The organism is Natronomonas sp. EA1 (assembly GCF_051195035.1).
GTDB lineage: Archaea > Halobacteriota > Halobacteria > Halobacteriales > Haloarculaceae > JBNTJV01.
The window spans coordinates 1-55512 of the sequence record NZ_JBNTJV010000009.1; the positions used below are offsets into that span (position 1 = coordinate 1).

Annotated in this window: 45 protein-coding genes and 4 pseudogenes; 24 read left to right on the forward strand and 25 right to left on the reverse strand. The window is 58.2% G+C overall.

All coding sequences use genetic code 11. The features are described 5' to 3' along the window. Window positions 1–258: 258 nt before the first annotated feature. Window positions 259–1083 carry a hypothetical protein gene (locus ACQUQR_RS17410; protein WP_435197654.1) on the forward strand — a complete coding sequence of 275 codons (825 nt, stop codon included), beginning with the start codon at window positions 259–261 and terminating at the stop codon, window positions 1081–1083. Between the two features lie 54 nt (window positions 1084–1137). Here the strand turns inward: ACQUQR_RS17410 and ACQUQR_RS17415 are convergent, their stop codons facing one another. The 3 genes from ACQUQR_RS17415 to ACQUQR_RS17425 all read right to left on the reverse strand — a co-directional run bounded on the left by ACQUQR_RS17415 (window position 1138) and on the right by ACQUQR_RS17425 (window position 5464). Further along, window positions 1138–1896, reverse strand: a complete 759-nt coding sequence (locus tag ACQUQR_RS17415) for an MBL fold metallo-hydrolase (protein WP_435197655.1) — start codon at window positions 1894–1896, stop codon at window positions 1138–1140. A 75-nt stretch (window positions 1897–1971) separates the two neighbouring features. Beyond that, window positions 1972–2739: a helix-turn-helix domain-containing protein gene (locus ACQUQR_RS17420; protein ID WP_144906594.1), complete on the reverse strand. Its 768-nt coding sequence runs from the start codon at window positions 2737–2739 to the stop codon at window positions 1972–1974. 121 nt (window positions 2740–2860) lie between these two features. Next, window positions 2861–5464, reverse strand: a complete 2604-nt coding sequence (locus ACQUQR_RS17425; RefSeq protein WP_435197656.1) for a heavy metal translocating P-type ATPase — start codon at window positions 5462–5464, stop codon at window positions 2861–2863. A gap of 442 nt (window positions 5465–5906) precedes the next feature. Between ACQUQR_RS17425 and ACQUQR_RS17430 the strand changes: the two genes are divergently transcribed. After that, window positions 5907–7454: an MDR family MFS transporter gene (locus ACQUQR_RS17430; RefSeq protein WP_435197657.1), complete on the forward strand. Its 1548-nt coding sequence runs from the start codon at window positions 5907–5909 to the stop codon at window positions 7452–7454. A gap of 81 nt (window positions 7455–7535) precedes the next feature. Here the strand turns inward: ACQUQR_RS17430 and ACQUQR_RS17435 are convergent, their stop codons facing one another. Then, window positions 7536–7988, reverse strand: coding sequence for a cupin domain-containing protein (locus ACQUQR_RS17435; RefSeq protein WP_435197658.1), 453 nt, complete (start codon window positions 7986–7988; stop codon window positions 7536–7538). Window positions 7989–8085: 97 nt separating this feature from the next. Further along, complete coding sequence (locus ACQUQR_RS17440) at window positions 8086–8685, reverse strand: winged helix-turn-helix transcriptional regulator (protein WP_435197659.1); 600 nt, start codon at window positions 8683–8685, stop codon at window positions 8086–8088. A 316-nt stretch (window positions 8686–9001) separates the two neighbouring features. On the opposite strand from ACQUQR_RS17440, the gene ACQUQR_RS17445 reads away from it, so the two are divergent. Further along, window positions 9002–11107 (forward strand): copper-translocating P-type ATPase, encoded by a 2106-nt coding sequence (locus ACQUQR_RS17445; protein ID WP_435197660.1) that lies wholly within the window; start codon window positions 9002–9004, stop codon window positions 11105–11107. Window positions 11108–11186: 79 nt separating this feature from the next. Here the strand turns inward: ACQUQR_RS17445 and ACQUQR_RS17450 are convergent, their stop codons facing one another. Both ACQUQR_RS17450 and ACQUQR_RS17455 read right to left on the reverse strand, forming a co-directional pair. Then, the gene (locus tag ACQUQR_RS17450; RefSeq protein ID WP_435197661.1) at window positions 11187–11990 is read right to left on the reverse strand and encodes a DUF6036 family nucleotidyltransferase; all 804 of its coding nucleotides are present in this window, start codon (window positions 11988–11990) and stop codon (window positions 11187–11189) included. After that, window positions 11987–12913, reverse strand: coding sequence for a MarR family transcriptional regulator (locus tag ACQUQR_RS17455; protein ID WP_435197662.1), 927 nt, complete (start codon window positions 12911–12913; stop codon window positions 11987–11989). The genes ACQUQR_RS17450 and ACQUQR_RS17455 overlap by 4 nt, the downstream gene beginning before the upstream one ends. Before the next feature lie 138 nt (window positions 12914–13051). Here ACQUQR_RS17455 and ACQUQR_RS17460 point away from each other — a divergent pair, with 138 nt between their 5' ends. Next, window positions 13052–13375 carry a hypothetical protein gene (locus ACQUQR_RS17460; RefSeq protein ID WP_435197663.1) on the forward strand — a complete coding sequence of 108 codons (324 nt, stop codon included), beginning with the start codon at window positions 13052–13054 and terminating at the stop codon, window positions 13373–13375. 630 nt (window positions 13376–14005) lie between these two features. Continuing rightward, the gene (gene orc4, locus ACQUQR_RS17465) at window positions 14006–15238 is read left to right on the forward strand and encodes a DNA replication protein Orc4 (protein ID WP_049908454.1); all 1233 of its coding nucleotides are present in this window, start codon (window positions 14006–14008) and stop codon (window positions 15236–15238) included. 139 nt (window positions 15239–15377) lie between these two features. Here orc4 and ACQUQR_RS17470 read toward each other — a convergent pair whose 3' ends face one another. The 4 genes and pseudogenes from ACQUQR_RS17470 to ACQUQR_RS17485 all read right to left on the reverse strand — a co-directional run bounded on the left by ACQUQR_RS17470 (window position 15378) and on the right by ACQUQR_RS17485 (window position 20158). Next, a complete protein-coding gene (locus tag ACQUQR_RS17470; RefSeq protein ID WP_435197664.1) occupies window positions 15378–17549 on the reverse strand; it encodes a type B DNA-directed DNA polymerase in 2172 nt (723 codons plus the stop codon). 1 nt (window position 17550) lies between these two features. Next, a complete protein-coding gene (locus ACQUQR_RS17475) occupies window positions 17551–18837 on the reverse strand; it encodes an RNA-guided endonuclease InsQ/TnpB family protein (protein ID WP_435197665.1) in 1287 nt (428 codons plus the stop codon). A gap of 173 nt (window positions 18838–19010) precedes the next feature. Beyond that, window positions 19011–19316, reverse strand: a complete 306-nt coding sequence (locus ACQUQR_RS17480; protein ID WP_435197666.1) for a hypothetical protein — start codon at window positions 19314–19316, stop codon at window positions 19011–19013. Between the two features lie 2 nt (window positions 19317–19318). Further along, window positions 19319–20158 (reverse strand): annotated as a pseudogene (locus tag ACQUQR_RS17485) (hypothetical protein). Window positions 20159–20623: 465 nt separating this feature from the next. On the opposite strand from ACQUQR_RS17485, the gene ACQUQR_RS17490 reads away from it, so the two are divergent. Together ACQUQR_RS17490 and ACQUQR_RS17495 are read left to right on the forward strand one after the other, a co-directional pair. Beyond that, on the forward strand, window positions 20624–21754 hold the full coding sequence (locus tag ACQUQR_RS17490) for a DUF4238 domain-containing protein (protein WP_435197667.1): 1131 nt from the start codon (window positions 20624–20626) through the stop codon (window positions 21752–21754). A 255-nt stretch (window positions 21755–22009) separates the two neighbouring features. Then, a pseudogene (locus tag ACQUQR_RS17495) lies at window positions 22010–23013 on the forward strand (IS630 family transposase). A gap of 446 nt (window positions 23014–23459) precedes the next feature. On the opposite strand, the gene ACQUQR_RS17500 reads toward ACQUQR_RS17495, so the two are convergent. After that, the gene (locus ACQUQR_RS17500) at window positions 23460–23756 is read right to left on the reverse strand and encodes a hypothetical protein (RefSeq protein WP_435197668.1); all 297 of its coding nucleotides are present in this window, start codon (window positions 23754–23756) and stop codon (window positions 23460–23462) included. A gap of 449 nt (window positions 23757–24205) precedes the next feature. Between ACQUQR_RS17500 and ACQUQR_RS17505 the strand changes: the two genes are divergently transcribed. From ACQUQR_RS17505 to ACQUQR_RS17520, 4 genes are all read left to right on the forward strand, one after another. After that, window positions 24206–24460 (forward strand): glutathione S-transferase N-terminal domain-containing protein, encoded by a 255-nt coding sequence (locus tag ACQUQR_RS17505; RefSeq protein ID WP_435197669.1) that lies wholly within the window; start codon window positions 24206–24208, stop codon window positions 24458–24460. Between the two features lie 646 nt (window positions 24461–25106). Next, entirely contained in the window at window positions 25107–26849 is a 1743-nt protein-coding gene (locus ACQUQR_RS17510) for an L-lactate permease (RefSeq protein WP_435065788.1), read from the forward strand. Between the two features lie 215 nt (window positions 26850–27064). Then, on the forward strand, window positions 27065–27574 hold the full coding sequence (locus ACQUQR_RS17515; RefSeq protein ID WP_435065787.1) for an LUD domain-containing protein: 510 nt from the start codon (window positions 27065–27067) through the stop codon (window positions 27572–27574). Further along, the gene (locus ACQUQR_RS17520; protein WP_435065785.1) at window positions 27571–29772 is read left to right on the forward strand and encodes an LUD domain-containing protein; all 2202 of its coding nucleotides are present in this window, start codon (window positions 27571–27573) and stop codon (window positions 29770–29772) included. Before ACQUQR_RS17515 ends, ACQUQR_RS17520 begins: the two co-directional genes overlap by 4 nt. 93 nt (window positions 29773–29865) lie before the next feature. On the opposite strand, the gene ACQUQR_RS17525 is transcribed toward ACQUQR_RS17520, so the two are convergent. The 3 genes from ACQUQR_RS17525 to ACQUQR_RS17535 form a co-directional block, all read right to left on the reverse strand. Beyond that, window positions 29866–30360: a hypothetical protein gene (locus tag ACQUQR_RS17525; protein ID WP_435197670.1), complete on the reverse strand. Its 495-nt coding sequence runs from the start codon at window positions 30358–30360 to the stop codon at window positions 29866–29868. Further along, a complete protein-coding gene (locus tag ACQUQR_RS17530) occupies window positions 30357–32129 on the reverse strand; it encodes an Nramp family divalent metal transporter (protein ID WP_435065782.1) in 1773 nt (590 codons plus the stop codon). The genes ACQUQR_RS17525 and ACQUQR_RS17530 overlap by 4 nt, the downstream gene beginning before the upstream one ends. A 65-nt stretch (window positions 32130–32194) precedes the next feature. Then, window positions 32195–32770: an ArsR family transcriptional regulator gene (locus tag ACQUQR_RS17535; RefSeq protein ID WP_435197671.1), complete on the reverse strand. Its 576-nt coding sequence runs from the start codon at window positions 32768–32770 to the stop codon at window positions 32195–32197. 368 nt (window positions 32771–33138) lie between these two features. On the opposite strand from ACQUQR_RS17535, the pseudogene ACQUQR_RS17540 reads away from it, so the two are divergent. Next, window positions 33139–33480 (forward strand): annotated as a pseudogene (locus ACQUQR_RS17540) (ISNCY family transposase); the annotation flags it as partial. 596 nt (window positions 33481–34076) lie between these two features. Continuing rightward, window positions 34077–34847: an enoyl-CoA hydratase/isomerase family protein gene (locus ACQUQR_RS17545; protein ID WP_435197672.1), complete on the forward strand. Its 771-nt coding sequence runs from the start codon at window positions 34077–34079 to the stop codon at window positions 34845–34847. A gap of 12 nt (window positions 34848–34859) precedes the next feature. Here the strand turns inward: ACQUQR_RS17545 and ACQUQR_RS17550 are convergent, their stop codons facing one another. The 4 genes from ACQUQR_RS17550 to ACQUQR_RS17565 form a co-directional block, all read right to left on the reverse strand. Next, complete coding sequence (locus ACQUQR_RS17550; RefSeq protein WP_435197673.1) at window positions 34860–35294, reverse strand: MaoC/PaaZ C-terminal domain-containing protein; 435 nt, start codon at window positions 35292–35294, stop codon at window positions 34860–34862. Further along, entirely contained in the window at window positions 35291–35800 is a 510-nt protein-coding gene (locus tag ACQUQR_RS17555; protein ID WP_435197674.1) for an FAS1-like dehydratase domain-containing protein, read from the reverse strand. Before ACQUQR_RS17555 ends, ACQUQR_RS17550 begins: the two co-directional genes overlap by 4 nt. Before the next feature lie 6 nt (window positions 35801–35806). Then, window positions 35807–37150 (reverse strand): phenylacetate--CoA ligase family protein, encoded by a 1344-nt coding sequence (locus ACQUQR_RS17560; RefSeq protein ID WP_435197675.1) that lies wholly within the window; start codon window positions 37148–37150, stop codon window positions 35807–35809. A gap of 121 nt (window positions 37151–37271) precedes the next feature. Continuing rightward, on the reverse strand, window positions 37272–37697 hold the full coding sequence (locus ACQUQR_RS17565) for an acyl-CoA thioesterase (RefSeq protein ID WP_435197676.1): 426 nt from the start codon (window positions 37695–37697) through the stop codon (window positions 37272–37274). Window positions 37698–37897: 200 nt separating this feature from the next. Here ACQUQR_RS17565 and ACQUQR_RS17570 point away from each other — a divergent pair, with 200 nt between their 5' ends. The 10 genes and pseudogenes from ACQUQR_RS17570 (at window position 37898) to ACQUQR_RS17615 (ending at window position 47229) form a co-directional block, all read left to right on the forward strand. Continuing rightward, window positions 37898–38545, forward strand: coding sequence for a helix-turn-helix domain-containing protein (locus tag ACQUQR_RS17570; RefSeq protein WP_435197677.1), 648 nt, complete (start codon window positions 37898–37900; stop codon window positions 38543–38545). A gap of 124 nt (window positions 38546–38669) precedes the next feature. Continuing rightward, a complete protein-coding gene (locus tag ACQUQR_RS17575) occupies window positions 38670–38999 on the forward strand; it encodes a hypothetical protein (protein ID WP_435197678.1) in 330 nt (109 codons plus the stop codon). Next, window positions 39000–40535, forward strand: coding sequence for a sodium:solute symporter family protein (locus tag ACQUQR_RS17580; RefSeq protein ID WP_435197679.1), 1536 nt, complete (start codon window positions 39000–39002; stop codon window positions 40533–40535). A gap of 799 nt (window positions 40536–41334) precedes the next feature. Further along, the gene (locus ACQUQR_RS17585; RefSeq protein ID WP_435197680.1) at window positions 41335–42015 is read left to right on the forward strand and encodes a helix-turn-helix domain-containing protein; all 681 of its coding nucleotides are present in this window, start codon (window positions 41335–41337) and stop codon (window positions 42013–42015) included. 48 nt (window positions 42016–42063) lie between these two features. Then, window positions 42064–42471: a (R)-mandelonitrile lyase gene (locus ACQUQR_RS17590; protein WP_435197681.1), complete on the forward strand. Its 408-nt coding sequence runs from the start codon at window positions 42064–42066 to the stop codon at window positions 42469–42471. Window positions 42472–42641: 170 nt separating this feature from the next. Next, window positions 42642–42920 (forward strand): DUF2255 family protein, encoded by a 279-nt coding sequence (locus ACQUQR_RS17595; protein WP_435197692.1) that lies wholly within the window; start codon window positions 42642–42644, stop codon window positions 42918–42920. 172 nt (window positions 42921–43092) lie between these two features. Beyond that, on the forward strand, window positions 43093–43857 hold the full coding sequence (locus tag ACQUQR_RS17600) for an SDR family oxidoreductase (protein ID WP_435197682.1): 765 nt from the start codon (window positions 43093–43095) through the stop codon (window positions 43855–43857). Between the two features lie 56 nt (window positions 43858–43913). Further along, window positions 43914–44765 carry an aldo/keto reductase gene (locus tag ACQUQR_RS17605; RefSeq protein WP_435197683.1) on the forward strand — a complete coding sequence of 284 codons (852 nt, stop codon included), beginning with the start codon at window positions 43914–43916 and terminating at the stop codon, window positions 44763–44765. A gap of 51 nt (window positions 44766–44816) precedes the next feature. Continuing rightward, window positions 44817–44954 (forward strand): annotated as a pseudogene (locus ACQUQR_RS17610) (aldo/keto reductase); the annotation flags it as partial. 460 nt (window positions 44955–45414) lie between these two features. Then, window positions 45415–47229 carry a transposase gene (locus ACQUQR_RS17615; RefSeq protein WP_435197684.1) on the forward strand — a complete coding sequence of 605 codons (1815 nt, stop codon included), beginning with the start codon at window positions 45415–45417 and terminating at the stop codon, window positions 47227–47229. A 252-nt stretch (window positions 47230–47481) separates the two neighbouring features. On the opposite strand, the gene gdhB is transcribed toward ACQUQR_RS17615, so the two are convergent. From gdhB to ACQUQR_RS17645, 6 genes are all read right to left on the reverse strand, one after another. After that, entirely contained in the window at window positions 47482–48780 is a 1299-nt protein-coding gene (gene gdhB / locus ACQUQR_RS17620) for a glutamate dehydrogenase GdhB (protein WP_435197685.1), read from the reverse strand. 2 nt (window positions 48781–48782) lie between these two features. After that, a complete protein-coding gene (locus ACQUQR_RS17625) occupies window positions 48783–49502 on the reverse strand; it encodes a maleate cis-trans isomerase family protein (protein WP_435197686.1) in 720 nt (239 codons plus the stop codon). Then, on the reverse strand, window positions 49499–51160 hold the full coding sequence (locus ACQUQR_RS17630) for a hydantoinase B/oxoprolinase family protein (RefSeq protein ID WP_435197687.1): 1662 nt from the start codon (window positions 51158–51160) through the stop codon (window positions 49499–49501). The genes ACQUQR_RS17625 and ACQUQR_RS17630 overlap by 4 nt, the downstream gene beginning before the upstream one ends. Further along, window positions 51157–53160 carry a hydantoinase/oxoprolinase family protein gene (locus tag ACQUQR_RS17635; protein ID WP_435197688.1) on the reverse strand — a complete coding sequence of 668 codons (2004 nt, stop codon included), beginning with the start codon at window positions 53158–53160 and terminating at the stop codon, window positions 51157–51159. The genes ACQUQR_RS17630 and ACQUQR_RS17635 overlap by 4 nt, the downstream gene beginning before the upstream one ends. Continuing rightward, on the reverse strand, window positions 53161–54369 hold the full coding sequence (locus tag ACQUQR_RS17640) for an Nramp family divalent metal transporter (protein ID WP_435197689.1): 1209 nt from the start codon (window positions 54367–54369) through the stop codon (window positions 53161–53163). A gap of 134 nt (window positions 54370–54503) precedes the next feature. Then, window positions 54504–55052 carry a ribbon-helix-helix protein, CopG family gene (locus ACQUQR_RS17645; RefSeq protein ID WP_435197690.1) on the reverse strand — a complete coding sequence of 183 codons (549 nt, stop codon included), beginning with the start codon at window positions 55050–55052 and terminating at the stop codon, window positions 54504–54506. 109 nt (window positions 55053–55161) lie between these two features. Between ACQUQR_RS17645 and ACQUQR_RS17650 the strand changes: the two genes are divergently transcribed. Then, window positions 55162–55365 (forward strand): hypothetical protein, encoded by a 204-nt coding sequence (locus tag ACQUQR_RS17650; RefSeq protein ID WP_435197691.1) that lies wholly within the window; start codon window positions 55162–55164, stop codon window positions 55363–55365. Window positions 55366–55512: the final 147 nt, after the last annotated feature.

A 55512-nucleotide genomic window follows, 5' to 3' on the forward strand; every position in this document is an offset into this window, starting at 1 on the left:
CTTCGCCGCGGTCTCGTCGACGTACTCCATCATCGTTAGTTATCGGTATCGCATCTAACGGTATTAGTCTTGTCCCCCGTATTCCCTATGACGTTATCGCTATACAGATATACTATTCTTAGCTCCGGTAGTCCGATCCGGCTCAGCATTCGAGCAGAGAGGGGTTAACCAACAGAGGATACGATTGATCGGTATTTGTTGGTTAAGTTTTTCAGCGCCCGCCGAGGGGCGGAGGCGCACTTCCGTCTCCACCGACCCATGACCGACCAATATCTAACGACCGTTCTGGACGAGGCAGAGCGAGTCGCAGAGCACCACGAGCAGGTCGCCCAATCTTCAGACAATCCGAATCACGAGTATCTCCGGTACGCCGTCCTTCGGCTGCTCGAAGACGAGGCTGACGAGACATCGGTGGAGATACCGCAGATCGACGGCCTGACCGTTGGATACGGGGAGGATAAGGCGATGTGCGAGAGCTGGGACGACGACGTCGAGTGGTGGGAGACGGTTCCGCCGCAGACGGAATGTACTCGCTTTCGGATGTTCTACCCCGAGAAGCACGAGGCTGTTCCCCGAGTCATCGTCGACGTGATGGCAGCACTCGGGGCGTGGCGTGTCTGGACCGGGAGCGCAGCCGCGTGCGGCTCCTACGACCATCGCGAGCGCCGCGAAGTCCACTACCTGTGGCCGGAAGGCCATCCGGTGGAGGAACTGCTCCACGAGCGGCTCAGGGGGCCTGCGGAAGCCGTCGCGCCCGACGGTGGCCGAACGGGCGACGTTCGCGACCGACTGGTCGTCGACGAGAACGCACAGTCGAAGGACGATCTCGAGCCCCGCACGAAGCGTGCCGTCGCCGAAGCGATGGACGTCTCACTCCTCTCGAAAGGTGGCCGCTACGAGGTGCAGTCCGCGTCCGGCAACAGGTACGAAGTCGACGTCGTCGACGAATCGTGTACCTGTCCCGACTGGCAGCAGCGTTCACCCGAAGGCGGCTGCAAACACCTGCGTCGCGTCGATCACGAGATCAAACGGGGCCGTGTTCCGCGTCCGGATGGCCGACTCCCAGCTGAGCTAGCGGAGTAACTACCCCGAACCAATGGTTACAACATGGGACAGTTGTAGGCGGGCGTTCCCGCGTTATAGACTGTACCGCTCGCCGTCCTCGGGAACGTGTACATCCTCTGTCTCTGCCCGCAGTTCCTCGCGCGACAGCAAGCAATGGTTGATCGCCTCCATGTGGACGACCACTATTTCGGCGTCAGTGGCCTCTCGGACAGCGTTGATGTCCTCGACCCCCATCGTGATGGGTTCGCCCTGATCGAACTGCGCTTCGCCGCCGTTGAGAACCACCAGATCGGGTTCGTACTGGTCAAGTGTCTCCTCGACCGGTTCGTACCAGATCGTGTCCCCGGCGACATACACTGTCTCGTCGCCCTCGAAAACGAAGCCCGAGACCGGACCCATTCCCTCGGCGAGCTCGCCGTGCCCGTGCTGGCCCGGCGTCCGGTGGATTGTGACCCCCTCGAAGGTGGTTTCGTCGTCGACGGGGCGAACATCAGTGAAGCCCTCGTCAGTGAAGGCGTCGGCCTCCTCGGGCTGACAGAACAGCGGCACGTCGGCATCGAGTTCCTCTCTGGCCGCCTCGTCCCAGTGGTCGGGGTGGCGGTGCGTAACGACCACAGCGTCGTAGGTGAGATCAACGTCGGGCAGCGGAACAAGCGGATTCCGATCCTGATTCGCCGTGGTGAGGAACTCCGGAACTGCCGGGTTGTCTGTCACCGTCGGCATCTCGCCCTCCGGCGTGAACATCGGATCCACGAGGAACGTCGTGTCACCGACGTCCAGGAGGATAGTCGCGTTACGAATCAGCTGAACACTCGCACCAGTCGTTGCCATACCCGGCCCTACGATATTCTTAGGGATGGGATTTACTTCGACATATTCCAACCGTCGAGGAGTTCGACGTGCAGTTTACTGGATGAACTCAATGTCCTCGGGGTCGAGATCCACGTCGAGGTCGACGTCGAGCGAATCGGCGGCGAACTGTTGTGCCAGCCACGCTTCCGCTCGGTTGAGACGGTACTGGAACGTCGACCGTGACACACCGACATCTTCAGCGATTTCCGCGACCGATTGCTGCCGTGGCTCTTCGTAGTACCCACGTTCGATTGCAGCTTCAAGCGCAGACTTCTGTTCGGGCGTGAGAGTTTGCTGGACGCGGCCGTCGTCGACCAAGCATGGCGGTGTACCGAGTCGTTCAACAGTCAGCGACAGCCCCTCTCGCAGGTTCGCTCGGACTTCCTCGTGAATCGCTGATACTGGCCCGTCGATAAGCATCCGCCACCGGTATTGGTCACCACGTCGCTCCGTACGCATTATCAATCCCTCGCCGATGTGTTTCGCCGCGACCAAGGGAATCGACCGTGGACCATCACCTTCCCGGCGAAGCCAGTGAATCTTCCGAGATTCCGCATTCGACGAGAGGATCGTGTATTCGTATTCAGTCACGGGTGCCCCACACATTCCGGTTGTGTCCGGAGAATTAGCGACGCGTTCCAGTGCGTCGTCGAACTCGTTGAGAACAGCAGCGGGGCCGACCACCTTCTCAATCCCCCATACTGCCTCGCTGGTCGCATTGATCTCCATCGAGCGAGCGGTCAAGTCCGGATTGTCGATGAAGAGATCCATCACCTCGTCAACACCCTTGTCGTACTCGATGGTAAAGACAAATTCGCGCATGTACTACACATTCTCGCTTGTCGTGTTTAATCTTGGTAGGAGGAGTGGTCCCGCACGTTAATCATCAGGCAAGGTAGGTACGATGCTCGAAAAATACTAAATCAGAATCGCAGTGAGGTGTTTAGCGAAGACGACCGAGTAGCTTGTAGTCGTGGTCGGGCGTATACCGGCGGAACAGCAGGCTGTTCGACAGCACCGACACACTCGAGAACGCCATCGCGCCGGCAGCGAGTACGGGCTGGAGCAGCCCAAGCGAGGCCAGCGGGATCATCGCTGTGTTGTACCCCAGCGCCCACACGAGGTTCTGCTTTATTTTCTCGAGCGTTGCGTCCGAGATGCGGATTGCCTTCACTACGTCCAGAGGGTCGTCGCGCATCAATGTGACGTCCGCCGCCTCGATCGCCACGTCCGTACCCGAGCCGATGGCCGTCCCGACGTACGCAACCGCGAGTGCGGGTGCGTCGTTGACCCCGTCACCGACCATCATCGCCTGCCGGCCGTCGGCCTGGATGGACTCAACCGCGTCCGACTTGTCCTCGGGCAGGACTTCCGCACGGACGTTTGTCGGGTCAATACCGACCTGTTCAGCGACGGCGCGTGCAGTACGCTCGTTGTCGCCGGTGATCATCATCACGTCGACGCCGCGCTCCTGCAGCTGGCGCACGGCGTCCTTCGCACTCTCCTTGACCGTGTCGGCGTCGGCAACGACGCCCACGAGTTCACCTTCGTAAGCGACTAACATCGCCGTCTTCCCCTCGTTCTCGAGGCGCTCCATCGTCTCCTGAGCGGGCGAGGGGTCAATCCCGTTGTCACGCAGGAGCCTCCGATTACCGACCAGCACCTCGCTGCTGCTCACGTTCGCTTTAATGCCGTGACCGGGGACGTTCTCGAAGTCGTCGGGATCGGCCACGTCGATACCGCGAGCTTTCGCTCCATCGACAATCGCCCGGGCAAGCGGGTGTTCGCTCCCGCTCTCCGCGATCGCTGCGAGCCGAAGTACGTCGTCCTCACTAAGCTGCTCAGCAGCAGTGAGTTGCCCGCCATCAGTAGCAGGATTCCCACCCTCGGTGAGAGGCTGGCCGCCGCCGTCGAAGATAACGACGTCGGTCAGCTCCATTTCGCCTTTCGTGAGCGTCCCGGTCTTGTCGAAGACGACAGTGTCGACGTCCTTCGCCCGTTCGAGTACGTCGCCGCCCTTGAACAGGACGCCGTTCTGTGCACCGAGGGTCGTCCCAACCATGGTGGCCGCGGGCGTCGCCAGCCCCAGCGCACAGGGACAGGCGATCAGCACGGACGAGGCGAACACAATGATTGCGAACTCGAAGACCGAGACGCCGCCAGCGGCGACGGGACCGCCCGCGACGAGGCCCCACAGCGGGAGCCACTCGACGAAACCCGTGAGCACCTCGGGGAACAGGAACCAGACGACTCCCCACAGCAAGGCGTTCGCGATGACTGCTGGGACGAAGTACGCGGAGATGCGGTCGGCGAGGTTCTGGATGTCTGGCTGGCGGGATTGGGCCTCCTTCACAGTCTGCACGATCTGCTGGAGCGCCGTGTCCTTACCAACTTTCGTCGCCTCGACGACGAGGACGCCGTTCTCGTTGATGGTCGACCCGACCACCTCGTCGCCTTCTCTCTTCTCGACGGGGACGGACTCGCCGGTGACCATCGATTCGTCGACTGCGGACTGGCCGTCGATGACGACACCGTCGGTCGGGATTTGCTCTCCAGGACGGACTTTCATCCGGTCGCCGACCTCGACATCTTCGAGCGGGATTTCTTCCTCGTTCCCGTTTTCATCGATGACGGTGGCGGTGTCCGCCTCCATCTCCAGGAGTGTCCGGAGTGCTTCGCCGGCCTGGCCCTTCGAGCGCGCCTCGAGGTAGTTGCCGAGCGTGATGAACACAAGGATGAACGCCGCCGTGTCGAAGTACAGGCCACCGGCAATCACGCCTACCAGGACCGCGACGGAGTAGACGTACGCGGTCGTCGACCCCAGCGCGATCAGCACGTCCATGTTGGCGCGACCGTTCTTGACGAGTGCTTTGTAGGAGTTCTCGTAGAACGGCTTGCCGAGCACCAGCTGGACGGGCGTCGCCAGCGCGAACATGATCCATCCGGGCGGCAGGCCGAAGAGCTCGTCGCCGACGAGTCCGAGCCCCAGCAGGTGGTCGGCCATAAACACCAGCAGGGGCAGGGACAGTACTGCGCCGAACAGCGTCAACCGGAGTTGTCGACGGACTTCCTCCTGTCGGGCGGCCTCTCTGGCGTCGCCTTCTGCCCCGTCGCCGGACTCGGCGTCCTCTCGGACCGGCGAGTAGCCAGCGTCTTCGATGGCGTCGTAGAAGTCGCCGAGAGTCGCCTCGGCCGGGTTGTACGTGACCTGTGCCTCGTCGGTCGCGAAGTTAGCGTCGGTGTCGACGACGCCCGGCGTTCCTTCGAGTGCGTCTTGGATCGTCTCCGAGCAATTCGCACACGACATATCGGTAATCGCAATCGTGACCGAGTCGGTCACTGGCGTGTAACCCGCGTCCGCAATTGCGTCGTATATCTCACCAAGTGAGACAGCCTCCGGGTCATACACGACCGATCCCTCGTCAGTGGCGAAGTTGATGTTCACCTCTGAGACACCATCAAGTGAATCGACGGCGTCTGAGATCGTTTGCGAACAGTTCGCGCAGCTCATCCCCTGAATATCGATGTGGCTTTTTCGCTGACTCATCACCTGTACATACGGGTTCCATATTCAGTGGAGTTTCCCTTTCAGGAATTAGGATTGCTGAGACTTTGACCTTCGAAATCAAGCGAAATAGGAATATCACCCATAAACTAGAGGATTACAGACGGTGGGTCGTTTTCGATAAAAACGCCTCCACACGGTGAAAGCCGCAGTCTGAATCGAAATCAGTATCGTCAGTTGTACAGCAGGCCCTCATCAGTAGCCTTTGTTAGAAAGGTATGATCGCTATTTTTCCTAAATATAGTAAGCAAAAACCGCGTTAAACAGTAGTACGTATAGATGGGTGTGATGCGAAGGCAATCAATCCGAGCTCGCTTGGGGCTACCGAGCGGGACGCTCGTCAATACGCACAAGGTGAACAGCTATGAATGAGCAACCCCGGAACAAGGGCGAGGCCTCCTTCAGTGGGACGAATCGCCAGCGTATGATCATCTTCCTCGGCGTGATAGCCGGGATGCTCATGGCGGCAATGGACCAGTCCATCATCGCTCCCGCACTTCCGACGATTGTCGGGGACCTCAGTGGTGGAGGGAGCTACTCCTGGCTCGTCACGGGTTATCTCATTACGGTAACCGTCACAATCGCACTCTACGGGCGGCTCTCCGACATCTACGGTCGGGGCCCAGTCTATAGTTTCGCAATCGTCACGTTCCTCATCGGGAGCGTCCTGAGCGGCTTCGCCGGGCAAATTCCGATACTCGATCAGTATCTGAGTGGCATGGCACAGATTACGATCTTCCGTGCAATCCAGGGGATCGGTGGCGGCGGGCTCCTCTCGATGGCAACAATCATCGTCGGCGACCTCTTCAGCCCCCGTGAGCGCGGGAAGTACATCAGTTACGTGATGGTACTGTTCGGTCTCGCCACGATGGGCGGGCCCGTTCTCGGTGGGTACCTCACTGAACACTTCACGTGGCGCTGGATCTTCTTCATCAACATCCCCATCGGGCTCGTTGCCCTCGGAGTAGTCCAGACGCGTCTCGACCTCCCCGTTCCCAACGAAGATCACACCATCGACTATCTTGGTGCGCTTCTGCTGATTGTTGCCACTGTCTCCCTGTTACTCATCACGACCTGGGGTGGCTCTCGCTTCGCGTGGGACTCTGATCAGATACTCTCCCTCGCGGCAGTTTTTCTCGCCAGCACTATCCTCTTCGTCTACCAAGAGCTCCGCATCGACGAGCCAATCTTCCCAGTCTCGCTCCTTGGTAACCGGACGATTGCAGGAATTGACTTCATCGGCTTTGCTGTTGTCGGTATCGGCCTGCTCGGGGGACTGACCTACCTTCCGATCTTCCTTCAGACCGTCCTCGACGTTTCCGGGACGAACGCTGGCCTCCTCCTCCTGCCACTCATTGGCGGATTCATCGTCTTATCCGCTGTCACCGGACAGCTGATGAGCAAGCTCGGCTATTACAAGCCGTTCACCGTCCTGGGTGCCGCCCTCGCTGCTGGTGGCTACTATCTCCTCAGTACGATGGGCGTCAACACCAGTCTCCTCTGGGCGAGCGTGTTTATGTTCGTGACCGGGAGCGGCCTTGGGTTGACGATGCCCACCCTCGAAGTAGGCATCCAGAACGCCGTTGAGAGAAAAGATTTGGGCGTCGTGACGTCGTCAGTTATGTTCAGCCGTACGCTCGGGGAGGGGGTTGGCGTCGCAATCCTCGGTGCGGTCCTCGGAAACCAGCTCTCGACCCGACTCACGGGGACGACCCTCGATCAATCAACTGCACAGCACCTCATCGAAGGCGGCGAAGAGATCACTCCGTCGATGCTAAACAGCTTGTCCCCCGAGGCCGCTCAAATCGTGACAACCGTGCTCTCGAACAGCTTCAGCGCCGTCTTCCTAGCAGCGGCAGCGATCATGGCAGTTGGATTCGTGGTTGCGCTCACGCTTCCGAATGCCGAACTTGGTGAAGATGTCCCGGTAGAAAGCGAGACAGGAGGGGAAGTAACCCAATCCCTTGACTGATCTCACAAAGGACCACTTGGGTCGAAGTTCCGCTCGTAGTCCGAAGTTTCAGTACGCTTGCTCTCGCCTCTGCGGCGTATCCTACTGTTTGGGGTCGTTTCCGCAGTCCGGACACGAAAGCGAGACACCGTCGTCATCAACTTCGGCGACGTGATAGTCCGCGCCACATTCCTGACACGGCACGGCAACGCGAGTCTCACCAGCGTCCTGTGGAGCGCCGAGTGCAATCGCGCGAACCCGCTGCTCTCCTTCGTTTTTCCCTGACTGGTACTCTCCCGGTTCGAATCGAACTATTTCGCCGCTTTCAACGGCGGTTTCGTCGTCTTTTGTCCGGAACGTCGCAGTCCCCTCGACGACGTAGAAGACCTCTTCTTGGTTCATATGCGTGTGCAACCCGCCGGAAAACTCGTCGCCCGGTTCAAGTTCGAAGTAGTTAAGGGCCAGATTATTGAGGTTCAGCGGTTCCGTCGCGTGTTTCGTTACGTCGGCATTCATCGGATTGTTCTCTAGGTCATCGAGCGTAACCTTCTGCATACGTTTGCTACTCTTGACCGGTTGGTTATCCCTTTCGTCTCGTATCCTTAGATGAGGTTGTAAGGAGCGCCCTCAAAGAGGAGGGGAAGTGACTCAGTCAGGCGTTCGCGCTGAACTGATCGTACCGGGATTTGAACTGCTCCAGACAGGAGGGACAACAGAGATAGTACAAACTGCCGTCGATTTCGAGCGTCTCACCGTCCTCACTCACGTCGTTGCCACACTGGGCACAGGTGACTGCAAGGTCGGTACCACTGACTTGGGGTGTCCAGTCGGCGCTCGTGAGGACGACGACCTCGTAATCCGTAATCGTTTCCCACTCCTCTTTATCGAACGTGTCCACCAAGAATGTCCGAACATCTGCGTTCGGGAGACGGGACTGGAAGAATATGCGAGGATCAGAGGCCGTGAACACGTGCTCAACGCCATCTGCCAGTGCAAGGGTATCCCGGATGTTATCGACCATGTCGGGTTGGACTGCGAGTTCAACGAGAACGGGAACACCGCCACGGAGTTTTGAACGGTCGAGATCGAGCGTGAACCGCCGGATTATTCCCATGTCTTGTAGCCGACTAACGCGGTCAGACACCGACGGTGAACTGAGATCGACGGCGTCGGCGATTTCACGGTAGGGCCGGCGTGCATCTTCGGTGAGAAGCCGAAGGATTTCGAAGTCCGTGTCGTCTAAGGTGCGCATGCGGTGATTAGATTGCGCATCCAAATACCTGTTTTCCTTAATTCGGAAACTTCAGAGAGAGGTTTTCCTATATCTGCTAGGCAAAGATGGCATATAAATGGAGCCCGTATAGGTGAATAAATGAGCGGCTCCGAACCACTGGCCAGGTTACAGATGAAATTGCTCCACTAAACGGAGACACCAAATGACAAATCACGATAACCACAATCCTGACGAGAATGGAGACGAGATGCCCTCAGGTTCGGATCAGGATCAACCTGATGGACGTTCAGCTCGGCAGAATGTAGATCACGAGGAATCACACGTTGAGCAGGAGATGTTGGAAGAGGAGGCAGAGGTGTCAGAGACTGCCCACGATGGTCATGGCGATCACAGTGGAGACAACGGCCATGGCGACCACGGTGGGATGCACGAGGGCCACGAGCAGATGTTCCGGCGGCGGTTCTTCATCTCGACACTGCTCTCGATTCCGGTCCTCCTGTACAGCGAGACCCTTCAAGGGTGGCTTGGATTCTCGGTTCCGGCGTTCCCCGGCAGCGAGTGGATTAATCCTGTCTTCGCGGTGATCGTGTTCGCCTACGGTGGGATTCCCTTCCTGCAGATGGCCGTCCCCGAGTTGCGAGACCGTTCGCCCGGAATGATGACGCTCATTTCCATGGCGATCACCGTCGCCTTCGTCTACAGTCTGGCGAGCGTCGTGTTCCCGACCCAGTCAGCGTTCTTCTGGGAACTCGTGACGCTGATCGACATCATGCTGCTGGGCCACTGGATCGAGATGCGGTCGGTCCGGCGAGCCTCCAGCGCCCTCGATGAACTGGCGAAGCTAATGCCCGATACTGCCGAGCGAATCACTGAATCAGGTGACACTGAGGAGGTCCCCGTGAACCAGCTCGAAGAGGGAGATCTCGTGCTCGTCCGTCCGGGGGCGAGCGTCCCAGCCGACGGCGTTGTCGAAGAGGGCGACTCCGACGTGAACGAGGCGATGATCACCGGCGAATCCAAGCCCGTCTCGAAGGCGCCCGGCGACGAGGTCATCGGCGGGACGGTCAACGGGGACGGCAGCCTCCGAGTCCGCATCGACGCGACTGGCGACGAAACGACACTGGCCGGCATTATGCGGCTCGTCGAAGACGCTCAGCAGAGTAAGTCGAAGACGCAGATGCTCGCTGACCGGGCAGCGGGGTGGCTATTCTACGTCGCTCTGGGTGCGGCCGTCGTGACCGCTGTCGCCTGGACCGTCGCCATCTCGTTCAATGCCGAAGTGATCGAGCGCGTCGTCACGGTGCTGGTCATCGCCTGTCCACACGCGCTTGGGCTCGCAATCCCGCTGGTCGTGGCGATAAACACATCGCTGGCCGCTCGCAACGGGATGCTCATCCGGGACCGCATCGCCATGGAACAAGCACGAGAGCTCGATACGATCATCTTCGACAAGACGGGTACGCTCACCGAGGGCGAGCAGGGCGTCGTAGACATCGAGACCGTCGAGGGTGTGACCGAAGAAGAGGCGCTAGGGTTAGCGGCGGCCGTCGAGGCCGACTCCGAGCACATGATCGCCGAGGCCATCCGTGAGGCGGCCAACGAACGCGATGTCGCCAGTCCCCGGGCGGCCGACTTCGAGGCGATCAAAGGACGGGGGGTTCGGGCACGCGTCGATGGGCAGAGCGTCCACGTCGGTGGACCGAACCTCCTTTCGACCTTGGAGAGCGAGGTTCCCGATCAACTACGAACGTTTGCCGAGCGTTCCGGCGAGAATGCACGCACCGTAGTATACCTGATCCGCGACGGCGAGCTCGTCGCGGCGTTCGCCTTGGCGGACGTGATACGGGAGGAGAGCTATCACGTCGTCGATGCGCTTCACGAACTCGGCATCGAGGTTGCGATGCTCACCGGTGACTCCGAGGACGTCGCTAATGCGGTCGCCGATGAACTCGGCATCGACACGGTGTTCGCCGAGGTCCTCCCCGAAGACAAGGACGAGAAGGTCCAAGAGCTGCAAGAGCGGGGGAATCTCGTTGCAATGGTCGGTGACGGCGTGAACGACGCGCCGGCGCTCACCCGGGCCGACATCGGCATCGCTATCGGTTCCGGGACGGACGTCGCGGTACAATCGGCGGACATCATCCTCGTCCAGAACAATCCGACGGACGTAGTCCGCCTCGTGAAACTGAGCAAGGCGAGTTATCGGAAGATGCAGGAGAACCTCGTCTGGGCGGCCGGATATAACGTCTTCGCCATCCCACTCGCCGCTGGCGTGCTGGCCCCAATCGGGATCCTGCTCTCGCCGGCAGTGGGAGCGTTGTTGATGTCGCTCTCGACGGTGATTGTGGCAATCAACGCCCAGTTCCTCCGACGAGTGGATTTAGAGCTGCCCTCGCTTCCGGGCGTGTCCGCATCAGAGCGTCCTCAACCCGCCGACTAACGTTCGAGCACCGCTTGACCATTGACAGTCCCCGTGTTAGTAAGAGCGCCGTCAATAGGTCTCAACAAAGCCCCTAACTCTACTCTGTCGGACTGACGGTGTCGCCATCTTGACTAATCCGGTCGAACGTCGAGAGATACGCGATCCGGTCGTGAACCTCCTCGTCATCCAGCTCCAGTTCGGCGGCCAGTTCGTCGACGGTCATCGGTTCATCGAGTGCCTGGAGGACTTCGAGCCCCCGGTAGTACCTATTCGTGAGCTCCTGGACGCGGCCCTCGATCGGCGTGGTCACCCCGTACCGCTCCCCGAGTTCGACCAGGGCCTCGTTCGCGAACGTGGCGAACTGATCGTCCCCCAGGCGTTCGATCTGGGCTTCGAGTTCAGCCCGGACGACGTCATAATCGAGGCCGGCCTGCACGAGCATATTCATATCCTCGATGTCGTCGTCGCGGCCGGCGATCGCCTTGAACAGGAAGATATCCTCGTTGCTGACTAGCCGGACCGTCAGTCGATCCGTGTCGAGGAACTGCTCGCTGCGCTGTTGCATCCCGTCGGTGAGCACGAGCTTGTTCGCGACCTGCTGGTTGAAGATATCGAGGCGACACCCGTCGTCGTTCTCGACGCAGCTCGTCGCCCCCAGCGCCCGGTAATCTGGATCCAGCGATTGAACCTCCGCATACCCGAGGTCCATCAGGACGGCCCACAGCTGGCCGTACGCGTCGCCATCTGGAACGACAAGGTCGATATCTTTCGTCGCCCCCTTGAGGTCGCGCAGCGACATCGCGCCACCACCAATCAGGTAGACCGTGAGCGGTTCAGATAACCCATCCCCGATTCGCTGGAATTCGTTCTCGATGTACTCGCGTCCGAATGTTGGTCTCATTGTGGTAGTGGCACCTCGTAGTCAGCCGCCAGCTCCTGGAACTCGTCCCACTCCGGAAGCCGGTCGTCGTCGACCTCGCCGTGCGTCTCGAGGTAGCGGACCAAGGCGTCGATTTCGGCTTCAAGGCCATACTTCGCCGCCTGCGCTCGGAGGGCCGCCTCGTCGACGTCGACGTGACTGAGCAGGAGGAGACAGTACGAGCGGTGACGGCTGCCGTCGTCGATCAGCAGCGTGTGACAACAAAGTTCCGCCGGCGAGACTGCGTCGAGATCCTCGGAGTAGACGTAGTAGCGATGGCCGGTGAGCAGGAACTGGAGGCCATAGGCCGCGAATCGAGCAAGACCGGTTTCGTGGAACCCCTCTGCATCGATCTCCGTCTCGGTCTGGGCGAGGAATTCGTCGTAGTCCTCCCAGAGAATCGTGCCCTTCGGGGCGACGGCTTCGAGGCGTTGACGATGCAGATGGTGTGCGAGTTCATGGGCGAACTCGTGGAGGCGGTCGAAGTCAGCGTTGAACTCGTATCGACCATCTTCCGTGCCGACGAGTCCACGGTCGCGAAACCGCTTGAGGACGCGATTGACCGTGTTGCGGTAGTTATCGCTCCGGTCGGCGATCTCGGAGACGGTTCGCGGCTGGTCGAGGTAGTACAGCACCTCGAGTGCCTTGCCGGTCAGTAGCTTGGGGAAGTCAATGTGGGAGTGCTGACGAACGAGGTCCTGGTAGCGTTCGACGGCGCGAGCATCCGACGGGACGACGCGTTTTCGGCGGCCGTCGCGTTCCGTGTAGACGAGTCTCTTTTCGACGAGGTCGGCGACAGCACGAGAGAGGTAACTCTCGCTGTGGTCGAGCTTCGTCGCGAGCTCAGAGATCGTGTCGCCGCGGTCGACCGTGGCGAGGACCTCAAGTTCGATGCGCCGGAGCACGGTGTAACATAGTACGAAACTCGTATATAAAGAAGTTTCGAGTAGTGTTACGACCAGCAAGCACAGGAGCCGTCTCCATCGTCTTAACCAACAAAACTATGGATTCGTGGACCGTGTTGGTTAACACGAGAGTAGCCGATGTCCTACGAACCCCCGACCCCACCGGCGAACCTCCCGACGGAGGTCGTCACCACGCTCAACGAGTCGGACCCGGAGCAGCTCCGAGACGTTGCGACGTACGCTGAAACGCTCGCCGAGCACAAGGAACGAGAGGCCCGTCTCGAGGAGTCGGCAGATCAAGAAGAGGTCGAAGAGCGACCGGACGATCTCCCGGACGACGTCCCTGCCAAAGCGACGATCACGATCAAGGAGATCAACGACAACCGCTACTACTACTGGCAGTGGCGGGAGGGAGAGAAGATTCGTTCTCAGTACAAGGGTCCGGTCAACCCGGACGAGTAAAACTCGATGATGGAGGACACCCACCCCACGTTTCCGTCGTAACTGGATGTTGGTGGAGGGGGTGACGCTGATTCCGAAGGGACCACACCCCCCGCGTTTCCGTCGTTTCTCCACGACGGCGTAGGGAGAGACTACGATAGTGCTATACAGCCACTAATTCTGTTGACCTAGAACCAATCTAGAGATGAACTAACTTCTGCAACACATAGATTAAAGTGGTATAGCTGAGAAACGCTCATTAAGTTTACTTCGACCAATGAGGGGGCGGAGTACTTCGCCCCCTCAGATGAAACGATCCTTTCCAGCTGCTTCTGTAGACGGCCAGCTTTGGACGGCTAGGTCGCTCTCGTCTTTGGTATCTCGTCGTGGACGTCTTCTTCGAGTCCCCTCCCCACCTGTTCGGTGATTACGACGGAAACGTGGGGTGTGTGGGTTCGGGATTCGACATCGAGGCGATGCTTCCGTCTACGGGTTTCCTCTCTCACGTCGGAAACGCGGCTATATTGTCAGCAATCCAATTTCACCGAATGACGGCATTTTCCGGCTGATATCGGACAAAGAACGTCGGAAACGTGGGGTGGCGTTCTCCACTAGATTTATACTCCCCCCGCTCACACCGTGTGATATTCAATGACGCCCGACTCTTCACCCAGTTCTGTCGACGATCCACTCTTTGAATCCGGGCATCGCATCTTCGCGAACAAGGATCTCCTGAAAATCGGTCACGTGCCGGAGGCTGACCGGATCGTCGGTCGCGACGAGGAAATCTCGAAGCTCGCGAAACGTCTCAACGGTGCTGTCCACGGGTACTCCCCGGAAAACGTGATGATCTACGGGAAAACGGGGACCGGCAAATCTCTCGTTTCAAAACACGTCTGTCAACGAGCTCAAAATGCCGCTCAGGATGGCGTCGAGATTGGAACCGCGTATATCGACTGTGCTGAAGACAATACCGAAACTCAAGCAATCTCCTCACTGGCCGCGAAGCTGAACGATGAATCTTCGACTGGAATCTCCGTCCCACATACCGGCCTCAGTACGTCGAAATACTACAAACTCCTCTGGAAGACGCTCGACGCTCAATTCGATTCTGTGATCATCATCCTCGACGAGATCGATCTGATGAACGACGACAGCGTGCTGATGAAGCTCTCGCGCGCTGAGGAGGCGGGGAAAATCGACTGTAGCGTCGGTGTCATCGCGATCAGCAACAAGATCCAGTACGTCGACAACGTGAACGAGCGCGTGAAAAGCAGCTTCCAGCACAAGGAGCTGTTCTTCAAGCCATACGACGCCAACCAGCTCCGGGAGATTATGTTCAACCGTGAGGACGCCTTCCAGGACGGCGTCCTTTCCGAGGACGTGATTCCGCTCTCGGCGGCCTTCGCCGCGCAGGAACACGGCGACGCTCGGAAGGCGATCGACATTCTTCGCCACGCCGGGGAGGTCGCCTACGAGGCCGGAGCAGAGCAGGTGACGGAGGAACACGTTCGCCAGGCACAGCAGCACGCCGAAAAGGACCGGTTCAGAGAACTCGTGAACGGCGCACCCACGCAGGCGAAGGCGGCGTTGCTGGCGCTCACGGAACTGAGTGTCAACAGCAATGACGATGCGTTCCTCACGAGCCGGGTGTACGACCAGTACGAACGCATCTGCAACCATCTCGATATGGATATCCTCTCCGTTCGTCGGTTCCGCGACATCCTGAAAGAGCAAGCCTTCCTCGGGGTTGTCGAAATCGAGAAGATCAACAAGGGGAGTGCGGGCGGCATCCATCTCCAGAACCGACTCATCGAAGATCCCCAGGTCGTCCGCGAAACGATACTTGAGGACAGCCGGATGCAGGACTGGACTCGCGAGTAGTGACCCCCTACTACTGAGTGGGTGTGGACGACGGAAATCCGGGGTGGGGCGTGAGGAAACGACGGAAACGAGGGGGGTCGAAAATTACGTCGGAAACGTGGGGTTGGATCGAAACGACGGAAACCAGGGGTGGGGTCCACTACGACAGTTCGTTGGTGGCTCCGAACGAGCTCAAAACGGCGTCCCTCTCACCGGAGAGCTCTCGGCGAATGTCGGACCGATCCCACCCAAGCGGTGAAAGCACGCTCTCGACCGCTCTGACCAGCTGCGTCTCGTAGTACGAGGCGTCGTAGGTCTCGATCTCCTCGTGGGCGAGGGCGACCCGGTCTCGCGAGGATTTCTCGTCGTCGACGACCACGTACTCGATATCTTGGCCCGGGTGGACTGCCAGGTCCTGCTCGCGAGCCCGTTTCAAGGCGGCCACGTTCTGTGTATTCTGTGAGTAGCCTTCCAGGGGCTTGGAGACACGGTTCCGCTCGACGAGCCGCTCTACTGCTACGGTGCCCGCCTGCAGTTCGTCGATTGCTCGTTCGAGCCGTCCGAGCACCGCGTCCGGTGACCGCGTAGCATCGAGCTGGTCGAGACAGTCCCGCTGAACGTTCTCGATGAACGGCGGGGTCGAGCGTTGCCGGGCTTCGATGCCTCTGATTTTGAAGTCGTCGTCGCCGGCGACCTTCCCGAAGTACTTCGTCAGCGCGCCGGCGTCGCTCTCGCGCTGCGGGACGAACGCCACCCAGTCGTAGTGGGCTTCGTGTTCGAGCCGAATCTCGACGCGTTCCGTGATCTCCGTCGCGAGCGTCTCGAGGTCCTCGCGGTCATCGTCGTCGACGTCGGGGTCCGGGGTCACCCAGATGGAGTCGACGATGCCGTGGACAACCCGCCAGCCACCGGCTTCCAGCCGCTGTTTCGCCGTCAGCAGAATCTCGCGAGCGTAGGCGTTGATTGCCTCGTGACACTCGATGCGCCCGAACTTCGCATTGCTGAAGCCTTGATAACCGAAGCAGGCGACGAGGATCCATTTCAGCGCGCCCGACCGGCCCTCGAGTTCCGCTAGCCGGTCCTCGTCGGGGTTGTCTCGTTCCTTCTCGCGACGGATGGCCGCCTTGATCTCGTCGCGAGCGTCGATGATCGGCTGTAGCACGTCGACGAGGTAGCCCCGGTCGTCGCAGATCGAGTATCCGAGGCCGGGGACGTCGTCGCGGCCGCTGTGGCAGTCACACCGGATGACGTCCGGCGAGACGTTTCGCGTACAGATGATGTTCGGATACAACGAGGAGAAGTCGAGTTCGTGGACGTTCTCGTGGAGGCCGACCTCGGGCGCGAAGATGAAGCCGCCACGGTCGGCGTCGTGGAGCGTCCCCATCGGCTTGTAGAATTCGTGACGCCAGGAGTTCCACGGGACGAGGACACCGCGGTCGTGGGCCTCGCAGATCTGGATCGCCGTGAGGACGTTCCCGATCGACGCCCACGCAAGCTCCTGGACGGGCTTTTTCGAGCGCGACACAAGGTCGAGGACGCCGTCGAGGTTTGTTTCCCCGTAGAAGAACGTGTTCGATTCGTCGATGATCGCCCGACCGGGCACGTTGTACCGCGCCGGCGAGTGGCCGACGCGGCCGTAGCTCGAGTACGTCGACCGACTCGCGAGCTGCTGGTAGTCGGTGTCCGGCCTCCGGCTCAGCGAGAAGTCGTCGACGCCGGCGTCCGCCGCCATCTCGTGGAGGGTCGAGACGATCTCGCTCGTCGAGCAGACCAGAACGTCCGGATCATGTGCTTCGAGCGCCCCCTGGACGGCGGTCAGGATATCCGTCGGCGACCCGGTGATGGTGTCGCCGGCGACGGCCAACTCCCCATAGACATCGTTGCTCGTTTCGGTCACCGGCACGCTGAGCCGGAGCGTCGACAGCTCGCTCGCGGGTGTCGGATCGGCGCCGGTCTCCAGACAGTACCGGAACTCTCGCGAGAAGTCCACGTTGAAACAGGCGAGGTCCCCGACTGGATAGTCCGACAGCTGACGCGCTTGCCGAGCGAGTGGAGTGACGCGGTCGATGTGGGCGACGTCGACGGCGAGAACTGTCTCCTCGTCCCGTCGAAAGCCGGGCCGTCGCGTAACCTTCTCGGTCGCGACGACGTCCGGGTGCTGGTCGTACACCGACTGGAGTGTCGAGAGGTCGATGTCGGTCTCTGGGTCGCGAGGGGCCACGTAGAAGCGGGGGGTGTAGTCATCGCGCTCGGTCGCGACGGCGCCGTCGGCGGTTGCCTCCCACTCCAGGACGCGGCCGTCGTCCAGAAAGTCGATAGTAAACTGCCCCATCCTACTCGCTCACGGCTTCGCCGTTCGCTTCGTTGTGGGTGGGGCTTTCGCATGGACTCCCGTTCTGTCCGCCGTTAGCGGAAGGCTCGTAATCGCCATTCACGTTCAACGTCCCGCGATTCAAGCGCACGTTTACGGGTGCGCCTCCGCCCGACGACTTTTGCGCCGAGCGGAGATACTTCAATCCGATATTCTTCGCCGCGTTGTAGTCCGCATGGGGGGAGTATCCACACTTCAGGCACTCGAATGCGTCCTGCCCGTCCGAGGTTGAACGGTTGTTCTCGTGAGTAAAGCCGCACTTGGAACACCGCTGGCTCGTGTATGCAGGACTCACCTGTTCGACCGAGATGCCGACCACTTCGGCTTTGTACTCGACGTACTCGAACAGGCGTCGGAACGCCCACGCGTGGAACTTCTTGGCGTTGGGCATCCGCTCACGAATCCCGGTCAGGTTCTCAAACGCGATCACGTCGCAGCCATATTCGACGGCTTCCGCGACGAGTTCCTTGGAGACAGTGTGTAAGAAGTGATCGTAGCGGCCCGTCTCAGTACGTCCGACCGACTGGATGGTTTCGTGGGCGGCCCGCGTGCCGCGCTGGTGGAGTGACCCGCGACGCTTCTCGAACTCTCGGTGCCAGTGAGTCAGCTCCGACCCGTTCCAGAATGTCCCTGTGGAGGTGACGGCGATGTTTTCGATGCCGAGGTCAACGCCGAGGACTGTGTTGTGCTCGCCGTTGCCGTCGTCGGCAGTCTCGAACTCCACGTCCGCCTTTGTTCGGACGTGAAGGTAGAACTCGCCGTCGCGGTAGTGCAGTTCTGCGCCCGTCACTTCGTAGTCGTCGTTGTATAGATACTCCGAGTGTGGTGTCTCGCGGCTCTCGTCGGGGAGGACGTATTCAGCGGTAATCCGTCCTTCGACGGTCGAAAGTGTGGCGTGGTCGTCGTTGAATGTCGCACACCGCTTGTCGTAGACGAGCGTCGGCGCGGTGAAGTTCGGCTTCCCCGCATAGTCCCCTTGCTTCCACCGGGCGACAACGCTCTGTACGGCGTCGGCAGCTTTGTTGCGGGCGTTCTGGACGAGATTCGCTTGCAGCCGAGTCTCTGCCCGCACGTCGTCATAGGTTTCGCGTTGGAGTTCGGCTTTGCTCGTAGTCTTGTATTCGCCTTGCCACGCGTGGTCGACGACGTAGTTGGCGGCCCACAGGAACTCGGAAATGGTTTCGTGGAGGAGGTCGGCGTCGCTGTCGGCCACGTCGAGTTTGACGGGGACCGTGCGTCGGACCTCCATCCGTGTTTCAGATGTACGCATGTGTCTTTATATTAGCCACGATTCCGTGGGAGTCGGTAACCCATCGAATGTGGATGGCACAGTATCGTGCCGGTTTCCTCTCCACACAATCGTTCGCTTCGCTTGCCTCGTGAGGTCGGAAGCTCCACCTTGCATCACGCTGAACGGCATCGTCACGGGTTCGCGTCCGGTGGGGCACTCTCTTGATCATCGCGTGCTGCGACCGCGGCTTCGAGCTCCTCGAGGCGCTCTTCGTGGTCGTCGAGGCGGGCCTCCTGTTCGAGATCGATGCTGAGCAGCGCCGGCAGTAGCGGGTTCTGGTGGTTCAACAGCCCGCTCGCGTCGACGTGCTCGCGTGCGTACTCGAATAGCCGGTCGAACCGTGGCTGGTCGCGACGCCGCAGTGCCCGGCGGAACTCTGCCCACCGCTCTTCGATGGCCCGGAGTGCATCTCGGTACGTCGGGTTCGTCCGCCCCATCGTTATCGCCCTCCTGTCCCAGTTGCGGTCCACGCATCGAGCAAGGGGTCCGCGGTGGCCGCCACCGTCTCACCGTCAGCGGTGACCCCCGTGCCGACACCCTCTGGGGTCGGCGTCGATGGCGCCGGCGTCGTCGGTTCCACGCCGACCTGCGTGGCGCGTGCCGCGAGCAGCTGCCGCCAGTACGCGAACCTCGTCTGGTAGTACGCGCCGTCGTCGACGGGATAGACGAGCGTCTCGAAGTCTTTGCCGACGACCCGGGGCCCCATCCGAGTTTGCTCGCACTCCAGGTGGTGGTCGGCGACCGTCGCGACTGACTCGGTGAATTCGTTTCGTTCGTTTCGCGTAACGAGCACCGGGATGTCGTACCCATCGGCGTAGGTCGCCAACCGGGCGAGAGTTCGAGCCTGAAGGGTTTTCGCGTGGGTCTCGCCGAGGGTATCGTCGGCGCGGTACTGGGCGTCGACGGCCGGCGCGACGATGAGGGCGGGTGTGTGGGGCGACGTGTCCTCGTCGCGACCTGGCGCCCCTCGACCGGCTGCCCGGGCATTGGCGGTGGACGTCTAGATTACTTTGTTCACCGCGGACGGGAGATTACAGACGGCGCCGTAGTGCTGGTAGGCGGTAAATCCGCGTGCGACGTGGATTCGGTTGAGCAACCGTTGACTGGGCGCGATCTGGGCGAGTGTCGTCGTCGTCGCGTGACCATTTGCGTCGACCCAGATGGCGGGCCCGTTGTGCAGGAGGAGATGGTCGAGCACGAGCGACTGCAGGATCGGGACGCCGCGGCCCCCTTCCACGTCAAGCAGCGTGATGCCGTCGTCGAGCTGTGGCAGCAGCATCTCGTCCGTAGCCGGATCGGCCTGGTCAGCGAGGGACCGATTGCGGTCAGCGCCCCGTGTCGGCTGATCTACCGCCAATCGGTTCGACGTTGAGTGTTCTCCCATACTCGATTAGTTGTCTACGTTCCCGATAAGCTGCGGCGTGGCGCTTCCGCGTTTCAGGAAACCTGATGTGATCCTCTCCAATCCCGGTACAGTCCCGAGTTGACTCCGTTCGGATCCTGTTTCCGAGAATAGTTCCTGAATCAGACGTAATCCGTGTTAACCAACACCTGACCGTATTGACGGCGGGTGTTGGTTAAACCCACACAGTTGCAGTCTCGAGCCTGACTGCTGGGAATGTTAATCCTCAACGCCACGTTGGAAATAGAACGAGCGTACTGACCAACGATACTGGCTCAATTGATTGAGGATTCTGATAGAGCCAGTAAGCCTTATTCTGTTGGTTTCCGGTTTCTTAATCAGATGGCCAACGAGCATATCGTTCCTCAAGCGTACCTCCAAAATTTTGCTCCGGATGGGGAGGGACTTATTTCTCGATATTCACTTCTTGACAAGCATGAGGGCGGTGACTATCATCCGCCACGAGACCGATATCCAATCAGAAAGGCGGCTTCCTACGAAAATTTCGCGGATGGCCTCTTGGAGGGCGGTGAGACGAACATCGCCGAACGAGAGATGATCAGCACTATCCGTGATATTCTGGACGGAGAAGTCCTATCGGCAAAGGATGTTCCCGGGGTCTCCTCGTTTATATCGTTTCAAACGACACGGAGTATTAATTCACGGCTCTACTACAGCGCCAAAGAGAGATTGCCACTTGATGAGTTCAATGAGGGCGTACAAGATTGGTTCTCCGCAATCTCATACAATACATCGGAAGGGCACACCCTTCTCCAATATATGGGATGGGTGCTAGTAGAAAATAAGACCGACCTCCCCTTCTTTACCTCTGACGAACCGGTAGTTGAGGCGCAAGCTAAGCAGTTTGACAACGTAGATACAACGACGAAAGAGCTGATCGGGAGACAGATTATTTGCCCGATCGGCCCGGATCACCTCTTGCTGTTACTGGACCCAAGTCTCTATGACGTAGATGGATTGTTATGGGAGCTTGAACCAGAAGAGGATATCCAGCAGCTTCCTGACGAGATGTTTACGAGAGTTGAGGTGGCGGACCGCGATGAGGTTTGGAAGTTCAATTTGCTTCAACCCCTGAATGCGTACCGGGAGATATTCGCTCCTGTTGGGAACGGTGAACGGTTAGAGCGGACAGTGAAGCGGCTTTGTTCTGCCTTTCCAGATGACGATTTCGTACGGGGGAATACACCGGACTTCGAGAAAATGCTTCGAGCCTACATAATTGCGGCTTCAGGTCCGAACTCACCGGAACAAAGAGAGTGGTATCTGAGGGAAGGGTCAGATATTATTTCGGCCCGTGGGAAGAAAGTCAAGGCACTCCAACAGTTCTCACATTCTATTTCGGTAATTAGCGATTTGGAGATGAAGAGCCCAGATGTCGAATACTGGGATGAGATTTTAGAGGTGATTGGTCAAGTCTCGTCTAAACAGTATTTGGATGCAGAATCGCTGTAACAAGCAGCGCCGGTGAAGCTACGGAAACGCTCTATGTCGCTCCCTGTGTTCAAAAGCGAGATTCTGACAGATACTGAGGAGTTCCTTGATTAACGTGATACATCCCCCTCTGTACTTACCGATCATCCCCAAATCAACCCTCAAATGAGGGAACAACAAAACTAGCCCTTCAAATTTCCAGACACGTTGAAGACTCTCCCAGTTGGACTATAGTAGACGTCAGAATTTTCTGCACGTAGAATCAAACGACGAGTAATGAATCATCTCAACGAGATTTCAGTCGAAGATCTTTAGCACGCACTTGACAAAGTTGACGGGAAGAAACCGATACAGCGGCTGTTAGCGGCGATTGCGTACAAGAACGGTGTCACGCAGACCGAACTTGCGGAGTAGTACGATGTGCAGCGACGGACGATCTACAGCTGGCTCAAGCGGCTCTTGTTTGAGCCGCTTGAGCAGGCTGTTCAGGACGATCATCGGTCAGGACGACCGCGCAAACTCACTGGACATCAACGAAAACAGTTAGAAGAAATACTTCATCAGCTACCGAGTGAAGCAGGAGTTGACGCGACGGCGTGGACGCTGGCGCTCCTCAGCGATTTCCTCGAAGACACGTTCGACGTTGACTACTCAATCCCGAGTTGTCGGCGGTTGACGAAAGAAGCGGGATTGAGTTACCAGAAGCCTCGTCGAACAGCTGCCGAAGCCGATCCCGAAGACTGAGACGAATTTCACGACGAGCTCAAAAAAAGCGGCGGGAAATGGACGCCACAGTAGTTTGCATCGATCAAACCAAGAAATCCGTACGAATTGAGCCGCGTGCCGCGTGGTTTCTGCACGGCATGCGTCCTTCGGTCGAATTCTCCGGCCAGCGTGACTGGACGTGCGTGCTCGGCGCGATCACCGAACACGGTGATCGCTTCTTTTCACGATTTGGGGAGTACGTGACGGCCAAGCACGCGAAGCACTTCACTCTCTTTCGCGTTGTGTGAAGAATTCCAATGAGATTTGATTGTCTACTCGATGGTGCACCGTACTTCTGGGCGTCGTCCGTCACGGACCTGACGGCCCGTGACGACCTCGCCCTGGTGAGAGTGCCAGCGTGCTCATCGGAGTTAAATTCGGTTGAAGAGTGCTGGAGACAACTGAAAGACGCTCTTGGCAACCGATCCTTTGACTCTCTGGACGAACTCAACGCCGCGATCGATGACGCACTCAGCAGAATCTCTGTCCCAGATGTGAGCAATTACTTTTGCTAACTACTATAGCATTGTAACGTGACTCCAGTAGTATCCTCGTAGGATTGAGGCGCTCCGACTTTGAGGGAAGACTCTCAGAACGTCTTCCTCTACTCACTGCTCACACCCTCAACAAGGAGATCGTCTCACACTTGTTGTGATTCCGTAACTGCAGGTTTCCTCGTTCAATGCGTTCTCTGTCCGTCTACTACAACCTGATCCGGCAAATCGTTCTCGCTTGTTAGTGCTCATGAACTCGCAAGCGAACAGCCGCCAACGAATTCGTTGGGTATTCTTAATGCCGCGAGATGGTCTAGTATGTTCAGGGTGAGAGAACAGGTTCCGTGTTTCGATGAGCACTCAACTGGACGTTGCACCCGTATCATCGATAATCCTGAATTTGGTCAGCTCCGTACTCAATCTACCGGAGACGGTGTGTGCGCTTTAGAGAGCGAATCGTGATTCATTCAGCGATGGGCCGTGTCAGTAGTCGCCAGCAGCTCATCAAGAAACGCAGTGAGGAGATCATCGAGATCGCGATCAGGATTGTTCACTGGTTCTTTCCAGAGTTCAACGTCAAACGCTCGTGCCACAGTTGCCCGGCCTTCGGTTACAATGACCATGATAATTGCACTTTGATAGATCACTATCGTTCGGTGCTCGTCAACTTCGAGATGCTCGATCGCAGCTGCATCAAGTGCTGTGAGTAGATCCGCCTGTTCGGCCAATGTACAGTGCTGCGCCACCTCGTTATCGCCCGTCATAGCAGTTGATACTATCCATACGTACAAGTATGTCCGGACAACGAGGCCTGTCAGAAACCGAGGTATGAACTATTCTGAGCAGAAGATACAGCGGTACGAGGCGAAAGCCGTGGGCTTTCGCCGTGGGAGAGAACCATCCCCATCCGATTCTGTGTTGTTAACGCCGGTAACGATGCTATGAAGACGACGAAAAGCGAGAATCCACTCCAGAGAAGAGCGTCCGTGAGAAAATTTTTCGGCTACTTCTAACATCGTAATTCCTACCATTTCCCAGCCGATAATGGCGTTTATTTGTTCGCTGGTCACGAGATCATTAACCACTACCACTGAAGGTTTTGTAGGAGGGTTGTCCGGTCCGACGGCTGAACGGGGGACGGGCTGAGGGGAGACGACTGCCTCAAGTCGGCCATGCCCGGTCGTTATCTGTCTGGCGTCCCTCCGCTCGACTGATGCTTGAGCTCTACCAAGCTGAGGGCTGTCCCTACTCCGAGAAGGCCCGTCAGAAGCTCTCTGAACTGGGCGTGTCATACATCATCCACAATCCCCGCACGCACGACGGGGAGACACTGAACAAGCAGACCCACGACGAACTGCTCGCACTCGGCGGTGAGGACCAGATTCCGTTTCTCGTCGACCACCAGCGTCAGGAGACGATGTACGAGAGCGACGACATCGTCGAGTATCTCGAAGAGCACTACGCGTGACGACCTGGCGTCTGGTCCGGCTGTCGCTCGCGACGGTGAGCGGCCGCCGATTCCGGGCGAGAGACCGTCCGACTGCCATCCACCGCTTGCGACGGTGGCCCGAAATGGGCTCCGAGAGTAAGGGGGAGAGAAGGCGACTGGTATGGCGGTGCTGTGACCGAGACCACTCAGGTGATCATAGCGTTCGGTCAGCGACGCCACAGCAAGCGCGCGCGAGAAAGGTGGTTTCATAGTAATTTGTTCGTTGCTCTTGGCTCACTCGGTCCACGGAATTCAATCATAAAGCCATTTCGAGCGTTTTAGGCCCGAATGCGCAGGATTGCACTCAACTGTACTGTTTTGTCGGCCCGCCTTTGAGGTATTTCAGTTAACTGCACCAACAGAGAAGGGATACACACAACTGAACTATCATCATTCGTCCCCAGCCACAATTTTCACAAAATTATTCAAGAAAATTGGCTCAGTCAGGTATGTGAAGCTGTTCTATCTCGTCTGTAACGCTCGGCTAAACTCGTCCCATGTGCTGAACGGTAGATGATTATAAATATAGAGTAGGAACAGGCCCGACTATGCCGCACAGGCAGTCACATCGACAGTCGGACAGTAGACGAACAACGCTATCGTCACGGTCCGGAGGTGGTATTCGATGGTAAGCGCTGGGCAGCTGATTCTAGCTGCACTCCCGCTACTGATCATCGCGTTCCTGATGGTCGGGCGGTACTGGTCAGCGACCCGGGCGATGCCAGTCGCATGGGTCACCGCAGCTGTCGTCGGGTATTTCAGCTGGAACATGACGCCACGGTGGATCGCCGCCGCGTCCATCGACGGGGCGATCACAGCTGTCAACATCCTGTATATCGTGTTTGGCGCAATTCTCGTGCTGTACACGCTCAAGCAAACGGGTGCGTTCGACGTCATCAACCGAGGGTTCACTTCGATCAGTGACGACCGACGCGTCCAGGTCGTCCTGCTCGTGTTCCTGATGGGGTCGTTCATCGAAGCAGCCGCTGGCTTCGGCACCCCGGCAGCCGTCGTTGGACCACTGCTCGTCGGCCTCGGTTTCCCGCCGCTGGCAGCCGTAGTGGTCGCACTGACCGGGAACCTAATGGCCATCACCTTCGGTGCCGTTGGAACGCCGCTCATCATCGGTCTCGAAGACGTTTTTAGGTCGTCAAGCACCATCTCGTCCGCGGTCGCACAGCAGGGAATGACCGTTTCGGAATGGGTCGCACAGATCGCTGTCTGGGCGGCAACATATCACGTCATTGTTGGGGTGTTACTCCCGTTCATCGGCGTGGCGATGATGACTCGGTTCTTCGGCGAGGAACGCTCGATCAAGCCGGCACTGGAGGTCCTCCCGCTGTGCCTATTCGCCTGGGCATCCTTCGCAGTGCCGTACTGGCTGACCGCCTACTTCCTCGGTCCGACGTTCCCCGGCCTGTTCGGAGCGATGGGCGGGATGCTCGCAACTGTCGGCGCGCTCAAGGCCGGCTACTTCCACCCCGACGAGGAGTGGGACTTCGGCCCTGAATCCCAGTGGCCCGAACACTGGGTCGGCGATATCGAGCCGGGCGAGACAACTACGGCCGACGAAGAAATGTCCGACCGCGACTCCACGATCGCAGCCGACGGCGGACAAGTCACGGCCAGCCACTCAATGTCGCTTGTCCGTGCGTGGACACCGTACGCGGTGCTCGCGGCGCTACTAGTCGTCACCCGCGTCATCGGTCCGGTAAAGAGCTTCCTTACCTCGACGCTTGTGTTACAGTGGCCGGATATCCTCGGTACTGGACTCACGAACGACTTCGCGGCGCTGTACCTACCTGGCGCCGTGTTCGTCGCCGTCCACCTGCTGACGATTCCGCTACACGGTATGGACCGCGAGGAGATCACCGCTGCTTGGACAGAAACCATCGAGAAGGTCACGCCTGCCGTCGTCGCGCTGCTGTTCGCCGTCGCGACGGTCCAGATAATGATTCAATCCGGTGAGAGTGCCGGTATCGACAGTATGCTGGTAGTTCTCTCCGAAGCGACCGCTGACACGGCGGGCGGCGTCTACCCATTCTTTGCGGCATTGGTCGGCGCATTCGGCGCGTTCCTCGCAGGATCGAACACGGTCAGCGATATCTTGTTCGGGACGTTCCAGTACAATGTCGCGGCCGACCTCGGTATCTCACGGACTATCCTTGTAGCCGCACAGGCAGTCGGTGGCGCAATCGGGAATCTCATTGCGGTCCACAACGTGGTAGCCGCGCTGGCGGTCGTCGGCCTCGTGGGCGAAGAGGGCCGGGTCATACGGCTTGAACTCATCCCGCTGGCGTATTACGCAACCGTGACAGGCATACTCGCGCTCCTGTTCTCGTACGTCATCGCCTCGGGAACGTTCTGAAACGATGTCCGGAGACATCCGCGGCCTGGTCAGCGATCCGACGCCAGCTAGCGAAGCAGCACTCGCTGGTTGGAGATATCGTCGACGCAGTCGCCGGCAGAGTGGAGGCGGTAATAGCGGTGGAGAGCGCGTGAGTGCGCGAATCAGCAAATTTACGCACACATCTCAGCGAGCATCAACTATAGTAGGCTCGAAGGCTATCTATCTACATACTGATGATTGAGACGCGTCCTATCCCAGAACGGTTTCTTGACCGCCTCACGGCCTACGACGTAGAATACACCGTCGCCGACCCGGAAGACGTGGAGACGGTCGTCGAGGACGTGGTCTCTCAACCCGCCGTTGGCGTCGAGTCCTCGACGGACGCCTACGGACTCCCCGATACCGTTTCAACGTCGTTCTCGCCGGCCGACCTCGAAGCCGCGGCAACGGGAGTCACGGAGGCCGTGCTCGGCATCGCTGAGTACGGGAGTATCGTTATCCCAACGACGACTAAAGGGATGGAACCGGTCAGTCTCTTCGCCGACGAGCACGTCGCGATACTGGATGCGAGCGATATCGTACCTGGGATGGAGGCAGCATTCGACCGCCTTGGAGATCAGCTTCGGACGGAAAGGACCAGCGCTATCATTGCCACCGGGCCGAGCGCGACGGCGGACATGGGAGCACTGGTCACCGGGGCCCACGGGCCGAAGTCGGTCCACGTAATCATCGTCAACCAATGACAGCGAATGCACGCAACACGAAGGCATCGCACATTAGACACATCCTCGAAACGGAGGGCAAGGCCGTCGCGGAGAACACGCAGGGGTTCAACCAGGGCCGGTACGACTCCGTAGCTAAGCTTGAATCCTACGAGGAACTGAAATCAGAGGCCCGAAATATCAAGGAAGACGCCATCAAGCGACTGCCGACCCTCATCAAGGACTTGCGTGAAACCGTCGAGGAAAACGGTGGAACATTATATTTAGCCGATAACGCGGCCGATGCAAACCGGTATGTCCGCTCGGTCGTTGAAGACCGAAACGCCGGGACAGTCGTCAAGAGCAAGTCGATGACCAGCGAGGAGATTGAGCTCAACGACGCTCTCGCGGAGACCGGCGCTCGGGTCGTCGAGACGGACCTTGGGGAGTGGGTCCTGCAGGTGGCCAACGAGGCTCCCTCCCATATCGTCGCACCGGCAATTCACAAGTCACGGGAGGCCATCGCTGACCTGTTCACCGAGCAGTTCGATCCTGATGATCAACCCGAAACCGCTGAAGATCTGACGATGTTCGCCCGGGAGAAACTGGCCGAGGACATCGCCGCGGCCGACGTCGGTGTTACGGGCGCGAATTTCATTACAGCCGATACCGGGACGATAGCGCTGGTCACCAGCGAAGGCAACGCCCGTAAGACCGTCACTGCCACCGATACCCATGTCGCCGTGGCAGGCGTCGAGAAGGTCGTCCCCTCCGTTGAAGACCTCCAGCCGTTCGTCGAACTCATCGGTCGCTCGGGGACCGGGCAAGACATCACCTCTTACATCTCGCTACTGACGCCCCCGGTCGATTCCCCGACGATGGACTTCGAAGCCGACGAATTCGGCTCGCCAGACGACCGCGAGTTTCACCTCGTACTCATCGACAACGGCCGGATGGCGATGCGCGAGGACGATGACTTACGGGAGACGCTGTACTGTATTCGCTGTTCGGCCTGTTCGAACTCCTGTGCCAACTTCCAGCAGGTCGGCGGCCACGTCTTCGGCGGCGAGACGTACTCCGGTGGAATCGCGACTGGCTGGGAGGCTGGCGTCGAGGGACTCGACACCGCCGCCGAGTTCAACGACCTCTGCACCGGCTGTTCGCGATGTGTGCCCGCCTGTCCGGTCGAGATAGATATCCCGTGGATAAACACGGTTGTCCGCGACCGCATCAATCGCGGCAAGGACGGCGAATTGGACTGGCTCGTCGATGGACTGGTACCCGACGAGGAGCCGTCTGGGCTGGATCCACAGAAGCGGCTGTTCGGCAACTTCGGGACGCTCGCCCGCCTCGGAAGCGCCACCGCACCGCTGTCGAACTGGCTGGCCAACACCGTGTCGTCACGGCTGGTTATGGAACGCCTACTTGGCGTCGACCGGCGGCGGGACCTGCCGGCGTTCCAGCGGGAGACGTTCCGTGCATGGGTCACCGGCCGACAGGGGCCAGCGGACCCGGAGCGAGAGGTCGTTCTCTTCCCGGACCTCTACACCAATTACGTGCACGTCGAACGCGGGAAGGCCACCGTCCGCGCACTCGAAGCCCTCAACGTCACCGTCCGCGTCCCTGACGTGGGTGGGTCTGGCCGCGCACCGCTCTCTCAGGGTATGATATCGACCGCCCGCGAGCGAGCCGAAGCGGTCGCCGACGCACTCGTCCCGCACGTCGAGGCAGGACGGGATGTGGTGGTCATCGAGCCCAGTGACCACGCTCTGTTCCAGCGTGAGTACGAAAAACTGCTCAACGAGGAGCAGTACCGGACGCTTGCGAACAACAGTTACGAAGTGTTCGAATACGTCTACGGCTGTCTGGAGAACGGCGCAGACATCGACACACTTCGGGACGGCGAGGGTGAGCGCGTCGCCTACCACAGCCACTGTCAGCAGCGGACACTGGGTGTCGAGCAGTACACGGAGTACATACTGGACCAGCTCGGGTTCGACGTCCTCACCTCCGACGTGGAGTGTTGTGGGATGGCCGGGAGTTTCGGCTACAAGCAGGAGTACTACGACGTGAGTATGGCCGTCGGCGAAGAGTTGGCCGACCAGTTCCGCGCGTCGAACGCGACCGACCGGACTGTCGTAGCCAGCGGTACCTCGTGTCTCGAACAGCTCGACGACCTGCTCGCCCGCCCGTCGAAACACCCGATCGAACTGATCGCACCGAGTAGCGACGATATGTGATAACGTCGAACGCTATTGGTTCGCATGACCTGTTGTCGCTGTGTTCTGTGACGGCCAAGCGGTCATCCCGGAAGTGGCCGACGACAGGTCGTATCAGTTCCGCCGCCCGCTCCGGCCGACGATCGGCAGTGCGTCACGTAACCCCATTCCGCTGACCAGCTGCACCGTCACGCTATGCGGCTCCACCACCGGCCGAAGCGCGTCGATGAACGCCGCTGGATCAATCGCTGCGTGGACGCGGGCGGTTACCGACGATCCAGCGGTGTGCCTGAGGACGATTTTCTCCCGGCCGAGCCATCCTCCGTCGTAGATTCGGATGTTCGTCAGGTCACTGTACGGTATCTCGATTATCCGTTCAGCGGCGTCCAGGGCCGCCGGCAAGCCGCCGTCTCGGACCGCCTCCGCGAACTCGGTGGCACGGCGCGCCGGCGTCCCGCCGACGAGCCCTACACCGGTGATATAGTCGTACTCGACGACCAGCGCGCGCATCTCGCAGAACAGGCAGTCGAGCAGCCGAAGTGGGTACGCCCCGCGCATGGCGAAGTGGAGATGGACAAAAACATCATCGGTCGCTGCCTCGCCGCTCACGGAAACCACCCTTGTCCAGCCTCAGAATCGGCAACGGTCCCCTCGCTTGCGAGTTTCGCCACTGTGACTCGATAGACGAGAAAGGCCTGCACGACGACGTATCCTGCCCACAGCAAATAACCACCGGGGCTGCTTCCAAGGATAGCCATCTCAACGGCGAACACCGAGATTCCGAGATTCGTGCTGAAGAACGTCCCCACCAATAGGACGCTGAAGTAACCGAAAAAGCCAGCCGCAAACCACATTGCGATGACTCGTCCCCACCCCGGCATTACGTGTTCGGGGAGCCTGACGGCGTTTATGTACTGGACGACAACGATGTAGGGCCACATGAGAAGTCCGGACATCGCGGCCCCGATGACGAGAATGCTGAATGCACCGATATTGACGGGGAGCAGAAGGATGAGGATACCCCACGCACAAAACGCGGTTAACAGTCCCCAGAACAGCTCCGGGAGCTGCCAGCCGATGTCCCGACCGTACAGTTCATAGATAATGTCGGAGCTGTTGCGGACGAACGACTCGACGATGGCGTACTCCGTGGTGAACAGCGCCAGGAAGAGCGTCGCATAGATGACCCAAGCGGCTACTGGCCCGACCGACGGAGCGATATCGACTAGCCACATGTCAACCGCGGTTCGGGTCGTTCCGGGCGCATGGGTCACAGCGATTGCGACTAACGCAGTCGTCGCGAGCACGAGCCCAGCGACGAACGTCAGCAGGTGTTCGAGTTGCGTGACCCGCCACCACCCGCGCCACCGTTCGAGATTCACTGCCGTCGGCGGGAAGGAGAAGCCGTTCTCGTGGACCGTCTCGGGGTCGTCACCGGCGAAGGGGTTCTTGATACGGCCCTGGTAGCGCCCCATCCCGTACCCCTTCTCGCGGACCCAGAGGCTCTGTGAGAGATTCAGATATCCGCCAGCACCCGCGAACGCGAGTCCGCCGAGCAAGATCGCGATCGTCCCGACCCGCGGTTGTTGACCGAACTCGGCCAGTTCGCCGGGGAGGCGAGCAAGCTCCGCAGACGAGCCGATAAGCGCGAACAGCACGAGTGCGAACGCGATCGACAGCCCGACCAGCAGTATCTGGAGTCGCTCGACGACGTTGTACATCAGCGGTGTCAGTTGATAGGTGAGCCAAACAAACACCATCAGTACGATTCCCAGTACACGCCACCCAGCGAGCTCGAAGCCAGCAAAGGCGATGGCTCCCAGTTCTAGACTCGCGGCACCGACCTTGGCCGCACTGGCAGCCCAGCCGGGCCAGCCCAAGCTTGCGAACCCTCCGAGCAAGAAACCAAACGGAACGAGGGGGTGGAGTCGTTCCATCGCACGAAAGACGCTCTCGCCTGTGGCTAGCGTCCAGCGCTGTATCTCCGTGTTAACGACGAACTGTGCGAGGACGCCGACGAGGAAAAGCCAGTACAGCGACCAGCCATAGCGGGCAACTAGTTGCGGCCAGAACAGCGTCTCGCCGCTCCCCAGCGAGGCTCCGAGCATGATCGCGCTTGGTCCGACGACGTACTTGAGTTTCGGGACCTTCGGCAGGTCGAGCGTCCTGAATCTGCCACCGGTCCCCGAATCGGGATGGGCGTCGGTCGCCGGCGACACCTCTAGGTTGTCGTATGCGACTGGCGTATACTCTGACGTGGGATAGCGATGTTCGTCACGCGATTCATAGACATCTGACGGCGCTGGTCCGTTCGTCTCAACCGTGTCCTCCGACACTGTCTCAGCCTCACGTTTCGTCCGTTCTCGGTCCCTACTCATTGATCAGTTTCTCCGCCTCGAAGCTGTTGTTTGGGTCTCTATCGCCCGGTATTCGACCATCTATCTCATCCTCCCACGTAGTGCCAGACGTGTTCACGGTCCTCGTTCACGTCGACGTTCGGCAGTTCTCTCAGCGCTGGCTCGATCGCCTCCCACCACTTATCTGCGGTCTTGTATCCGGCGGGGTGTTCCGGGAATACCTCAACGAGAAACTCCGACTCGGTTGCGTTGGGATTCCGGCTGAGATAGTCATACGCGGCTCTGAGCGCCTCGCGCCGCTTTTCGAGTGTCTCGCCGGATCCTGGGAGTTCGGCGTCCGCGATACCCGTATTGACTTCCGGGTCCCTGTATGTCTCGTGCTCCTTCGCAGAGTCATCGCGGGTGATGCCGGTCAGGGGCACCCACCATACCCGTCCGCGTGCCCCGACCTTCCGGGTAGCGAGCGTGTTCCGCTTGACGAGAGCGTTGAGCTTGTTGTGCGCCGTCCGTCGGGAACAGCCCAGCTCCTCCATTACGTCGTTGGCCGTTAGTGGCCGGGCTTGATCGGTTCGACCCTCAAAGACGGACAGAACGGACTCCAGTGGGAACTCTTGGCCGGAAGTGGACTCCCCAGCCATGGTACTGTCCGTCGTGTTACCCATATATACCGTGTTACACTCATGTGTAATGTGTTTTTGCCTATGTAGTCGTACGGTATTCGTATCGGTCTAAGGATTCAGATTCGAGTAAACCCTGACTAGGTTGGGGTGATTCTTTGGGAGTCATAGCACTACTCTGTCCACCTCCTCACGGACTTCACAAGTCGTGGAGAGACAGAGCCGTACGTTCGGAGTAGCGTCCGCCCCGATTGGAGGCTATCGAACCTCAATAGAAACCCTCGGGCGTGCTGAAACCGGTCTAATCAAAAGGATACCGACTGGAACTACCGCCCTGATTACTTCCAACTGGACCCATGAGCGAGTGCTTATTCGAGGCGACCCTCTCCAAGACCATTTTATGGGGCTAACTGTTTCTCTATGCGCCGAGTACGAGCGACGATGCCGACGGAAAGTTCGCGGTGTTCGTGACAAACCAAGACCATGTCGAGCTAGAGGAGATCAGGAATATCGTGAACGGGTACAATCAGCGGTGGGACATCGAGAATCAGTACAAATCGATCAAGAAGCTCATGCCAAAGACGTCGTCGACGGACTACCGACTTCGGTTCTGCAACTTCGCGCTGTCGACGCTGATCTACAACCTGTGGCGGGTGACGGACTATCTAATTAAGGTCGCGCTCGACGAGCCGATTCGGTCGCGGCCAGTGATCACGGCGAAGACTGTTCGTACGCGCTTGTTTGTAGGCTTATAAGCACGCCAAAAATGTGGGAGGTTCAACAGGTTCGGCATTTGGATTTCTACAAACCACCTGTTTGCTTATAGGTCGGATTTCGGCTACTGGGGTGTAGATTCATGCGCTGCTCGTGGGCTGACTGCCGAAGAGGTCGATATTGAGCAAGGCAACTATGCCAACGCTCCCTTGGAGATTCCCATCGCGTTGAACGTCTCGCTGACGGACAGTCAGATCCGGGTTGACCAACCGCACGCCACCTTCGAGGTATTCTCTCCTCAATTCCTGGACGACCGATTCGCAAACGGCAAGGCTGGTAGTCGTCTCGGAGCAGCCACATTTTGTAAAGCTGGGATGTTACTGTCGAACCTGAAGTCAGGCGGGTCGATTGCTCATGCATTACTGGGCTCGAAATATATATCGACAGTCTAAGTTTCGTAGGTGGCTATGCATGATGAATCGATCTAACCGACCTCAGCTTCACTAGTCCCTATCAAACCTCCATGAAACGGTAAAATCCACCGCCTTACAGCGATTCAACACAGCTGCCCGATTAGATAAAGCTCCCTCGCTATCGCGGTCTACGTTTTACCTTGTGGACCACCGTTGACAGCAGTATGCCAGTAGAGAGTGATGTGATCGCGGTAGAAATGAATGATAGTATAGCGGAAATTGTGCTAAATCGGCCCGAACAGAAAAATGCGCTGTCCCAGACGCTGGCCCGCGATCTCACCGAGGCAGTAGCGAACTTGAACGAGACGGACGTTCGAGCGGTCATCGTCCGAGGTGCGGAAAACACGTTCAGTGCTGGAGGTGATTTACAGCAATCACCGGACGAATTCATCGAGGAGGTTTCGGCATCGGTCGATGCAATCGAAAAGATTCACACATCACCGATTCCGTATATCGCCGCCATTGAGGGCGCAGCAGTCGGTGGTGGACTCGAACTGGCTCTCGCCTGCGACCTCCGTATTGCCGACGAGAACGCGAGCCTCGGACTGCCGGAAACGACGGTGGGAATATTTCCGTGCGCCGGAGGGACGCGGTTTCTCTCGCGTATAATCGGGACGGCGCGAGCAAAGGAACTTATGCTCACTGGCCGGTTAATCTCCGGAGAACAGGCGGCATCGTGGGGATTAGTGAACCGTGCCGTAGAACCTCCTGCCGTTATGGACACCGCTCACGAACTCACTAAGACTATCAGTTCGAACTCGCCGACAGGCATCGAGGCGACGCTTCGATCGACGAACGAAGCATTCAGCAGGCCGGTAATCGAGGGAATGCGGTGGGACGTAGACCTCGCTCGAACGGTCGCTGACCACCCTGATTTCCAAGAAGGAAAGCAGGCGTTCCTTGAGGGAAGGGATCCCGAGTTTCAGGATCGGTAGATTAGCACGATATTACAGACTCGACTCTCCGAAAGTGACTGTAGCGGTTCCCGTTGCAAGCTCGGTACCGTCGTCGGTCTCTGCAGTAAGCGCGAGTTCGATAGTGGTAGCGTCGGGGGTTTCCTGTACTTCCTCTACGACCCCGAACGCATGGATCGTCTCTCCCGGAAGGACTTTTTCGGTGAATCGGATGTCGAACGTAGAGACTCCTTCGATGCCGAACCACTGCGTGACGACGCGTGACACGATACCCGCGACGAACATTCCTTGACCGAACACGCCGTCGTAACCCGCGTTCCGGACGTACTCATCATTGTAATGAAGCGGGTTGAAGTCCCCGCTCGCACCCGCGTATCTGACGAAGGTTGCACGGCTGATGTCTTCGACGGTTATCCTTGCCCCCTCATCACCAACTTCAACTGCGTCTTCTAGCGAATCGAAACTCATCGTCCTCCCTCGTCTTCGTCAGTTGTTGGAACTTCAATGACGGTCATTCGTTCCGTCGCGACGGTCTCACCATCTTCATCCCGGTATTTTATTTCCTGGACTGCAAACGTCAACACCCCTTCGCCGGAGGATTCCCGTTGATACACGTCTACGAGCGTGGCACTTGCGGAAAGGGTGTCCCCGACATAGATCGGCCGTTCGAATCTGAACGAATGCTCACCGTGTACCTCGCGTCGTTTGTCGAATCCCAGGTCAAAAACGGGATCGTGGTCTGGACCCTCGCGCCGGTAGCGTGGGAAAACCGACGTCCGGAGGAACGTAATGGGGGCCGGAATCGACTGTAGGCCCGCTGATTGCGCAGCATCTTGCTCGTAGTGTACTGGGTCTTCGCACCCAAGCGCGTGAGCGAACTCAGTGACTTTGCCAGCTTCGATTCGCATTTCGTCCACGATATCTTCCGATCTTCCGATCATCGATTTCAGTTCGTCGATCGGACGGTTTGGCATAGTGCGTTAGCACTCCTCATTGTCCGCAACTTCGACGAGATCAGTTTTGTACTGGGACGGTTCGATTTCACTCGACGAGACGAGAGTAGGATCGATCCGTACACTGAGTCTGTTTCTGACGGTAGAGGTGAGTTCCTCGATGATTTCGTCATCGTTGCGAGAGGTGGTTTCGTCTCTGACAATTCGGACGGGAAGTGGTGACGTGAATTGGATTTTCCCCTCGTGGGGAAGGACGATTTTCATCCGGGATGTAACGCCCTCGACCTCGACAACTACTTCGCGAATCGCCTCGGGATAGACGTTCTTAGCCTTGTAGATTAGCATATCATCGGATCGTCCGACCACGCGAAGGCGTGGCGTGGCTAGACCGCAGGTACAGTCCATCCCAAGAACTCGCACATAGTCACCGGAACGGAAGCGCAACAGCGGCGTTGCTTCTCGAAGAAGTGGTGTGTATACGAGTTCGCCTTCTGCCCCGGTTTCAAGAGATTTCTGCTCTCCAGTCTCTGGATCGATCAGCTCGGGATGAGCTCGTTCATGCGCCACGAAGTGTGCTCCTTGCTCTGCCTGGCACTCCGCCGCGACCGCTCCGGAAATATCACCGAGACCCATCACGTCACGGACACCGTTGACACCCCACTGAGTGCGAATCTTCTCACGAACTTCGGGGTTTCCGAGACCTGGCTCGCCGCCACCGATGAGAAGACGAATACCAAGTTCGTCGAGACCGTGGTCGAGAATATCTGGAGCGCGTTCGATAAGGTACTCGAGGTGGGATGGCGTCGAGTGGAGAACATCCGGCGAAAGGTCTTGGAGGACGGCGAGAAGCTGCTCGCTACTCCCGCCACCTGCAGGGACCACGTTTGCCCCGAGCTTTGCGAAACCGTTGATGTAGGGAAGGCCGCCAGGAACGATCGGTCGGCCGATAGCGTGGACTACGGTGTCATCAGCCCGGACACCCATTGTCTTGGCAGCTCTCGCGACTAACGTTTCCCACCCGTCCCGGTCTTGCTTGGTCAGTCCGAAATAGGTCGGCTTCCCGGTCGTTCCCGATGATGAGAGCGTGAGATTGAGATCGGTAGTATCGACGGCTTGGTGATCGCCGAGTGGCCTGTTGGAAGTCGTCTTACCCTGGCATCGACGCTCGTCGTCTTTCGTCGTAAACGGGATCTGTGAAAGATCGTCGAGAGTCTGGATATCACCCGGGTCTACCTCCCACTCGTCGAACTTCCGGCTATAGTAGTTCGATTCCTCAGCAAGGTACATGACCTGATCTTGCAACAGCCGTTCGTGGGTTTCTAGAATCGCATCCCACGACTGCACTTTCAATCCGTTGTCTCTACTTGTCATGGTAGACGTATCCAACGAGTGCGCCGAAGAATATTATAAAAGAATAGTGAGCAAGCGCCGGTGTCATTAAACCAGCCACTTTCTGGGAGATGTGACTCTAAGGGCTACGCGCGGAAACTGACTATCGTTCGTTTCCGTCCGTTGATTCGTTCCGAGAGCCTCCAAGCACTCGTCGAACGTCCTCAGGAAGAGGGACGGTTTCGTCGCCACCGACAGGTAAACAGACTCGCTGTTCGAATGCAGTAAAGGCCGTCGTACCGTCCGCATGTCTCGCTTCAATCTCGAATCGAAGGCTCGTCTCTCCCACAGTCGGAGTGACTGTAAGCGTGAGCGTATCGCCGGCAACAACCGGATTTTCGAACTCGATACCGGCTTCTATGATCGGCAAACCTAACTTCTGTTCGTCAATTAGCTCCCGAAACGGATAGCCGAGTGACTCCATGAAGCGTTCGGTAGTCCGTCGGACTTCGCTCATCAACCGGGGATAGAAGCCGATCTGAAACATATCAACATCCCCGAACCTGATCGTCCACTCTCGAGTGTACATACTAAACCAATGTACCGAGATGAATGGTAAGTAGGTGTCGTACCCTAGCGGAAGGTGCCATATTATCCATACAATCTATCAAATGAAACTCTCTTAACAATTGCTGAATGATAACCGTTCGTACAGATGCTAACTGAGACTAACCACGGTTAGTGAACCGAATGGTTTTGGTGGCCAGATGACCTATGTTATACGATATCATGTATGAGGTGACGTTCAGATTGGCAGAAGGCGGTCAGTACACGGAGACGACTCATCGGCGGAACGTATCTTTTGAGGTCTGGTGCAACAACCACTGCGATTTACTCCGTGTACGTGGAGACGATCGCGACCTAATTCGCGAAGAGATTGAAGAAATCGTCGGCATCCAACAAGCGTTGGAAACAACAGATGAACTCCTAATCATCACAGGGGAATGCCTGATAGAAATCACGGACGATAGTGTCATAGAACACTTAAACCGCCATAACTGTCTCTTGTTACCTCCCCTTCGATACCGCGATGGTGCAAAATTCTCTCGCGTCGTGACACTCGATTCGAAGAGTCTTACCGATCTCTTTCAGGCACTTAGCGACGACTATCGCGTCGAGATTATCAATAAAAAGGAAGTCCAGGATTTCAATCACAGTTCCCCGCTAATAACCCGTAACGAAATACTACCAAACCTATCGTCACGTCAGCAGGAAGTATTTCTCGAGGCCCGTGACCTCGGCTACTATAAAATCCCTCGAGACACCACGACCGACGAGATCGCGGAACAGTTCGGAATCGACCGGCGAACAGTCGAAGAGCATCTCCGACGAGCTGAGAACAAAATCGCAAATAGTGTTGCCGAATATTACATTTAGGAGCGGATACGGGTGCGAGAAGGTGAACACGATCGAGCTACCGTAAGAAACGTAGCTTATAAACTCACTTCCACATGCCAACACTACTTACTCCAAGCGAGGCGGTAACGTGGCACTGTGAATCATGGCTTGGAACGAAGACTGGCTTCAGGAAGAACGAACTGACGCCTCGGACCTGCCGGAGTACTCGATTTTGCCCAAAAATCGGTACGGTTGGCAATTATTCGCGTATTTCACCGCGATACCGGTCGTCTTCTACGTAGCTATAGCGACTCTTGGGAGGGAAGCGATTTTGATCGGGAACATACCGATTTTGGTAGTGTTGACGCTGCTAATCGCCGGTGCGTACATCCTGGGTCTACTTCACATTCGCTTTCGGGAAAAAGCCGCGTCGGAAGGAGAACGACGAACACCAACTGAATCCGACAGTCAGAAGCCTGAGGAGGCCGCATAGATGTTCAACACACCGCTACAGATCGTCCCGCCGGAGACCGTGGATATCATTCGAGAGAATTTCCCGATTATCCTTGTCACTGTCGGACTTTACGTGGTTGGATTCCTTCTCACCTCTCACTTTGCGAGAAAGAAATCCACCGGTGATCTCGTGGATTTCTCGGTCGCTTCACGCACGTTAGGGTGGGTAGTGGTCACGTTTACGCTGGTTGCATCGGTTTCTAGTGGTGTGGGCATGGCGGGATTCCCAGGCACGATACATACCGTTGGCGCGGGGTTCATCACTTCTGTGATACTTGGGTTCTGTCTGGCGTCGATATTAATTTGGTACTTGGGCCGACGGATCTGGATCCTCGGTAACGAGTACGGTTTCAGTACTCCCGGTGAACTGCTTGGAGAGTACTACCAGAGTGACACCATTCGGGTCTACACGGTGTTTATCAGTGTAGTTTTCAGCGTGGCATACATCGTCGCGCAGTTCACAGCAGGCGGTATTCTGATCTTCGTCCTTTCCGGAGGGCTACTCTCCGTCGAAATCGGGATACTATTGATTACGGGAATCGTATCACTCCACGTCATATTCACGGGTGTGCGAGGCATCGCCTGGTTCGATACGTTCAACGGAGCCGTCCAAATAATCGCGTTTATGGCCTTCTCCGCGGGAATTATTCTTCATGCTGGTGGGATCCAAGAATTGTTCATAGGAATAAGCGAGACCAACCCAGACCTACTTACTATCCCAGGACCAGTCGGAGCATTCCCACCGACGAACGTCTACGGAACGGGAATCGGATTACTCGTCGGCCTCTCGTTGATGGCTCCGGCGGCGTGGTTCCGATTTTACGGATCGAACAAAAAGGAGAATTTCGCCAGTATAGCAGTCGGATTGCTCGTTTTGTTCCTCATTATCGACATGAGCCTCCTTTTGATGGGGCTGTATGGGAAAATCATCTTCCCAGATATCGCAAACCCAGACTTCGTTTCGTCATTCCTTGCGTTCGAGATACTTCCTATCCCGATTGCCGTTCTGTTCCTCGTCGGCATCCTTGCCGCGATCGTCTCTACGAGCGATTCCTACATGCATGCGTTTTCCGTTACATTCGGGAAGGATTTCGTCCACGCTATCTTAGTAGAAGACATGGATGACGACAAGGAACTAAACCTCAATTATGTGCTGATACTCGGACTCGCCGTCATCGCCACGAGCGCCGCACTATTCTACGAGGGATTGATCGTTCCTCTGGCTGTATTCGCTGCTGGCTTCACCGTGCAACTTCTCCCGCTCACGTTCGGTGCGGTAGCATGGCCTCGCGCGTCCAACGAGGCGGCGATTCTCGCACCTCTCGTGGGGATCCCCCTAATCTTCGTTTTGGAGCTAGGAGTCGTCGCGAACCCCCTCGCACCGATGGGAATCCGAGGTGTCTTCCTCGCGCTCATTGTCAACGTCGCAATCTTCGTCGCCGTTAGCTATCTCACAAAGCCGGTTCCGGTCAAGAAAATCGAACAGTTCCACGGCTTGCTCCACGAGCGACTGTAACTGGTCGGTCTAAGTCAGAGCCGAGAGACTGTCCTTTTCCGGGCTAACTCGTACTGTTGCGCCTTGACGACACCATCATTAATATCAAATCTTTGGACATTATCTGAAGTCAGATAGGTTGAGTCGTTATGCAGACCCATCGCGAGATCTGGACTCTCCATATAAATTTCGGCTACAGCCATAAATGACAAAACAACCTGCCTGACTTCAGAAGCAGAGGCATCAACGAAGGAGCTACGCTAAACAAGTACAGTGTTTATCCTTTAATGAAACTGGTGTTGCGAAGATGGGGAATAATGCACAGGTTCAGCGGGGACTATTCATCTGTCTGAGGGTTCTCTCGCAGCCCCACTCACAGGTGAACCCTTGGTTTCTCTCAGAACGCAAAGAAGAATTCAGTCGTTACTGTCATCGCAGATGATCTCTCGGAGCTCGTCGCCGAGGGCATCGTGGTTCTCCTTGAGTACCTCCAGGTCTTCCTCAATCTGTTCAACCTTGTTACGGACGTGGGAACTGGCGTGATAATGAAATTTCTCAGATACGCCGACTTCACTACGTAGAATCCCCTTTTTGGGATCAATGAGGATAACTGAAACAGCCGCTAACTAGAGTGAACGATGGAGCGAAACCGGTCGAACATCTCTGATTCTTGGCAGAAGAGCCGTGACCGACTCAGTGGATGAACGTACCGCAAAGAGAGTTGATTACCCGTCATGATGTGGGACTGTCTCATTTGTGACAGCGTCACCCACCTGCGGCGTCCGGATGCTTAACCGTGCGCAATGCGTGATTCCACACAATGACGATCACAACCGAATTCCGACTTCAGTCATCCGCCCTCCCACTCGTCAGTATCCCGGCGACACTCCCGCCCGACGAGATCGTGTGCTCTCACGCCCTCTGTATTGAACCAGACGCTCGGGTGTTCATCGTTGAGATCGACGCCGAGGATGACGTCTCCGAAGCACAACTCGCAGCATTCGACGAAGTCGTAACGGTGATCCCGCTTGGTAAACGGGGTGACACAACCGTCTACAAGCTCACCGTCGAACTCGATGACTCGATCTCTCCGGCCTTTGACCCTGAACGCTTCGATGCGGTGAAGATGAAATCGACGACGATCACGCCCGAGGGCTGGCACGAAACGAAGGAATTTCCGGACTACGAGACGTTTCACGACTTCCACACCACGTTTCAGAACCACGGCATCTCGCTCGACCTCATCTCCATCACATCCGACCAATCCTCGTCCAACGACGCCACAGCCGATGATAGACTCACCGACCGCCAACGCGAGGCTCTGACGCTCGCCGTCTCTCGTGGCTACTACGAGAGCCCGCGCCAAGTGACGGCTGCGGAACTCGCCGAGGAGTTAGACATCTCACAACCATCCCTGTCGAGTCTCCTCCGGCGCGGCGAGCGCCAGCTCCTCACCTCCTCACTTGACACACAGGAACACTTAAGCACCATTTCCAGATAGCATCGAAACCAAGTCACACGACACCTAACTGAAGCGTGGGTACAATCCATGGATATCACCAGCGGCTGTTCGCAACCCTCCACCGAAGGACCCGACGAGTACTTCACAGGGAACGCCCGGATCGACCCCCTGTTCGACCCGCAAGATGAGGCTCGCGCAGCGGCGGCGAGCGTCACGTTCGAACCAGATGCTCGCACTGCGTGGCATACCCATCCGCTCGGACAGCGGCTGATAGTGACGAGCGGTTGTGGCCTCGTGCAACGTGACGGCGGCGAAATCGAGCAGATTCGAACGGGCGACGTAGTCTGGTTTCCACCCGGCGAGAAACACTGGCATGGCGCGACGCCAGACAACGCGATGACGCACATCGCCATCCAGGAGGAGCAGGATGGGGAGGTCGTCACCTGGCTAGACCACGTCACCGACGAGGAATACGACCCGGAGTCAGAGAGCTAATCCAACGACATTACAGCTGGGCTGTCACCCGAGTGTGATCCACCAATTTTGAGGAGCGATCACCCATGGCTGAATGGCCAGAAGCCGAACTGAGCGAGATTGCTGAACCCGATGACCGGTACATCGCACCCTTCCGAGAGGACGGTGAGACGTACGGCACTCCAACGTGAATCTGGTCCGTCCGGGTCGACGACGTCCTCTATGTGCGTGCCTACAACGGCCAGGATTCCAGTTGGTATCAGGGCGCAGCCCGAGAAAACGCGGGGCGAATCGAGGCCGCCGGTATGACGAAGGAGATCACATTCGAGCCAGTCGATGGACCGATTCTCGACCGCATCGATGTGGCCTACTGCGAGAAGTACGAGGGGAGCCAATACCTCGAATCGATGGTCAGCGAGCACGCCCGCTCTGCCACCGTCAAGATACTGCCACGCGAAACCAGCGACTGATCGTCGAGCACACCTAAGCCACCGTTGAGGCGCTATAAATCGGCTTCGTGGAATCGGAGATCGAGTACCTGTCGGACCCGACGAACCAGCGCTGCGTTCGGTAAGACCGGTACTTAAACACCCTTTCCAGTTAGCATCAAATCCAATCCTTTCACCTCCCTCGTTTCGGTTGATGGCAGCAGATTTCGGTTCTGAACTGGATGGACAGGTTGCGATCGTCACGGGTGCATCATCCGGGATTGGTGAAGCAACGGCCAAGTCTCTGGCGTCGCGCGGTGCCAGTGTCGTACTTGCTGCTCGACGTCAAGATGAACTCGACGATCTCGCGGCTCAGATTGAGGACGAAGACGGCGAGGTACTCGTCGCTCCGACCGATATTACCGATGACGAGGCAATCGACAACCTCGTTGAAACGACGACCGACGAATATGGTCGCATCGACATCCTCGTGAACAACGCGGGGTATATGCCACTGACGCATATCGCGGATGCAGACCGCGAGACGCTCCACGATACCATCGATGTCAATCTCGATGGGCTCATCACGCTCACTCACGCCGTCGTTCCCGAGATGCTGGCCCAGGGCAATGGGCACATCGTGAATCTGTCTTCGGTTGTCGGACGATTCCCGATGGAGAACAGTTCGCATTACATGGCGGCGAAAGCCGGAGTCGCTGGATTCGGTGAGGCACTTCGGCGCGACGTTGCCGCTGAGGGTATCCGCGTCGCAACAATTGAGCCGGGCGCTGTCGATACTGAACTCTTGGAAGGCATTCCCGATGAAGAACTCAAGTCGAACGTAGAGGAATTCAATCAATCGATGCGGCAACTCCGGCCTGACGATATTGCCCGGTCGATCACGTTCGTCGTGACCCAGCCGGAGCATGTGGACATTAACGAGGTTCTAGTCCGACCGACGGACCAGGTGCAGCCGTAGGCGTACAGACACGCGAACTACGTAGAATACTGAATACAACACCCGAACGCTAAACCATGAAGACAGTCCAACTCAACAACGGCGTGGAGATGCCGATTCTCGGATTCGGCACGTACCAGATCGACGACTTCGACGTGTGTGAACAGAGCGTCTCGGAGGCGCTCGACACCGGGTATCGGCTGATAGATACCGCCGCAGCCTACGAGAACGAGGAAGCCGTCGGCGACGCCATCGAGAAGAGCGATGTACCGAGAGAAGATGTGTTCGTCACAACGAAGCTCTGGATACAGGATGCTGGCTATGAGAGCACGAAGGACGCGTTCGAACGGTCACTGGAGCGTCTGGGGCTTGACTACCTGGACCTGTATCTGATCCACCAGCCATTCGGCGACGTACATAGTTCGTGGCGGGCGATGGAGGACTTGTACGACGAAGGCAAAATAAGAGCGATCGGGGTCAGCAACTTCTATCCTGACCGCTTGATGGATCTAATCGTCCACAACGATGTCGTCCCTGCGGTCAATCAGATCGAGACCCACCCCTTCTACCAGCGAACCGCAGACGCTGACTTCCTGGACGAGTACGATATCCAGCACGAATCCTGGGGACCGTTTGCTGAAGGGCAGAACGACATCTTCGAGCATGATGTCCTGACTTCCATCGGTGACCAATACGGGAAAACCGCCGCGCAGGTGACTCTTCGATGGCTGATTCAGCGAGAAATCGTGGCGATTCCGAAATCTGTTCACGAGGAACGGATCGCCGAGAACTTCGACGTCTTCGACTTCGAATTGAGTTCCGAAGATATGGGTGCCATCTCGGAGCTGAACGAAGGAGAAACGTTCTTCATAGATCATCATGATCCAGAGACTGTAAAACAGCAGAGCGAAACAGAATTCGATACCTGAACTCTCGGCCCCGTCTCTTCCCTCGTACCAACGATTTTTCGGTATGCGTTCGACGCGTTCATCGTTGGAACGGCGAGCGTCGAACATCTGGAGGATGCAGTCGAAGCGCTTGACTTCGACCTGCTTGACTCTGATATGGAGTATCTTGAGGAGCCCTACGAACTACTGCCGGTCGCCGGGCACGAGTAGCTGTCTGTCGATTTTGAGAATATACTAACATTCATTGGGCTACTGCTAATCGATACGTACTCTACCTGAACTGCACACTGGGACTGTGATTATCGCGTGACTGATACGCGCCCTGTATGCAGGCAGGCTCGGTGATACATCTATTGGAACTGGCAGTTTCTCCAACAATCAGTTCCCAGACCTACGTATCGATTTAGCCGTTTATGGTTTCAGGAAGAACCCTGAGTAAAGAACCCTCTCTTGCAACTTCTGTCACTCTGGAGGTTTATATACGAATCTGTGTAATTTTTGAGTAGTGACAGTACGCGCGGGACAGGCCCCGACGGGGTCACGGTGGAAGCGCCTCGGTCCGGCGAGGCGTCTCGACAGGGCAGGCTACGAATCCACACCCAAAGACTACGACGTAGAAGGCCTCTTTGGCACGAATACCGGCGACCTCGTGGAAGCGCGATCCTTCGATATGACGTTCCGGGAGATGGTCGATGGCGTCCTCAAGACCTACCCGCGTGAACAACAGGTCCGACACGACCGCTCGGTCACGCTCGAAAACCTCGTCGCCGAAATCCCCGCCTGCTACCTCCGTTTCTACGATTCCTACGACCACGAACAAGGCCAACCGAAGCCTTGGGAAGCCGTCTTCCGCGCTCACGTCCTACGGTGCGTGAAAGGCTGGAAGAACGAGAAAGCACTCTGGCGCTATCTCAAACAGAAGCCGTTCCTCTGCACCCAGCTGGGCTTCGACGGTATCCCCGACCAGTCCACCCTCTGGCGGGCGTGGGAGTACCGACTCTCCGAGGTACAGGACGCGGTACGAGACGCCGCCGAGGTCGTCGTGGATATCGCCCGCTACCACGACATCCCCGCGCCCGAGCCCGAGTTCCTGCCCGACCAGCCGACCAAGACGGTGACGAACTCGAAGAGCAAGGACACACTCGCTCGCGAAAAGGCCCGCGAGGTCTGGAAGGGCGTGAAGCCTATCGTCGAGGACTGCTTCCACCTCGACCGCGCTGGCAACGCTTCGATCCCGGAAGGCGCGTTTTGGGAACAGCAGGCCTACCTCGGGATGCGGTCGGATATGCACCCGCACGACGGTGCCGGAAACTTCGCTGAGGAATCGACCCGGCGGAAGACGCCGTCGGGCGACTCCCACCGGTTACAGACGAAGACGCTCGGCGTTGAGCGCATCCGAACGATGCTCCAGAATACTGGTCGGACACTCGTTGCGCGGGCGAAGTCGAAGGACAAGATGGGACGCAAGCAGATGGCGGCTATCGACTTCACGAAGGGCAACCCGTGGAGTGGCCACGTTGAACGCGATAGCAGCGGACAGAATCAGGAGCCGTGGATTCTCGGGTATAAGGGCGACGACGGGCCGTTCTTCCAGTGGGCAGTCATCAAACTCGTCGGCCATGACGTCCCGCTGATCCTTGATGCCGTCCCGGTTGTTCGTGGGCGGAAGCGGGCGGACATCGTGGACGATCTCCTCGACGGCGCGACCGACATCGTCCCCGGACTCGATTTGGTGATGATGGACCGTGAGTTCGCGCTTGACGGCGTGAAAGACGCCTGCGAGAAACACGACGTCCACTACCTCAACCCCGGTGTCGTGCGGTCCAGTAGCGACCACGAGCACCAGATCGCCAAGCTCGCCAGCGAGGACAAAGACTTCGACGTAGTGGAGCAAGAGCGACTGGACGACGGGCCGACTCGGAAGGCGGTCTACCTCCCAAAACGCGAGTGGGAACGCGAAGAGGAAGACGACGATGGGACGGACGTGACAATTCGACAGGAACTCATCGAGGACTTCGAGGACGTCGGCGACGCCACGCCGCTCTCGGAGGACCGCGACGGCGACTCGCCGCTGAGCAACCTCCTCAACGAAGTCGCCGACGAGGAGGAGATTGAGGAGCCGGCGCGTGTCGAAGCGCCGACGGTGCCCTTCGAGACGAATCTTCTATGGGTGGACGTCGAGCCCGCCGACGAGTGGGAGATGAAACACCAGATCGGGCGGCTGATGGCCCGGTACAAGCAGCGCTGGGGCATCGAGAACGGCTTCAAGAAGCTGAAGACGTTCCTCGCGGAGACGCAGTCGCCCGACCACCGGTTCCGGTACTTTAACTTCGCGTTCGCCTGCGTGCTGTACAACTGCTGGCGACTCGTGAACATCCTCGTACAGCTGGAGATGGACGGGGAGGTCGGGGACAAGCCGGCGATCACGGCGAACTCGTTCCTGACGTTTGCCAAGAAGAGCTACGGCATCAACCCACCCGACTAACCCTTTCGCTTCCCTGGGATTGCTCGGTCGTGAGCAGCGGCACTGTCCTGAACGCCGATTCCTCCACCGGTTTATGAAAATATTCGGATAAGTTTCCCAGAAGCCCGTTCCCAGCGAGCCTCGGACACTTCTTTCAGTACACATAAGAGTGAAACCTGTGCATTATGGAGGTATCTTCGCAACATCACATGAAATTAATAGGAGAAAGACAAAATGAGCGTCTCGTTTGTGCTAATTCGGTGAAAGCCGGCACTACGGCCAGAGTCCGCGCGTCTCTTTTGCGTCGCCGATTCGCGAGAGTGCAAGGGCGTAGGCGGCGTCACGCCATGTCATGTCCTGCTCATCGACGATTTGGCGGACGGACGACCACGCGTTTATCATCTCGTCTTCCAGTTCCTCATGAACGCGGTCAAGCGACCACTGACGACGATTAATATCTTGGAGCCACTCGAAGTACGACACAGTCACTCCGCCTGCATTTGCGAGAATATCTGGAATCACCGGGACATCGCGTTCCTCGAGGACGGTATCGGCGGCAAACGTGGTGGGTCCGTTGGCTCCTTCGACGATCAGGTCCGCACGCACGCTATCTACGTTGTCGGCGGTGAGGACGTTTCCGACGGCTGCCGGAATCACCACGTCGACGTCGAGTTCAAGCAACTGTGCATTCGAGAGCGTTTCTGGTGCGTCGTAGCCTGAAACCATTCCCGGTCGCTCATTGTGACCCTCGACATCGCGTGTATCAAGCCCTTCTGGATCATGAATCGCGCCGTCGACATCAGAGACGGCAACCACCGAGGCTCCCCAGTCGTCGAGCAGGCGGGCAGCGTTCGCGCCCACGCTGCCGAACCCCTGGACAGCCACGGTTGTCTCGCCAATTCTCCAACCGTAGTGGTCGATGGCCTCGCGTGTGATGATGGCAACCGACCGACCCGGAGCCTCTTCTCGTCCATAAGAGCCACCGATGACTGGTGGTTTGCCGGTAACAACACTTGGCGTCGTCTCACCCTGCTGCATTGAATACGCGTCCATGAACCACGCCATTGTCTGCGGGCCAGTTCCCATATCCGGTGCTGGCACGTCGTGTTTGGGACCGAGAATATCCCGGAGTTCCTCAGCGAACCGGCGGGTAAGCCGTTCGTGTTCGGACGTCGAAAGGTTCTTTGGATTAACAGTGACGCCGCCTTTCCCGCCACCGAACGGGAGGTCCATTACCGCGCACTTCCACGTCATCCACATCGAGAGGCCGATACACTCGTCGGCGCTCACTTCGGGATGATAGCGAATACCACCTTTGTACGGGCCACGGACATCATCGTGCTGGGCGCGGAATCCAGTAAACACATCGAGGGACCCGTCATCGCGGCGCAACGGAACAGAGACACGTTGTACTCGACTTGGATGTTTTAGCCTTTCAACGACATCCGGATCAATGTCAACCTGAGCGGCTGCTCGTTCCAACTGTCGGCGAGCTGTCGCCAGTGGTGACTCTGAATCAGTTGTGCTCTCAATCGTCTCGGTCTTGGTTTCGGTAGGGTCAGTTGTTGGCATGATCAATCGATAAGGTTGGGTAGTCGACCGGGAATGTTTTCGACCTCAATGTTGACTGTCCGCAGTGCATCCCACGCTGTCGCTGAGTTGCTGGTGACAACCGGTAGTTCGAGATCGGCTTCAAGTGTATTCACTACCGACAGAGATGGATAGTTCGTACACGAGATGAAGATGCCATCAGGTTCGTCAACGTCCGCGAGAAGCGCTTTGACCTGTCGGTAGGCGTCTTCAGGCGTGAGTGAGCCGATATCCGTGTTCGCTTTGATCTCTCGACCGTCAACTGCTACGACCTCACGGTCGCTCTCTTCGAGATAATCGACTTCACGTCGTGTGAGGTCTTTCACGTATGGTGTTGCGAGAGCGATACGTTGACAGCCTAGCGCATCGAGAGCGCGCTCAACCGAGAGTGCAGTTGCCACCGTCGGACAGTCGGCCGTCGCCTCGATCTCCGCTTCCAGCTCGGCGTCAAAGCCGTGCCCATGCAGGAGACTTCCTGTCGTACACCCATAGGCTACGATATCGACATCAGCGTGCCTCAGTAGCTCTGCACACTCGATCGCACGGTCTGCCATCGTATCAAGATCGTCTGCATTGACTTTTTCCAGCGGCATTCGAGCGGCATGAACGCTCACTCCTGCCGGAGCGGCTGTCGAAAGCTCCGACTCAGCAGTCGTGTTCGAGGAGGGGACAATAAGTCCAATCCGAGCGCGCCAGCCATTCATGACTGGTCCTCCGTGCCCGTCTTGCCGTCCACACGGTCGCGCTCTTCGAGTGCCCCGTCGCGCTCGTCGGGATCGCCATGACCGCCGCCGCCTGGCGTGCGGACGGTCACCGTCGTTCCGGCTTCGACCTCGCGAGTCGTCTTTGCTGGCACCGGCTCGTCGTCAATGAGGTTCTCGCCGGTCGCGCCGTCCTCACCACCGGCGATGCCACGCGGCGCGGTTCGGCGGCGTTCGGTGAGCAAGGAGACGGTCGCATCGGTGCCGAGCGTCACGGACCGCTCGATGCCCAATCCACCACGATACCGCCCGCTCCCACCGCTGCCCGGCCGTAGTGCATAGCGCTCGACGGAGAGTGGATAGGCCGCTTCGAGCGCTTCCACAGGAGTGTTTAGCGTGTTCGTCATTCCTACCTGTACGCCGTCCATTCCATCTTTGCTTGGACGTGCGCCGAAGCCACCGCCGATGGTCTCGTAGTAGGAGAACTCTTCGGGCGAGTCCTCATCATCCGTTCGGCCGCCGATGGTGAGATTGTTCATCGTCCCCTGACCGCCCGCTGGCACCACCTCGGGCGCAGCTTTGGCGAGCGCGGCGAAGGTGACGTCGGTCACGCGCTGGCTCGTCTCGACGTTGCCACCGACGACGGCGGCTGGCGACTCGGGGTTCAACAGTGATCCCGACGGGACATGAACCGAGATCGGTTCATAGCACCCTTGGTTCGGCGGTATCTCTGGGTCCGTCACGCACCGGACAACGAAATATACCGCGCTTTTGGCCACCGCCAACGGCGCGTTCAGGTTGCCCGCGACCTGCTCTGCAGTGCCAGCGAAATCAACGCTCGCTTCCCCACCATCGAGTTCGACGGTCACCGCGATGGGTATCTCTGCGTCGGTCACACCGTCGCCTTCGAGTACATCGTTTGCCTCCCACGTCCCATCGGGGAGTTCAGCGAGTTCGGTTTCGACCCGTTTGCGCGAGTAATCGATAACCGCATCGAACGCCGCGAGGAGTTCGTCCCGACCGTGTTCGTTGAGCAGCGCTCGAAGCCGTTCGCCGCCGCGTTCGTTGGCCGCGATCTGGGCGCGCAAGTCCGCCCAGCGCTCGCGGGAATTTCGAACGTTCGCGAGGATCAGTTTCCGGACGTTCGCGTTTATTTCACCGTTGTCGACGAGGCGTGTCGGTGGGAGACGAAGTCCCTCCTGTTGGATTTCACGCGCCCCGGCCGGCATGCTGCCAGGCGTCATTCCACCCACGTCCGCGTGATGCGCACGTGAGACCGCATAGCCGACGATTTCCCCACTGCCTTCAGCACTCTCGGTCTCGTCGAGGGTAATCGGTGAGACCATCGTGATGTCGGGAAGGTGTGTGCCACCGGCGAAGGGGTCGTTGAGCACGAACACATCGCCCGACTGGGGATCGTGGTCGAGAACGGCATCGACTGCCTCGGGCATCGCGCCGAGATGCACGGGAATATGCTCGGCCTGTGCGATGAGCCGTCCATCTGCGTCGAACAGCGCTGTCGAGCAGTCCCGGCGCTCTTTGATATTCGGCGAGTATGCGCTCGTGATGAGCACCTCGCCCATCTCCTCGGCGACGCCTTCGAGTTGATTGCGGATAATTTCGAGTGTTACCGCGTCGAGGTCTGATTCATTATTACTCATGTCTCATCACCCCTTTCGAGGACGAGCGTTCCATCGGTTCCGACCGTTCCGCCCCATGACGGTGGTACAACGACGGTACTTTCGTTCTGTTCGAGAATCGCCGGTCCAGTCAGTTCATAATCGGCTGGGAGCGCTTCACGATCATAGACCGGAATTTCGTGTCGCTCATCACCGAAACCGGCTGTTCGGCGTTCTTTCTGTGGAGTCCCCATACCAGCGTAAGCGGGGGTCGTTGGTTCACGCTCTATGGTTGCAGTCGTCCGTAGCGTGACGAGTTCGACCGCATCGTCCATCCGATAGCCATAGGCGGTGTCGTGGGCCGCTTGGAAGCGCTCTTCGAGCGCCGCTGGGTCTATTGGTTCGCCCGCGGGCACCGTGAGTTCGAAGCTCTGGCCAGCGTATCGACAGTCCGCCGCCCGCTCAACGCGAACAGTTCCTGCATCGGACGCGTCCGCTCTAACACTTGCAGCGAGGTCGTCGTAGGCATCCTCAACGGCGTTGATGTCGAGATTGTCAAGCGATGTTCGATAGGTGCGGACAGCGTCGTGTTTCTCGTCGGCCGCCAACAGTCCATATGCTGATAGCACGCCGCAGGCGCGTGGAACGACGACCCGTTCGATGTCAAGCGCGTCAGCAAGCGCGGTCGCGTGCATCGGTCCTGCGCCACCAAAGGCCACGAGCCCGAACTGCCGAGGGTCATGGCCGCGCTCGACGGTGATCGACCGAATCGCGCGCGTCATCGTTGCGTTCGCCACGTGATAGACCCCGCGTGCGGCCTCCGTTGCGTCGTCGAGACCCGCTTCGGCCGCGAGATCGGTGAGCGCTTCGTGGGCGGCCTTCTCGTCAAGGTCGAGCTCGCCACCCAGCGCGGAGCTCCCACCGATGTAGCCAAGCACGACGTTTGCATCGGTCACTGTCGGCGTGGTTCCGCCGCGGCCGTAGCAGGCAGGGCCGGGATTCGCGCCCGCGCTTTCGGGACCGACGCGCAGCGCACCGCCCGAATCGACCCATGCAATCGAGCCGCCGCCGGCACCCACTGTAGTGATATCAACCATCGGCACGCCAATCGGTCGGCCCCCAATGGTCGCGTCGGTCGTACGTTCGACTTTGCCGTCGCGAACGAGGCTCACGTCAGAGGAGGTCCCGCCCATGTCGAAGGTGATGAAACCCTCCAACCCGCTCGTTTGCTCGGCAGCGGTCGCGTCGGCTCCAACGACGCCCGCTGCCGGTCCCGATAGGACAGTCGTGACCGCGTTTTCGCGCACGGTCGTCGGGTCGGCGATGCCACCGTTAGACTGCATCACTCTCGGCGCGGGTATCCTGTAGTCCTCGGCGCGCGCTTCGAGCTGGCGGATGTAACTGTCGATCGCCGGCATGACGTACGCATCCGCGACCGTCGTCGCGGTACGTTCGTATTCACGGAATTCGGCCAGTACCTCGTGGGAGACCGAAACGTGAGCGTCGCACTCCTCACGGAGGATAGCCGCGACGCGGCGCTCGTTGTCGGGGTGAGCATAAGCATGCAGCAGACAGACCGCGATGCTCTCGACGTCGTCAAGCTCGTCGGCGAGGGTTCGCACTGCCTCGTCGTCGATCGGCGTTTCGATACCATCGACGGTCGCGCGCTCTGGGAGTTCATGGCGTCGCCGCCGGGGAACCAGCGGGGTCGGCTTTTCAGCATCGAGGTCGTACAGGGCGGGGCGGTCCTGACGGCCGATTTCGAGCACGTCGCCGAATCCCTCAGTCGTGACGAGCGCGGTCTTCGCGCCCGATTCTTCGAGGAGCGCGTTGACCGAGACAGTCATCCCGTGGGTGAACGAGTCGATGTCCGCGGGGTCGATGCCAGCCTCGGCGCAGGCCTTCTCGATGCCGTCGATGACGCCGACGCTCTGGTCGTCGGTGCTTGGCACCTTTGCGGTCGTGAGGTCGTCGTCACTGAGCAACACCACGTCAGTGAACGTGCCACCGACATCAACACCGAGGCGTATCTCGTCGCTCATTTAGAGCACCCCCGTTACGGTGAGTAGTGTACGGACGCCGAGCCAAACGGCGATCGTCGTGATGAGACCGCCGAGGACGTTCGACACCGTTCCGTTGGTGTAGTCGCCGAGTAGTGTATCGGAGTTCATTGCGATGATGAGGAAGAGCGCGATGACTGGAAGGAGGATGCCGTTGACGACCTGTGCGAACACAATGATCTCGACGGGACTGCCGCCGAGGAGAACCGACGAGACCCCCACGAGGAGAATGACACCCCACACCGCCTGAAACCGAGACGAGGAAAGATCAGTATCCCAACCGAGCGCGCCTGTGGTGGCGTATGCACCTGCCAGCGGAGCGGTCGTTGCGCTCGTAAATCCTGCAGCGAACAGTCCAATACTGAAAAATAGCGTCGCATACGGGCCGGCGATCGGACGGAGCTGCTCGGCCATTTGCCCGACATCTGAGATCTCGGTACCGGTCGGGAACGCAGCTGCCGCCGTCACGAGCACGGCGATAGTGATGAGTCCGCCGATAAGGATCGATATCACGGTATCGGTCCGACAGTCGGACAGTTCTGCTGGACCGCTCCAGCGCTCTTGGACGTTGCTCGCGTGCAAAAAGAGGTTGTAGCCGACGACTGTCGTGCCGATAAGTCCCGTAATGAGAAAGACCGATCCCTCGGGAACCTTCGGGACGAACCCGACCGCGAGCGCACCGAGGTCCGGGCCGATGAGTGCTGCCGATACGAGAAAGGAAATCGCCATGATACCGACCAGCCCGACGAGTGCGCGCTCGATGAGCTTGTATTTCCCCGTATAGAGGAGCGCCCCGGCCACAACCCCCATTGTGATCCCCCAGATCGTCGAACTCACGCCGGTGATGGTTTCCAAACCGGCCGCCCCGCCGAGGATGTTCCCGGCTTCATACGCGGCCGTTCCGGCCCCGATGGCGGCAACGACGAGAACGATTGATCCCCATTTGATGAGCGGGCTGTCGAACTGATCACGCAACGCTTCGCCAAGCCCCTCACGAGAAACGAGTCCAAGGCGAGCACTCATTTCCTGGAGGATGATCGTTGCGAGTATTGAAAAGCCGAGTGTCCAGACTAGCGTATAGCCAAAGCGTGCGCCCGTTACGCTCGCAGTCGTTACAGTTCCGGGTCCGATGAACGCTGCCGCAACCATTGCTCCCGGACCGATCGTCCGCAGTCGGTGTATGAGTCCCATTGCCAATCTACCTCACGATAGTTCCACATACACAATCGAATGAAAAGGGTTGTTATGAGCAGTGTGCATGCAGTATGCAGCCATATGAACTGGCCGGCTGAGACCGATAAGAAACAGGCTCACTGCATTGCCGTTCACTCTTGGTGTTCGGTGAACAGCACTTTCGAAACACCTTCGTTGACATCGATGTCGAAATCGAGAGACGCGATGCTCCGTTCGATAAACCGAAGCATGAACCACTTCATCGATTCTGTCGGAAAGACAACGTGGTAGGTGTCCTCTTCGGTCTTGCGAACCGTGAGAAAGCCACAGAACGACAGCCAATCGAGAAGCTCACTGAGTTCGGTAAAGCGCTTGTCATACTCGCTTGTATGATACTCTGCAACACGATCAGCACACTCCAGAAAATCGGGATCAGGATCACCCGTCTCACCTTCGATGTGTTCGAGAAAGCAGTGCAGAAAGTCGACATCGAGAAGGACGTGTTCACCACCAGTAAGCATTTGATGGTATTCTTCTAAGTTGGCACTTGCATTGGCTGTCGCCGCTTCGAAATTAGCGGCATAGAACGTGAGTGCTTGTCGGACGAGCTCGCTTTGCCCGTTCTCGGTGCGACTAGTGAGCGTTTCAAGGGCGGCACTTGCATCGCTATCTAACGAGACCGTAACGCGGTCGCCAGCCATGGTGCTCCGAATATCTGTACGAACTTCACTCTTTCGCGGAATAATGAGTCGTATCTGACACTCTTGTTCGACGGCTCCGGCACTTGCTCCCACGCACCACCGCTCGGACGTGTGGGGAAAATTCGGGGCGGACACACGCGAGATCATCGAGGCTGCGGGCATCGGACTACGCACCACCGCCGTCGAGAACGACGTCATCGCCGAAGCACTCATCCCGACCGCTCCACCCGAAGACGAGGCCGATGAAGAGGACGAGGATGAAAAAGAGTACTGGACAATGGAATATTCGCTGGGACATAATACTGTTGAGTGAGTTTACTCACTCTCCCTGAGGACGAACGGTCCGATGGTGAGTGTACGTTTTGAAAGGGTGATTATACGAACGCTCTTCGGAAGCAGATTGTTGGTCGGGTAGAGCTGGCGCTGTGAAAGCGTAGCGGGCAAGGGTGACGCGACAGCG

Coding starts and splice junctions, on each gene's coding strand:
- ACQUQR_RS17410 (WP_435197654.1), top strand. CDS start 259: ATGACCGACCAATATCTAACGACCGTTCTGGACGAGGCAGAGCGAGTC.
- ACQUQR_RS17415 (WP_435197655.1), bottom strand. CDS start 1,896: ATGGCAACGACTGGTGCGAGTGTTCAGCTGATTCGTAACGCGACTATC.
- ACQUQR_RS17420 (WP_144906594.1), bottom strand. CDS start 2,739: ATGCGCGAATTTGTCTTTACCATCGAGTACGACAAGGGTGTTGACGAG.
- ACQUQR_RS17425 (WP_435197656.1), bottom strand. CDS start 5,464: ATGAGTCAGCGAAAAAGCCACATCGATATTCAGGGGATGAGCTGCGCG.
- ACQUQR_RS17430 (WP_435197657.1), top strand. CDS start 5,907: ATGATCATCTTCCTCGGCGTGATAGCCGGGATGCTCATGGCGGCAATG.
- ACQUQR_RS17435 (WP_435197658.1), bottom strand. CDS start 7,988: ATGCAGAAGGTTACGCTCGATGACCTAGAGAACAATCCGATGAATGCC.
- ACQUQR_RS17440 (WP_435197659.1), bottom strand. CDS start 8,685: ATGCGCACCTTAGACGACACGGACTTCGAAATCCTTCGGCTTCTCACC.
- ACQUQR_RS17445 (WP_435197660.1), top strand. CDS start 9,002: ATGTTGGAAGAGGAGGCAGAGGTGTCAGAGACTGCCCACGATGGTCAT.
- ACQUQR_RS17450 (WP_435197661.1), bottom strand. CDS start 11,990: ATGAGACCAACATTCGGACGCGAGTACATCGAGAACGAATTCCAGCGA.
- ACQUQR_RS17460 (WP_435197663.1), top strand. CDS start 13,052: ATGTCCTACGAACCCCCGACCCCACCGGCGAACCTCCCGACGGAGGTC.
- orc4 (WP_049908454.1), top strand. CDS start 14,006: ATGACGCCCGACTCTTCACCCAGTTCTGTCGACGATCCACTCTTTGAA.
- ACQUQR_RS17470 (WP_435197664.1), bottom strand. CDS start 17,549: ATGGGGCAGTTTACTATCGACTTTCTGGACGACGGCCGCGTCCTGGAG.
- ACQUQR_RS17475 (WP_435197665.1), bottom strand. CDS start 18,837: ATGGAGGTCCGACGCACGGTCCCCGTCAAACTCGACGTGGCCGACAGC.
- ACQUQR_RS17480 (WP_435197666.1), bottom strand. CDS start 19,316: ATGGGGCGGACGAACCCGACGTACCGAGATGCACTCCGGGCCATCGAA.
- ACQUQR_RS17490 (WP_435197667.1), top strand. CDS start 20,624: ATGGCCAACGAGCATATCGTTCCTCAAGCGTACCTCCAAAATTTTGCT.
- ACQUQR_RS17500 (WP_435197668.1), bottom strand. CDS start 23,756: ATGACGGGCGATAACGAGGTGGCGCAGCACTGTACATTGGCCGAACAG.
- ACQUQR_RS17505 (WP_435197669.1), top strand. CDS start 24,206: ATGCTTGAGCTCTACCAAGCTGAGGGCTGTCCCTACTCCGAGAAGGCC.
- ACQUQR_RS17510 (WP_435065788.1), top strand. CDS start 25,107: ATGGTAAGCGCTGGGCAGCTGATTCTAGCTGCACTCCCGCTACTGATC.
- ACQUQR_RS17515 (WP_435065787.1), top strand. CDS start 27,065: ATGATTGAGACGCGTCCTATCCCAGAACGGTTTCTTGACCGCCTCACG.
- ACQUQR_RS17520 (WP_435065785.1), top strand. CDS start 27,571: ATGACAGCGAATGCACGCAACACGAAGGCATCGCACATTAGACACATC.
- ACQUQR_RS17530 (WP_435065782.1), bottom strand. CDS start 32,129: ATGAGTAGGGACCGAGAACGGACGAAACGTGAGGCTGAGACAGTGTCG.
- ACQUQR_RS17535 (WP_435197671.1), bottom strand. CDS start 32,770: ATGGGTAACACGACGGACAGTACCATGGCTGGGGAGTCCACTTCCGGC.
- ACQUQR_RS17545 (WP_435197672.1), top strand. CDS start 34,077: ATGCCAGTAGAGAGTGATGTGATCGCGGTAGAAATGAATGATAGTATA.
- ACQUQR_RS17550 (WP_435197673.1), bottom strand. CDS start 35,294: ATGAGTTTCGATTCGCTAGAAGACGCAGTTGAAGTTGGTGATGAGGGG.
- ACQUQR_RS17555 (WP_435197674.1), bottom strand. CDS start 35,800: ATGCCAAACCGTCCGATCGACGAACTGAAATCGATGATCGGAAGATCG.
- ACQUQR_RS17560 (WP_435197675.1), bottom strand. CDS start 37,150: ATGACAAGTAGAGACAACGGATTGAAAGTGCAGTCGTGGGATGCGATT.
- ACQUQR_RS17565 (WP_435197676.1), bottom strand. CDS start 37,697: ATGTACACTCGAGAGTGGACGATCAGGTTCGGGGATGTTGATATGTTT.
- ACQUQR_RS17570 (WP_435197677.1), top strand. CDS start 37,898: ATGTATGAGGTGACGTTCAGATTGGCAGAAGGCGGTCAGTACACGGAG.
- ACQUQR_RS17575 (WP_435197678.1), top strand. CDS start 38,670: ATGGCTTGGAACGAAGACTGGCTTCAGGAAGAACGAACTGACGCCTCG.
- ACQUQR_RS17580 (WP_435197679.1), top strand. CDS start 39,000: ATGTTCAACACACCGCTACAGATCGTCCCGCCGGAGACCGTGGATATC.
- ACQUQR_RS17585 (WP_435197680.1), top strand. CDS start 41,335: ATGACGATCACAACCGAATTCCGACTTCAGTCATCCGCCCTCCCACTC.
- ACQUQR_RS17590 (WP_435197681.1), top strand. CDS start 42,064: ATGGATATCACCAGCGGCTGTTCGCAACCCTCCACCGAAGGACCCGAC.
- ACQUQR_RS17600 (WP_435197682.1), top strand. CDS start 43,093: ATGGCAGCAGATTTCGGTTCTGAACTGGATGGACAGGTTGCGATCGTC.
- ACQUQR_RS17605 (WP_435197683.1), top strand. CDS start 43,914: ATGAAGACAGTCCAACTCAACAACGGCGTGGAGATGCCGATTCTCGGA.
- ACQUQR_RS17615 (WP_435197684.1), top strand. CDS start 45,415: ATGACGTTCCGGGAGATGGTCGATGGCGTCCTCAAGACCTACCCGCGT.
- gdhB (WP_435197685.1), bottom strand. CDS start 48,780: ATGCCAACAACTGACCCTACCGAAACCAAGACCGAGACGATTGAGAGC.
- ACQUQR_RS17625 (WP_435197686.1), bottom strand. CDS start 49,502: ATGAATGGCTGGCGCGCTCGGATTGGACTTATTGTCCCCTCCTCGAAC.
- ACQUQR_RS17630 (WP_435197687.1), bottom strand. CDS start 51,160: ATGAGTAATAATGAATCAGACCTCGACGCGGTAACACTCGAAATTATC.
- ACQUQR_RS17635 (WP_435197688.1), bottom strand. CDS start 53,160: ATGAGCGACGAGATACGCCTCGGTGTTGATGTCGGTGGCACGTTCACT.
- ACQUQR_RS17640 (WP_435197689.1), bottom strand. CDS start 54,369: ATGGGACTCATACACCGACTGCGGACGATCGGTCCGGGAGCAATGGTT.
- ACQUQR_RS17645 (WP_435197690.1), bottom strand. CDS start 55,052: ATGGCTGGCGACCGCGTTACGGTCTCGTTAGATAGCGATGCAAGTGCC.